Below are 57,671 nucleotides of genomic sequence, written 5' to 3'. Positions count from 1 at the left end.
ATTTTCCAGTTCCAGGTTACGCTTGAGTTCCTGGGGATCGCACTTGAGCAGCTTGCGCAGGCCCAGCAGCATGGAAGTGGGGCGCAGGCTTTGGGCCTTGGCCATTTCCAGGGCTTCTTGTTCCAGGTCCTTGCGTGGGACAATGCGGTCCACCAGACCCAGTTGCAGGGCTTCTTCGGCGGAAAAGGCGCTCCATTGCAGAACCTCGGCCGCCTTGCGCACGCCAAGCAGGCGCGACATGAAATACGCGCCCCCGCCCTTGCTGATGAGCCCCACTTCGGCGTTGGAATTTTCGAACACCGTGTCCTGGGCCACGATGCGATAGTCGTAGGCCAGGCTGACGTTCAGGGCGAAGAGCGAAACATTGCCATGGTCGGCGTGGATGGTCACCGCGTTCAGCGAGGACAGGGTGAGCACATAGGTGTTGACCAGGTTGAAAAAGCGTTCGATGAACTTGGCCGAATCCTTGGCCTGGAGCACATTGTGCAAAAAGGTGGCCGACTCGGCGAAGCCGGGCTTGATGTCCGAGCCGAGGGAGACCATGGTCCGGAAACCGCCTCCGTGCAGGATGGCGTTGAGCTTTTCGTAAAACGCGAACACCCTGCGCACGTCGTAACAGAGATTGAGCAGGTGCTGGTTCCAGCGCAGCACCAGCATGTCGTCGCTTTCAAAGGATGCGACGAAGGGATCGACGTATTCGAGGCTGTCTGGAATGCTCATGGACCCTCCCGGGGGTTGAGGAAGAATGCGGTCGCCGCGTCGCGGTCGCCAAACGTCACAAACCCAGCATGCCGCAGGTCCCTTCGACCGCGGCCCTGGTCAAGGCGCGCAGAAGCTCCGGGCTGTCGGCCCGGCCTCCCATGTGGTTTTCCAGAAAAGCGGCTTCGCGACCGTAGACGGTCATGAGCGCCAGAAGGCTCACGGCCAGGGTTTGGGCTTCGAGGCTCGCTTCGGGGGCGGCGCCGGCCGCCACGGCCAGGCGTTCCAGCACGTTAAGTACGGGACGGGCCACCTGCCGGTACACCTGATCCGCGGCCCTGGAACGGGTGAGTTGTTCCTGCTGGAAGAGCCTGTTCAGCAGGCGCATGCGTTTGGTCTCCACCGACGCGGCGACGAACTGGGCCACCGCTTGGCGCAGGGTCCGTCCGAGGGTGTTCCTGTCGGCGGCGGGCGGACCGAGAACGGGTTCCATGGCGTTGAGAAAAGTCTGGCAAATGCGGGAGAATTCCCGCACCATTTCGTTCACGGCTTCCTGATGCAGGCCGGACTTGTTCTGAAAATGAAAGCCTATTCCGGCATGATTCGCGCCGGCGGCCTGGGCGATGGCTCGGGTGGAGACCGCCTTGTAGCCGTGCTCCGCGAACAGGACGATGGCCTCTTCGAGGAGCCTTCGTCTGGTGTCCTCCCCTCTTGGGAGCGCCAGTCTGTCGGACGTGGGCATGGGACGGCTTCCGGGTTGGTGTCTGATTCCTGGGAGGATCATATTCATCCAAATGGTTAAGTCAAGCGGATGACTGACAAGGAGGCCGTTTCTCTCCTTGTGGACAAGGCCGATGGAGCGTGAAACCGACTCCTGTCGGAAGCCCCCTCCCGACGCCCATGCGGTCGGGCGTTGCTCCTGACGAAGCGGCCTTGCTTTCGTGGCGAATCCCGCGAAGAGGCCTGGGAAACCCCCTTGTAGGAGGGAGGAACCCTATGGTATTCTTTTGTTATAACGTTTGTAGGTGGTTTCGCAATCGCCAGGAATGAGTTTTTCTATGGATAAACAAGCCGGAGAGCAGGGGAAAAAAGGCCTTCATTTCGCACGCCTTGTTATGCTTTGCATCATAGTTGCCGCAGTTGTGTCGCTCGCCTCGGGGTGTTCCTCGATGAACAGCGAGAAAAATGCCGATGTTGTAGTCAAGGACGCGGCTGACGTGGCCAAGCTCGAAAAGATGGAAACCGGGTTGGAGCTCACCCGGAAGGACGTCGCCAACAATCCCCGTCTTACCGTTCTGGATGGAACCGTTATCGAAAAGTTGCCGGAATACAGAATTGGACCCGGCGATATACTCGAGGTGGTTTATCACATCAACTACACAAAATCGGACGAGAATTACCGCCTGCAGGTGCAGGACAGAATAAACGTGCTGTTTCCTTTCAATCCCCAGTTCAATGCGTCGGCCGTGGTGCGAACCGACGGCCTGGTCACCCTGCCCCTGGTGGGAGAGGTGATGGTGGAGGGCGCGACCCCCCTTCAGGTGCAGGAAGTGCTTGCCCAGAAGTATCGAAAATATATACTTAATCCAAAACTTTCGGTTTCGCTTGAGGAATCGAACGTCAAGATCGAGGAACTCAAGCGGGCCGTCACCACGGCTTCGCGCGGGCAGAGCAAGACTTCCCCGGTGGCGCCGGACGGCACGGCGGGCTTTCCCCTGGTGGGAAACATTCGGGCCCAGGGCCTGACCGTGCGCCAGTTGGAAAAGGTTCTCAGCGAAAAATACAACTCCATGGTCAAAAACCTGCAGGTGAACTTGATCCTGAACGAAATACACTACTCCAAGTGCTACGTTCTGGGCGAGGTCGACCGGCCCGGCGTCTATCCGATGCCTGGACGCGAATCCCTGCTGGCGGTCATGGCCAGGGCCGGCGGCATCCGCACCACGGCCAACCTGAGCAATGTGATCATCTTCCGCAACGACGGCCTGGACCGGCCCATGGCCATCAAGGTCGACCTTTCCGAGACCACGGACAAGGCCCTGTCGGCCACCAACATCACGCTGCATCCGGCGGATATCGTCTATGTGCCCAAGGGAGCCATCGACAACTTTAACGACCTGGTGAACAAGATCTTCACCAAGGGGCTCTACACCATCGTTCCGTTCTCGTCCTCGGTGTCGGCCACCTATGACTTGCGCAACACCTACAATGTCGGCGGCTCCACCATCACAACCCCTTGACCCGGACGACACGATCCGGCGTTTTCACCAACGGGAAGGCACAACATGGCTTCGGTGATCATCTCCGAAAGAACATACATGCAGAGCTTCTTCAGGGAGTTCACCTTCGTCGTCTTCTATCACAAGAAAACGGTGATGGTCTCGGCCGCTGTTTGTTTCGCCATATCGTTGTTGCTTGCCGTCCTGCTGCCGCCCATTTACAGCGCTTCGGCCAAATTCATCGTCTCGTCGTATTCGCAGCAGCTCGATCCGCTGCAGCAGGACCGCGATTACGACCTGAAGAACAAGATGGTGCGCATTCTGCAAAACCAGAAGGAAATAATTTTCTCCAACCCGGTCCTGCAAAAGGCGGTGGAAAAGGTCCTGCCGAACGCCACCCCGAAGCAACAGGCCGAATTCATGGACCAACTGCGGCATTCTGTGAAGGTCACCCCGCCAAAGGGCGAGAGTTTCGAGGGGTCCAACGTCTTTTATCTCACCTGCGAGGCCAAGAGCCCCGCCCGGGTCAAGGAAATCGCCCAGGCCTTGGCCGACAGCTATCTGAACGCCTCGGGGGACTTTTCCCGGTCCAAGGCCGAATATTCGTACGAATTTTTCCGCAAGCAGGTGGATCAGTTGCAGGACACGTTGCAGCGCAAGGCCGTCAAACTGCGCGAATACGAGACGGCCAACGCCCAGGACCTGGTGGACATCCTGAACCTCGAATCCGGCAAGGCCAACCTGGAAGTGGGGCCGCGCGCCCTGCTCACCGAGGCCACCCGCAACAAGCAGCGTCTCGAACAGGAACTGCTCGCCACCAACGTGTTGGTGAAGAGCCTGGAGGCGGGGCTCAAGGACCGCGAAATGCCCCTCCTGCTGCCTGAAATGGAAGTCTCCGGCCGGGCCATCACCTCGTACCGCAACAAGGTGGCCCAGTTGCAGTTGCAGATAAACGAAATGCGCACGCAATACACCGAGGCGTTTGACCCGCTTAAGGCTCTGGTCAAAGAGTTGGGCATGACCGTGAAGCTCCTGCGCGACGAGGTCAGAACCTACATCGATGCCAAAAAGCTGGAAGCCTCGGCCCTGCAAAGCCGCATCGACGAAAACGACAAGCAGATTTTGCGCTATGAGGCCAAGATAGCCGAAACCGCCCAGCAACGGTCCACCTACGAGGCCCTCAAGCAGGACTACGCCCTGGCCAACCAGGCCTACTCCGAAGCCCGAAACAAGATGGAACAGGCGCGGATGGCCTCTTCCGTCAATCAGGACGTGCAGAACATCACCATTGTGGAGCAGCCCGTCGAGCCGCTCAAACCGGTGAAGCCCAATCGCGTGCTCATCGTCCTGCTGGGACTGGTCGGCGGTCTCTTCACGGGCGTGGCCGTGGCTCTTGGCGTCGACTACTTCGACCACACCATCAAAACGCCCGAGGACATCGAACGCTACCTCGAAGTCCCGGCGGTGGGCTCCATCAGTCACATCGGCGTCTGAGGAACACGGGCGCATGACCATTGCCTTTATTCTCCTGATCGGCTTTCCCGTCGTGGCCATTTTTCTCATGGCCAGTTTTTCGCCGCGTTTCGGCCTGACCAGGCGGTACGTGCGCGTCTCCAGCATGTTGTTCGCCGCCTGGCTCGTGGCCACGGTGATTTTTTCCCCCTACACCATGGTGTTGCAAGTGGGCGGCCTGCCCGACATCACCCTGGAGCGCGGGCTGCTCGTGGTCATCTTTGTGATCGTGTGCATGCGCCTGTACCGGCACGACCTGCTCCAGGGGCAGAGCAAGCAGATCGAAGCCCTCATGGTGTTGTTTTGCGTCATTTGCATCATCTCCATGGCCCGTTTCGGGTTCCTTGAGGCCTATTCGGCTTTTTCCAGGCCGTCCTTTGTCTTCATGAGCGGGTATCTGCTTCCGTTTTTGAGCTTCGTTTTCACAAAATACATGCTCGACAACGAGGACGACCTGCTGGTCGTGTTCAAGGCCTTGTTCTGGCTGGGGGGATACCTGACGATCACCGCGTTTCTGGAGCGATCAAGCTTCAAGTACCTGGTGTGGCCGGCCTACATCGTCGATCCGGCCGTGAGCACGCTGCATCTGGACAGGGCCAGGGGACCGTTTCTCAACGCGGCGTTCAACGGCGTGGCCTTGAACGTGGCCTTTCTGTGCGGGTTCCTGGTCTATCCCACCCTGCGCGGGGCCAGACGGTGGGCGTACGTGGTCATGATGATTCTCATGGTCGGGGCCATCTACCTCACGCGCACCCGGTCGGTGTACATTCATTTTCTTTTTACCGGCTTGGCCCTGGTCACCGTTTACCGTCACCGTCTCTCCCTGTGGAGAATCCTGCCCGCGGCCGTTTTGGTCCTGATGATTCTGATCGGAACCCATCTGGACAAGCTCATGTCCAGCGACCGCCTGGGAGGCGGCATTGGCCAGATGACGGAGGTGTATATCCGTCTGGCCCTGGCCGAGAAGTCGCTCAACCTGTTGAGCGAACACCCCTTCGGCGGAGTGGGCCTGGCCCAGTTCAAGACTTCGTCCCTGTTCACACCGGAGATCTTCGAATACCAGCACAACCAGCTCATCGGCATTGCCGTGGAACTGGGGCTGCCCGGCGCGTTCGTCTATCTGGCCATTCTTCTGACCATTTTCGTGCGCATCGCCAAGCTGGTCGATTACATCCCCGCGGCGGGGATGCTAGGCCCCAACATGGTCCTGGTTTTGGCCCTGCTTCTGATGGTCAGTCTCTGGAATGCGGTTTTTGTCGAACCCACCATGCACCTTTTCGTGTCGACGAGTTTTTTCGTGTTCGCCGGCATCATCGACCAACTCTACAATCGGTACGTGCTCAGACGCCTGTGAACCAGGCGCGGCCGCCTGGGGACACTTCCGTTTTGCCGCTGTGTTTCGGCAGGGCCGATCCTTTTCGGAGGCGAAGGCCCCTTCGGCACGGTTTCCTCTGGCGTCTTGCCGGCGAGTGCTTGCGGGGGCCCGCGCGAAACGATGCTCCGCAGGACTGCTCCCCCTGAGACTGCCGCCCGGATCGTTGCCCGGGCCGCTCTCCACGTGGGACCGATTGCCGTTACCTGCCCGCCCAAAAAGGCGATTCGTGCAGCCTGTTCAAAAAACGTGCTGGCAAGGCGCGCAAAAAAGTCAAGCCCGAAGCGGAGTTGGCATCCGTTGAGGGGTTGTGTTTTCCGCAGTAACGCGGCCAGCAAGGATTTTTCAATAGGTTAGAGCAGGTTGTACAGATACTTGGTCAGGTTGAAGAGCAGGATCGCATGGATGATGGCGAGCAGCACGAGCATGATCATGATATAGACTTTGATGCCGAAGGCGTTTCGGAGCGGACGCCGGGATGCGGGGGGCCAGGACCGGTCGGACGGCGGCGGGAGGTTCACGCGTTGTCCTCCAGGCTGGCGCGGTAGGCCCGGGCCAGGGCGTTTGCCGCCTGGTCCCAACTGAAATGTTCGCGGACCCGTTCCCGGCAGATTTCGCCTTCGCGGCGCAGGTCCGCCCGGTCGGCGGTGGCCAGGGCGGCCAGTCCCCGGGCCAGGGCGGTGACGTCATGGGTGGGGAAGAGGCGTCCCGTGTTGCCGGAAAGCACCTCCGCGTGCGGCGGGATGTCGCTGGCCAAGCAGGGCAGGCCGTGGGACATGGCTTCCAGCAGGGTCAGGGGCAGACCTTCCAGCTCGGAAGCGGTGACGTAGGCCAGGGCGTTGGAATAGAGGGCGGCCAGCTCCTCGCCGAAGCGATACCCGGTGAACACGATGCGCGGGTCGCTCCCGGCCGCCTGATGCAGCCGTTCCTCGTAGTCCAGCGCTCCGGCCGAGCCGCCCACCACGGCCAGGCGCAGGGTTCCGGGCAGACGCCGCAGGGCGGCCACCAGATCCTCGATGCGCTTTTCCGGCACCAGACGACCCACGAACAGCACGTAGTTTCCGGCTTCCAGGCCCAGTCCGGCGGCCTTGTCGAAGGGCGTCGGCGCGGGGATGTCCACTCCGTTGACGATACACACGGCGTCGACGCCGTAGCGGTCGCGGTAGTAGTCGGCCAGGGCCCGGGAAACCACCACCACGGTGTTGGCCAGCCGGGCCGAAAGCCATTCGCCCGTCTTGATGACCATCGCGGCGAACCGCGACCATTTCTTGCGCTGCCAGTCCAATCCGCCGCAGGTGAAGAACAGTTTTGCTCGGGGACTGGTCAGCTTGGCCAGGGGCGAGAGCACGAAAGGCCCCTGGGAATAGATGTGGATGATCTCCTGCCGGTGAAAAGCCATGTGGAGAATGGCCAGAAAGGTGTGAACAAAGGCTTCCATGTGCTTTGTGCCCATGGTGGGCAGGGTGACCACGCGTATGCCCCGATAGGGGGAGCGCACCCGCTCCACGTAGCCCTTGCGCGCGTAGAGGGTCACGTCGAACCCCTGCTTGGCCAGGCGGGAATAGAGCTCTTCGCATTGGCGCTCCACCCCGCCCCAAGTGGCGGGCACGCCGCGCAGGCCGGTGACCGCCACGCGCGGCGACCTCGGGGAGGCGTGGAGCCGGGGGGGCGCTTGCCTGTGCTCGCCTTCGCGTCGGTCGTCCCCGCAAGTGTCGCGTTCGGAGGGAGAACGGTTCCACAAGGACTGGTAGGTGGCCGCCATGGCGCGCACGTCGAACTGACGGCGCGCTTCCTGGTGCGCGGTTCGGGCCAGGGTTCGGGCCAATTCCCGGTCGTTGAGCAGGCGCAGCACCGCCCCGGCCAGGGCCGCGGGGTCGGCCGGGGGCACCAGCAGGCAGTCGCGCTCGTGGGCGAGCACCGGGCGGTTGCCGTCGATGTCCGTGGCCACAATGGGCTTTGTCGCGGCCATGGCTTCGAGCAGGGCCAGGGACGTGCCTTCCCACAGGGAGGGAAAGGCAAAGATTTCGGCCAGGGCCAGCACTCGGGCCACATCCGGGCGAACCCCCACGAAGCGTACGTGGTCGGTCATCCCCAGGGACGCGGCCTGGCGTTCCAGCGGGGCGCGCAACTCCCCCTCGCCCAGCACCACGAGCCTGGTCCTTGGCTCCCGGGCCACGATCGCGGGCAGGGCGTCGAGCAGGTGGACATGCCCTTTTTGTTCGGTGAGCCGGCCCACGCTGAGCAGGACCCGGTCCTCGGGCTCCAGTCCCAACTCGGTTCTGAGCCGGGGGTCGGGTTCGAGAGTGTAGGCCGCGATGTCGATGCCGTTTTCCACCACGCGTATGCGCCGGGGCGACACGCCCATTTCGGTCAGGGTCCGGGCCGTTTCGCTGGACACCGCGATCACCCAGTCGGCCCGATTGAGCAGGAGCCGGGTGAGCAACCGGCGCAACATGGTGCGCGGGTCAAAGCGACCGCGCTTGGGCAGCACCAGCGGAGTGTGGACGGTATCGAGCACGCGGTCCACCTTGCACAGGCGGCCGGTCAGGATGCCGGTGAATTCGGCGTCCGAAAGGTGGCAGTGCACCACGCGAACGCCGCGATCCAGGCAGATGCGGCGCAAGTCGCGCACCGTGTCCAGGGTATAGCGCAGAAACTTCAGGGGATTGAGAATGCTCGGGCGCTGTCGGTTCAGGCAAAAGACCTTCACGCCCTCGGCTTGGAGACGGGGAAGCATGCCGGTGAAAGGTTGGATGACGACCACCGAGGTGGGATAGCGATCCTGGGGCGTCACCCTGGCCAGAAGCACGAGCAGTTCCTGCGCGCCGCCGCAGTCCAGACTGTCGATGACGTGCAGTACGGGGCGGGGAGGAAAAGGGGTGTCCATGGCCGTGCGATCTACTTGAGGAGGTCGTAAATGACCGGTGGAATGGGAAAGGACCGGTCGTTGAGGATCATGCCCGAGATGTCCACGCCGTTTTGCCGGAACCGTTCGATGCCCTGCATGCAGACTTCCCGTCGGGAACTGGCGTAACGGCAGATCATGAACACGTGGTTGACCATCTTGGCGAAACTCATGGCCAGCGGCGAGAGGGTGACGGGCTTGCAGTCGTAGATGGCGATGTCGAAGTTGTTTTTGGCGAAATTGAACAGGTCGTCCAGGAGATCCGGCCGGGAGATGATGTTGCTGCTCGACACCTTGGTCTTGCCCGCGCCTGAGGGCAGAATCTTGAAGCCGTCGATATTGGTTTCGAGCACCAGATCCTCGAGCTTCTTTCCTTCCATGAAATTGGAGGCCAGTCCCAGGTTGCCCATGGGATAATAGAGGATGGTGTCGCGCGCTCCGCGTTCGATGTCCGTGTCCACATAGAGCACCTTGAGGTTGTGCTCCATGGCCAGGAACATGGACAGGTGAAAGGCCAGAAAGCTCGTGCCGTCGCCCCGGGAGCAGCCGGTGAAGAGCAGGTGCTTGTCCCCGCGGGACATCTTCAGGTAGATGTTGCCCCAAAGGTTGTCCAGCGATCGACTCATGCGCGAAAGCACGTTCAGGGCGTGAATGCCCAGGCTTTCGGCCGTCGCTTCGGGCGCTCCATTGGTCTTGCCGTTCTTTTTGCCGTTGTCAGCACCGTTTTCCTTGTTTTTATTGAAGAACTTCAGCTCGGAATAGAGAAGCCCTTTGCCTCCGTTTTTGATGATGTCCAAAAGTTTTTTGCTGGAGGATACATTCGATTCGGACATTCGGGGACCCTTGTTCGGGAATGGTTGCTGACTCGGGGTATCGTGCGTGGGACGATGTTTTTCGTCAAGGCCATATGCGCTGAAGGACGATGAAAAATCTTACCGATTCACTCCCCCATGTCAAACGTCATGCTGGCCTTAATCCTGTCGAGTTCGGGAATCAGGTTGGAGCCGGAAAGGATGGCCCGCACCGCGCCCTGGTCCACCAGACGGTGGAAGGAAAAATGCAACGGAGCCAGATGATTGGCCGCCCGGGGCTGGCGTGAAAAGAACTTGGCCACCTGGTTGGCCACATGGATGAGCGCCAGGCTCTGCGCCTGGGCGGCGCTGATGTTCAAGTGGTGCAGGTTCAAGAGTTCGGCGTAGTGGTGCATGCCGATGGCCCCGGCGATTTCCGGGCCGAAGTCCCACTTCAGGGCGGCGATTTTGCCGGCCAGGGCGTGGTCGTAACGCCACAGGCGTCTGGTGTCTTCGTGAAAGCCTCCCAGATAGGGCAGCGCGCAGCGGTCGGGGGAGAGTTCGATAAGGTCCGAGCTCATGAGCAGAAACTTGCCGATGTCGTGCAGCAGGGCCACGGTGTAGGCGTTGGCCGGGTCCGTGCCGGGAAAGGCGGGGGAAAGGGCGGCCGCGGCCGTGGCCGCCAGCAGGGCGTGTTCCCAGACCAGGGCGAAGAGGGCCGGGTCCGGGGCGGGTTTGCCCTTGTGTTCGCGCAGCACGTACTCGCGGTAGACAAGGTTCTTGAGGTTGGACACGCCGATGAGTTCGATGGCGAACTTGAGCGAGGTCACCTCGCTCCTGGCCCCGTAGAAGGGGGAATTGGCGTGGCGCATGAGCGTGGCCGAAAGGAGGGGATCGCCAGCCACCAGGGAGACCAGGCTTTCGATGTTGCTTTCCAACGAATCGATCTTGGCCACGATGTTCTGGGTATGTTTGATGTAGGCGTTTTTTTCGATGATGGCGTCGAGTTGGTGAAGCACCACGCTCGGGATGTCGTCCACGACCACGCCGGCGTAGCGCTCGGCGACCGTGGATTTCACGAACAGCCGGGCCATGCAGGCGTCCACGTCGGCCCTGATTTCCGGTGTGGCGCGCACGAGCCGGGGGGAAACTTCGAAATGGGGCTCCATGGCCCCGTAGGCCCGGCCCGGCCGGGTGGCCATGGGCATGACGGCCCGGCTCTGGCGCAGGCGCAGGCGCAGGTACATGATCACCCAGGCCAGCACGGGCAGGACGATCATGACGGCCAGGATCAGGATCAGGATGTCGTCATCCATGGGAGGCGCTCTTCGGGTTCGCGGGCGCTTTTCGCCGTGCGAGCAGTTCGCCCAGGGTTTCGAGAAAGATGTCGGCCTGGCGCTCGGGGCAGGCCAGCGCCGTTTTCCGGCCGTGTCTGCCCAGGGTTCGGCCCAACTCGGGGTTGTCCAGCAGGCGGTTTACCGCCTGGGCCATGGCTTCGGGGTCCTTGGCCGGGACGATCAGGGCGTCTTTTTCGTGCCGGGCGTGCTCCACCACGGTGACATTGCGGGTCACCACCAGCGGACGGGAAAGGGCCAGCACTTCGAGCATGGCGTTCTGGCCGGCGGCCACGTAATAGTCCTTGAGGGGAATGACCACCGCCCTGGCCTTGGCGATAAGGGTTATGAGTTCCTCCTGAGGCACCCGTCGCGTGATGAGACGCGCGCTCGGCGGAAGCGGGCCGGACGGCTTGTAGGTCTGGGAAAGCACCACCACCGGGGCTTTGATGTTCGGGGCCGCGCGCATCAGGGTGTCGAAGTCGCGGTCGGAGTTGCCGTAGGCGAATACGTAGTCGCCTTCCGGCAGGGTCTTGTCCCAGGCCATGTAGGCCCCGCCGGCCGTGTCGGGGTAGAACCGAAAGCGCCAGGACTCGATGCCGAAGATGGCCGAATACAATCGGCACTCCTCGCTCGACGTGGTCAGCAGGGCGTCCATGCCGGGCACGGCCAGACGCACGAGCAGCATGCGCAGTTGGTAGAGGGGGTGGGCGAATCGGGTGAAGTCCAGGTGAAAGTCGCGCAGCAGATGCGGGGGACGTTTCGCGGGGGCGATCAACCGTGCCGTCAGGCCGTAAAACGTGCCGATGCGGGTGTTCAGGGTGAGTATGGCGTCGTGGCGGTCGCGGCGCGAAAGCAGCATCAGCGGCTGATAAAACGAGCACAGGCGGATGCTCAGCTTCTTGACCCACCCGGGCATGAACCGGCGGCGCAGAAGCGCCGGCTCCAGAAGCTCCACACGCAGGCCCTTGTCCCGCAGGATATTGAGAAAGCGCCAGTCCCCGTCGTCGGCCCAGCTGGTGCAAATGAGCACGCGGGCGGCCAGGGCCTTGGCCAACTTGTCGTCAGCGGAAGTGTCCATTCAGGTTCGTCGGGTTTGGGGCCTGGGCCGGGTGGACGCAAGCCGGATAAAAAGATTTTCGAATTCCCGGGTCATGACGGTCGCGGAAAAATGTTCGGCCACGTCGCGGGCCGCCTGGGCTCCCAGACGCGCGCGCAATGCCGCGTCGCCCAGCACCAGGGCCAGACGGTCGGCCAGGGCCGAGGCGTCGCCAACGGGAACGAGAAAGCCGTTTTGCCCATCGCGCACGGCCTCGGACAAAAAGCCCACGTCCGGGACCACCACGGGCAATCCGGCCGCCATGGCTTCCAGCATGGCTACGGAGAGGGTTTCCTGCCAGGGCAGGGAAGAAAGCGCAAGAGCGTCCGCCGCGCGCAAGACATCGGCCATGTCCCGTCGAAAGCCCAGAAAGAGCGTTTTGTCCGCCACGTCCAGGCGTCGGGCCGTGTCTTCGAGGAAAGCGCGACGCTCGCCGTCGCCCACCACCAGGAATCGGGCCCGGGGCAGGCGCTTGGAAATCCGGGAGGCGGCTTGCAGAAAAATTTCATGGGCCTTGTCCGGGCGCAGGGCGGCCACGATGGCCGCCACCGGGGCGTTTTCGGGCAGACCCAGGCGGATCTTGGCCTGGGCGGGGGACAGATCGGACCGGAACGCGTCGGGGTCCACGCCATTGTAAATCACGTCCACCTTGTCCGGGGAAACCCGTTCGGCCCGGACCACGTAGTCCTTGTGGCCCTTGGCCGCCGCCACCACCCTGGCCGCTCCCAGGTGCAGAACGCTCCGGGCCAGCATGGTCAAGGCGTGAAAGCGGTAGCGCCGATGCGTTTCGTTGTGCCAGTTGATCACGGGCGGGCCGCCGGCCAGCCGGGTGGCCGCCACCGCATAGGCCAGGGCGTTTTGGTGGTTGATGACGAGCACCACGTCCGTGCCCAGCTCTTTGAACAGTCGGGCCAGGCGAAAGGGCGCGCCCAGGTCCAGGCGTCGGCGCAGCAGGCCCTGGCGATGGGGCAGGCCCAGGCGCACGAGTTCCTGGCCCAGGGGGCCGGGTTGGTTGAGGAAGACCATATCCACGGGAAAGCGCTTGCGGTCCAGCCGGAGCAGCAGACTCTTGAGGACCTGTTCGGCTCCGCCGATGACCAGTGTGGAGGCCAGAACCGCTATGCGCACCGGGAAACAAACGGGCGCTTTTCCGGTCACGCCCGACCTCCGGGCAGCCAGCGCGCGGCCCACATCTGGGCCGTGAGCAGCAGCCACACCCGCCAGGGGCTCTCTCCCCGGCCGGCAAGAAAACGCTCCACCACGGCCCTGGCCGGGTCGGGGTCGAAAAGCCCGGTGGCGGTCAAGGCCTCGCGACCCAGGTGGCGGTCCAGGTGGGAGCGCCAGGGGCCGGACAACCAGGCTCCCAGGGGAATGTCGAAACCGAGCTTGGGCTGCCTGGCCGCTTCGGGACCGACCAGCTTGTGCAGCAGATGGCGCAGGATGCGTTTTTGTACGCCGTCCTTGCACAGGTACTCCATGGGCAGGGCGGCGGCGAACTCGGCCACCCGGTGGTCGAGCAGGGGGTCGCGGCATTCCAGGCCCACGTGCATGGAGGCCCGGTCCACCTTGACCAGAATGTCGTCCGGCAGCCAGTAGCGCACATCGTGGCGCATGAGCATGTCGCCGAGTTGTTCGGGCGAGGCCTCCGTCTCCAGGGCGGTGTGGAGAAACCCCACAGGCAGGGAGGTCTTTTCCAGGCCGAGCAGGGGAGCGGCCTCGTGGGCGAAAAATCCCCTGGCCGCGTACACGGCCAAAAGCTCGCGCGGGGTCCCGGCTCCCAGGAGGGCCAAGAGCCTTCCCAGGCGCGCGGCTCTTTCCTGCCCCTTGCGCGTGAGCGAACCGCCCGACAGCGCGCCCAGGGGCAGGGATCTGGCCAGCCCGGCCAGGGCGCGGCGCAGTCTGGCCGGCAGGGCGGAAAACTTTTCATACAGCCTGGGATAGCGCATGTGCCCGGTGTAGCCGCAAAAGAGTTCGTCGCCTCCGTCGGCGGAAAGAGCCACCGTCACCGTGCGCCGGGCCAGACGGGAGACGAGAATGGTGGGAATGCCCGAGGCGTCGCCAAAGGGTTCGTCGTAGACGTCGCAGAAGGTGTCCAACACCTGCTGGGCCATGGCCGGCTCCGCCCGCAAGACCTCGTGGGGCAGGTCCAACGCGGCGCACAGGGACTGGGCCTTGGCCGCCTCGTCGAAACCGCGTTCCGCGAACCCTATGGTGAAGCTTCGCAGGCGGACGTCCAGGTCCTTCCTGAGCACGGCCGCCACCAGGGAGGAGTCCACCCCGCCGGAAAGGAACATCCCCACCGGCACGTCGGACACCAGGCGATACCCGAAGGCGCTGTCGAACAGGGCGCGCAGCTCGTCGGCCGCGGCTTCGAAGGAGCCGGAGTAGGCCCCACGGGCAAGGCCTTCCAGGCTCCAGTAGCGGCCCTTGGCCATGGAGCCGTCGGGGGAGATTTCCATCCACGTTCCGGGATCGAGCTTGCGCACTCCGGCCAGGGCGGTTTCGTCGCCGGGAAAGTAGCCGGTCATGAGAAAGCTGGACAGGGCGCGCCGGTCCAGCCGGGCCGAGTGGGCCGGATGAGCGAGGATGGCGCGCACTTCCGAGGCGAAGAGCAGGCCTTCGGGCGAAAGGGCGTAGTAGAGGGGTTTGACGCCCAGGCGATCCCGGACCAGGGTGAGCGTCCGGCGGGCGCCGTCCCACACCGCGATGGCGAACATGCCCACGAACCGGGGCAGGGCCTCGGCCACGCCCCAATGGGATATGGCGGTGAGGGCGACCTCGGTGTCCGTGGCGCTGGTGAAGGTGCGTCCGCAGGCTTCGAGCTCGCTGCGGATCTCCCGGTAGTTGTAGATTTCGCCGTTGAAAACGATGGAAAGGTGCGGATCGTCGCCGCGCAACGGCTGGTGGCCCAGAGGCGACAGGTCGATGATGGAGAGCCGGGTATGCCCCAGGGCCGCTGGGCCGTCCGTCAGAACGCCGGAGTCGTCCGGGCCCCGGTGGGCCAAGGCCCGGCGCATGGCCTCGATCCCGGCCGGATCGGCCACGGCGCCGCCAAAGGCCAACTGACCGCAGATGCCGCACACGGTCAGCGCTCCGCCTTGGGGGCGCGTACTTCGTAGACCCCCAGGCCGTTGAAGCCGACCAGGCTCGCGGGGGGCTTGGCCCCGACCTGCGGGGCCAGCACGTTCACTGCGGCCCGGGGGATGTCCGACACGCATCGCGTGAAGGTTTCCCCGCCGTCGCGGCTGACGAAGATCCCGTCGCCGGCCAAGTGGTTGTAGCCGGCGGTGCCGATCCAGACCGCTCCGTCCGCAACGGCCACCGCGCAGGCGGCGATGTTGCCCTGCCTGGAGCCGGGCAGGTCGATCCAGTGCCAGGTGAGGCCGCCGTCTTGGCTCTTGAGCACATGCTTTTCCGAGGCGGCCGCGTAGAAGGTCTTGGGGTGGTCCGGGTCCTGGGCCATGCTGAAGACGAATCCCCGGGGAGCCGCCACCAGATGCCAGGACGCCCCGGCGTCCTCGCTGCGGAAGATGCCTCCGCCCAAAACCGCGGCCAAGAAGACCTTGGGGTTCGCGGCGTCGATCAGGAACGCGCCCTGGCCCTTGAAGCATTCCGAAGGCAGGGCGGCGGTGACCGAAACGGGGGCCACGTCTCCCTGGGGAGCCTGGCCCCCCGCGTCCACCTTGTAGACGCCGAAGCCGTTGGTGGCCACGTACACGATGTTTTCCTGGTTGGGGTCGACGGTCAACCCCGTGGCGCGCGAGTCGGCATAGGACTTGTCCAGGGATTTCTGCTTGTCGTGAATGCGGTACAGCACCCAGTGTTCGCCGGCGTCGACGCTCTTGTAGAGATGATAGTACTTGGCGTCCGCCGTGTCCGGGCTGTGCCAGGGGTTCACCAGCAGGTAGAGGAGGCCCGGCGTGCGGGCCGAAACCCAGACCGAAGCCGCGTGCCCTTCGATTACGCCTTCCATCTTGCGTCGCCAGGTCTTGCCGTTGTCGGGGCTGATCATGAGCCCGTTGTCGTCCACGGCCAGGTGGATCTTGGCGGGGTCGGCCGGGTCGCGCACGATCTGGTTGACCACGGTGTTTTGCAGGCCCTTGTGGACCTGCAGCCAGGTGTCGCCCGCGTCGGAGCTGCGCCAGACGTTCCACCAGTCCAGGAGAAAGGCGACGCGTCCGTCGGGGGAAAAGACCATTTGTTCGGGGGCCTGCAGGTCCTTGGCCCAGTTCTCCACGCTGCCGTCCAGGGTGAAGCGTTTGACCAGGGAAAACGTGCGTCCGCCGTCCTGGGAGCGCATGAGCAGGCTGGGCCACGACTCGGGGTGCGTGCCCAAGAACACCACGTCCGGGTTGTCCGGGGCCACGGTCAGCACCTTGAAGGCCAACTGTACCGCCTTGCTGGGCAGGGTCATGGGATTGGGGCCCAGGCGTTCGAAGCGGTTGGTCCGCTGGTCGTACTTGTAGAGGCCGTACTTCTTTTCCAGGGCGTAGAGCCGACCCGAAGAATGTGCCGCCATGTCCACAATATCGCGGTGGCCGGGGGCGAAACCCTCGTTCATGCTTTTCCAGATTTCGCCGTCGTGGTAAAAAACTCCTTCGTCCGTGGCCGCGGTGAGCCGGCCCGCGACGTCGATCAGGGCGTTGACCTTCTTGCCCTCCAGGCCGAACAGCGGGACGGCCTTCCATTTCTCGTCGGCCAGTTCGTCCAGGCGGAACACGCCGTCCGAATTGCCGGCCGCGTACCATTGGCCCTGGTGGCGGGCCAGCAGGTGCGATCCGAAAAACCGGGAGGCGTAGCGCACCCGGGGCAGGACGTTGGTCACGGTGCGTCCACTGTCCTGGCTCACGTACAGGCCGTCGTCGGAAAGCACGAACATGCGTCCGGGGTGATCGGGGTCCAGGGCGATGGAGGCCACGGCCAACCCGCCGAGCCCCTGGCCCAGGTTCTTGAACGTGCGCCCGCCATCGATGCTTTTGTAGTAGCCGGCCACGTCCGAGCCGACGAACACCTGGCTGGGGTTGGCGGGGTCGACCGCCACGGCGGTGAACCGTCCGCCGCCCCCGTAGCTGAATTCGCGCCAGGAGCACTCCTGGGCGTAGCTCGGCGTGCGAAGCGCGAACAGGGCGATCGCCAGCACGAAAAACAGTATTCGCCAGGACGAGACCGAAAAAACGAGGCCTTTTCGGGCGCGCATGGAGCCTTCCTCCGTCACGTAGAGAGAACGATCAGTGCTTGGATTTTTTCTCAACGTACTCTTGTCCCGCGAAGTCGGCCACATAGCGCACGGGGCGGTTCGCAAGGGTGTCGTAGCCGACCATCCAGAGCTTGCCCTTTATCATGTTGCTCTCCAACTTCATGGTCAGTTCCCCCTGGGTGGCGAAAATGCGAATGGGCTTCGCGTAGGTGTCCACCCAGCGGATACGTTCGGCTTCCCTATGAGTCAGGGCCTGCTTGCTGTGATAGAGGCTCGGGCTCATATAGTAGAAACAGATAGTGGACTCTTTTGTGAAAAGCGGTTTCAGGGTGCTGCGCAAGCTTTGGCCTCCGAAGGACACGCTGGTATCGTTGGAGTTCCAGTAGAAGCTGTTCCTGGCGGCCAGGGCGGGCCTGGGGTCGATGATGACCTGAATGCGGTTGGCAGGGTTCAAGGCGTTGAAACTGAGCGTCACCTGGGCGGTCACGTCGTTGAAACGGATCTTGTCGTCCACGGTCCCGGTGCACCGCACGTAGAAGACGCGTCCTCCGCTGTCGGGTTCGAGAAACATCTGTTCGTCTTGACCGGCGTTCTGGGCCGGGCACGTTTCGGCGCCCAGGAGCGCGGCCAGCAGAACCGCAACAAGGAATGCGAGGGCTCTGGCGGTCATTGTCCGGTTCCGGTGAAGGCCACGAGAGCGGTTTTGACGATGATGCGCATGTCCGTGAAAAAGCTGATGCGTTCTATGTATTCCATATCCATGAACATCCATTGGGCAAAGCTCACGTCGTTGCGGTTGGGCAGGGTTTGCCACGTGCACGTGATGCCGGGACGCACGGAGAAACGCCGGCGCAGCCAGTCTTCGGAAAATCCCTTGTAGTCGCGCATGGCCATGGGCCGGGGGCCTACCACGCTCATGTGGCCGAGCAGCACGTTGAAGAACTGGGGCAACTCGTCGATGGAGTATTTTCGAAAAAAGCGTCCCACCCGGGTGATGCGGGGGTCGTCCTTGATTTTGAAGACCGGGCCGTCCATTTCGTTACGCGTTTCGAGTTCGGCCATGCGTTTTTCGGCGTCCACCACCATGGTGCGCAGCTTGATGAGCGAAAACGGACGCTTGTGATAGCCCACGCGCTGCTGGGCAAAGAATACCGGTCCGCCGTCCTCCAGCTTGATGGCCAGGGCCGCGGCCAGCAAAATTGGCGAGATCAGCACGAGCACAACCAACGAAAACACGATGTCGAACAGGCGTTTGAGGCCGAGCACCCACAGGGTCGAGGGCGCGGCCTGAATCAGCATGCCCGTGTGCGCCCCGATGCTCGAAGGCATCATGCGCAGGCGTTTGTGGTCGAAAAAGCTGTACATGTGCTGGACGGGAATGCCCTGCACGTTGGCCCGCTCGATGATGTTTATGATCTTGTCGTAGTAGGAGCGCACCGGCAAATACACCACCACGGTGTCGAGGACGTTTTCCCGGGCGATCTTTTCGAACTGGGATAGCGGACCGAGAAGGCGCACGTCTCCCGCGCCGCAATAGTTGAGGTCGTCGAGAAAGCCGGTCACCTGATAGCCCAGGAAGCGGTTCGAGACGATGAATTCGAAAAAATCGTGGGCGCGTTTGTTGGTGCCCACAATGAGGATGTTGATGAGGTTTTCGTCGGCGGCGTAGATCCACTTGAGAAGAACCTGCACCAGGCCGCGCAGGACCATGGTGAGGACCAGCGCGCCGCCGGCGAAGACGGCGAAGAATTGCCAGGGCAAAAGCGGCGTTCTAAGCGCCCAACAGACGCAGGTGATGGTCAGGCAGTCCGACGCGAGCAGGGCCAACACGCGCGGCAGCAGCCGCACCAGATTGCGCGAGGCGTAGGGCGTGCGTAGGGAGTAGTAGAACACCGAAAACACGATGTGGAACCCGGACACCAGGCAAAACGACGCGGCAAGCGCCGTGAAGAAGCGCAAATTGAGGTAAGTGAGCCCGTCGTTTCCGGTAATGAAGGGAGCGGCCTGGGAAAAGTCCACCGCGGCGAGGAACGCCGCGCAAACCGAGAGCAGGTCGGTGAGGATGGCCAAGCCGTGATATATCTTGATGCGGTTTTCTATCATGCCTTGGTCCCGAGTCGCGGCAGGCACAGGCGCGCCACGTCTTCGACATCCCGGGTGCGCAGGACCGCCACGACAGCCACATAGACCGCGCCGAACACGGGGGTCAGCGCGATCAGGGACATCCATGCCCCGGCGCCAAGCGACACGGCCCAGGTCCGAAGCGGCCAGCAGACCGCCGAGGCCCCGGCCGAAGCCGCGACGACGACGGCCAGGGTGCGGCCCAGCCCTCGAGAGACATCGTTTCCTAGCAACTGTCTCAGGATCGCAAAAAAGATGCAAGATATTATGCCGATGGTTATGGTGGAGGACAGGGCGATGGCTTCCGGCCCGCCTATCAGGCGCAAAAACAGCCAGTTGAGGCCGAAGTTGAGCCCGAGCGACAGCAGGCCTATGCGCAACAGCAATCCTCCCCGCAGCAAGGCGGAATAGAACGCGCCGTTTATGAAGGCATAGGCGGAAAAAAACAGTCCCAACGAGTAGTAGCGCAAGGTGAGCGCGGTTTGGGACGCGGCTTGGGCGTCGAAGGCGCCCCGACGCAGCAGGGCGACGACCACGTCCTGGGCGAAGATGAGCACGTAACAGGTGATCGGGGCGCAAATCAGGGCCATGAAGACCAGCCCCAGACGCAACACGTGGCGCAGGCCGTTGTTGTCTCCGGCTGCGGCCTGCTCGCTGATGTAGGGAAAGATGGCCCGCGAAACGGCTATCACCACCACTTGCAGGGGCAGGTCGTTCATCCGGTAGGCGTAGCGCAGCACCGCGACGGCCCCGGCCGGCAGCACCGTGGTCATGGACTGGTCCACGAGAATGTTGGAGTTGGCGATGAGCGTTCCCCCCAGAAAGGGCAGGCAGGTGCGGACGAAGTTTCCCAACTCCGCGAAACGGGGGCGAAAGCCCGTCAGGGAGTAGACGCCGCAGCCGCGCAGCGAGGCGAACATGAGCGCCACCTTGAGGACCGTGCCCACAAGAAAGCCCAGGATCAGCGCCTTGATGCCGAGGGATTTCCCGGCCGACAGAAAGACGATGATGGTCAGGTTGATGGCCATTTGGGCCAGGGTGAGCATGCCGAAGCGCTTGAAGTTCTGCAGCAGGGCCGCAGCCAGGATGCCCACGCCTTCCAGGCCCACCAGCCAGGCCAGGGAGCGTTCCATGCCGACGGCCAGGGTCTTGGTGTCGGGGGGGAAGCCGTATCCGATGGCGTCGAGCACCAGGGGGGCGCCTGCGGAGATCGACCAGGCGATCAGCGGGAACAACAGGCTGGCCGCCGCCAGGATGGTCAGGGAGGTGTCGCGGGCCAGGGTTTTGTCCTGACTGGCGCGCCAGGCGGCGAACAGCGGAACAAAGGCCGACACGAAAGCCCCGTTGATCATCAGGTTGACGATGCCGGGAAAGGCATAGGCGATGTTGAAGGCGTCCACCTCGGCGTCGGCGCCGAACCGGGCCGCCATGAGCATTTCCTTGGCCAGGGCCAGCAGCTTGTCCAAAAGCCCCACGCCGACGATGACCGCGGTGGCGCGTCCGATGGCCCGGGCGGTTTCGCGCGGATCGGGGACCGTGACCAGGGGGACGGGGACCGTCTCGGTCGGGTCTTGACCGTGGTCTGGGCCGCCGGTCGGGTCGGCGGTCGGTTTATCCATGGGGGGACAGGAGCGCGTTCAGGCCCAAAAGGCGAAGGAGCGTGTCGAGCAATTCGGGCATGGTGAACAGCGCGTATCCCGCGGCGACGCCCATCAGGCTCAGCAGGAGCAGGTCGATTCCGTGGCGGGCCAGGGGGGAGCGCCCCGCGTCGGTGCAGGCCCAGACCATGCCCCAGTCGGCCTTTTGGCGGGAATTGGCGATGGCGGCCAGCATGGCCTTGTGACACAGCTGGATCACCTGGCGGGGATAGCCCTTGGTGGCCAGGTACACGGCCAGAAAGGCGGGGGGGGTGAACAGGGGGCGAAGCGTCCCTTCGCCCTTGCACAGTTCGAGCCGGGTGCGGATGAGGTCCTTGGTTTCCGTAAAGTTGAAGTTGCCCAGGCGCAACGTCTGATACACCCGGTCGGCCAGGTTGTGCATGAGGCGCAGATGCTCCTCGAATTCCTCCTGGGCGAAGAGTACGATTTGCAAGAGCTTGGAGTCGTTGGTCTCGTAGTTGAGCAATTCGCGCAGAATTTCCAGACAGGTGGGGGTGATCTTTTGGCCCTCGTCCACGATGAGGCAGACGATGCGGCCTTGCTCCACGCCGGTTTCATAGAGTTTGTTTTTCAGGTTGTCCTTGAGTCGCCAGGCGCTGTCGGTGACGAGTTCCTCCGGGATGTCGAACTCGTGGTTGAGCCAGAGCAGAAATTCCTTTTCCGATTCGAAATAGGGGTCGAGCAGCAGATGCGTATCGAATTCGGGATTGTCGCCCAAGGCGCGCATGAGTTGGCGGGAAAGCGTGCTCTTGCCCGTGCCCACGGGACCGAGCACGACGTTTAGGCCGCGACGCAACCGCACGGCGATTTCCAGCCGGTCGAGATGGTCCATCTGGCGGGGACAGTGGAAAAAAAGGTCGGGGTCGGGCGTGGTGACGAACGGGTCGCGGACCAAACCCAGAAGCGAGTAGTAGGACATAACCTGCCGTAAACGGGTCGCGCGTTGGCGCGGTCCGGGGATATCGGTTTCGGGAGAGGGTGCGTCCGCCAAGGCGGTAAGTCAAGCGGGTCCGTGCTTCAAGTGTTTTCTCCCGGAATTTGAAAAACGGCAACGCCGGTGTTTCGGCGTGTCCCGGTTGCGACAGGCCTCCCTTGCGTCCAAAACAACGGAATGGACGCTCCGCTCGCGCCCCGTGCGGGATATACGTTCGCGCGTCGGCCGGTCGGAGCGCCGTTTCGGCCCGGGGTCGCGGACGGTTTCACGGCTCGGAGGGTTCCCGCTCCAGGTCGGCGAAGTTCTTGCGCACGCGGGCCAGTTGCCGCCGGTAGGATTCGGCATCGCCGTAGGAAAAGAAGAACCGATAGCGGCTGTGGCGCGACGCCGCGGGCCTGGCGTGGCGGATGGGGCACCAGTACTGCTCGGTGCGGGCGGCCACTTCGCGCACGTAGCTTATGATGCCGTTGAAGTATCCGCAGTAGAGGCAGTTCACCTTTTCAATGAGGTTCAGGTATTTGAGGTGGTGCCGGTCCAGGATCACGTGGTCTGCGCGTGTCACCTTGGGGATGGCGTAGATGGGAAAGCAGATCCACTGGTACAAGGTGACCACAATGTCCATGACCAGGCACGGCAACAGGGCCGACCAGATGATCGGAACGGTCAAGATGGTCATCACCCCGGATTCGCGCACGTATTCCGACCATTTGGCCGCCATCTTCCTGTGTTTGGCTTTGACCTCGGCCTGAAAGCGCACCTTCTTGTTCTCAAAAGTGTAGAGGAACTCGTGCTGGCGATTGTCCAACTCGCGGGTGAGCCGCTTTTCCAGGGCTTCCATACGGTCGAGAATGTCGTCGATGCTTTCCATGAGGGGGTCCTTGGGTTGGCGTTACGGAATTTCGAAGCTCGGGTCGAAGACGCGCGGTGGCGCGGTGTTTTCGGGGTGGACGCAGGGGAGCGGCTCGGCCGCTACGAGACGACGTGACGTTCGTGTCGCTTCCTTGTCAGTATCCACGCCCTATGGGCTCGTTGAAACAGTCGATTCTTGCAGCCTGTGCAAAAAACTTGCTGGCAAGGCGCGCAAACAAGTCAAGCCCGAAGCGTAGTTGGCATCCGTTGAGGGTTTGCGTTTTTCGCAGCAACGCAGCCAGCAAGAATTTTTCAACAGGCTGCTATGGGCATCCGCGCGATCGGTATGCGCGTATTTCGTGGATGTCGCACTAGAAGTTGGGACTGACTCCCGTGTCGCCGCGGGGCTGGTTGGTGTCCGGTTCAGGGGGCGTCGCGGAGGGCGTCGCGCCGCGGGGCCGGTTCGGGGAAGCGGCGGACTCCGGGCCCTGCCTTGCCGTCTGGTCCAGTCCGGTGTCCGGGCGCACCACGCCGGCCTGCACCAGCTTGGCCAGCAGGCCCTCCATGGCCTTGCAGCATCCGGTGAACCCCTCGGGAGTGAGGACCAGGCGGACCCGAGGGGTCTTTTCGTTCTTTTTTTCCGGGGAGATGCTGTAGAAGTCCAGACGCAGGGCTCCTCCGGAAAAGCCCGCGCCCAGCACGCCGTCCACAAAGATTTCCTGGGTCATGGTGATGGCCTCGCGGGTCATGGTTCCCGCATGGTTTCGTCGAAGGTCTTGATGAGCGGATACAGAAGATAGGTGATGATGCGGCGCTTGCCCACAGCTATTTCCGCGGTCAGGGTCATGCCGGGCAGGAGCGCGGCGTCCTTGGGCACGGCCCGAAGCTCGGTGGAGGAAAGGGCGATGCGGGCCCTGTAGAAGGCCTGGGCCCCGCCTTCCGGGGGGTTCTTTTCCAGGGCGGCGGCGCTCAGGGTGCGCACGCGCCCTTCGAGCACCCCGTGGCGCTGGAAGGGAAAGGCTTCGAGCTTCACCCTGGCCGTGTCGCCCTCGCGCACGTAGCCCACGTCGGCCGCGCGCACCTCGGCTTCGGCTTCGAGCTTGGCGTCCGCCGGCACGATCACCGCGGCCGCGTCGCCCTTGTCCAGCACCGAACCCACGGAGCGCTTGGCCAGTTCGAGCACCGTGCCGTCCGCCGGGGCGCGCAGCACCACCATCTCGGACAGATGCGCGGCCTTGCGCTCGCGTTCGGCGGTCTGTTCGATGTCGCGTCGCGTCTCCACTAGGTCCTTGAGGGCCTGGGAGCGCCATCCGCTCTCGTAGCTTTCCTTTTCGGCCTTGGCCCGCTCCAGGGACTGGGCCAGCTCCTTGGATTCGCTGCCCAGTTTGACCAGTTGGGTTTCGGCATCGATGCGCCCGGACTGGGCCTTCATGTATTCCAGCCGGGAGCTGGCGCCGCGTTCGAACACGTCGCGGTGCATGCTTTCGAGCTCCTGGGCGATGCGAATCTGTTTGCGGGCCTGTTCGGCCGCGCGGGCGTTAGTGGCCAGCTTGGCCTCCAGCTCCTTCACGCTTTGAACCAGGCTCTGCACCTTGGCCTGGTGCTCCTGTTTGCGCCTGGCCATGAGCTCGCGTTGGGCGGCCAGGTTTTGCGGGTCGATGTCCTGGGGCTTGGGACAGGCCGGGGCGGTTTCGCACTCCAGCCGCCAGGCCTGGGCCTTGAGGCTGGCCAGGCGCTTGGCCTGCTCTTCCAGCCCGGTGTCGGCGAAGGTGGGGTCCAGGGTGATGAGGGCCTGGCCGGCCGTGACGCGCTGTCCGGGCGAGACGTGTATTTCCCGGATGATGGAGGGTTCCAGGGTCTGCACCACCAGGTTCTCTCCCGGTCCGAGGAGCTTGCCCTGGGCCGTGACCACCCGGTCCACCTTGGCCACGCAGGCGAAGATCAGCAGGCAGACCAGAAACAGCGCGGCCAGATGCAGGGTGAGCCGGGCGCGCATGGGCGGCGGACCGGTTTCGATCGCCCGGGCCGGGGGCTGGAAGGCGGCGAAACGCTCGGCCGGGGGGGCGGGGCGCTGCTTGCGCTCGGGCAGTCGGAGGATGCGGCGGACGGGCAGCATGGTCATCTCTCGATCACGGCCGGGCCCGTCGGCCGGCCGAGCACGTGGCGATTCTGGCTGCGCCACAAGTCCCGGTAGGGGGCGCACCGTTTCAGGAGCTCTTCGTGCGTGCCGCTGTCGGCCACCCGGCCCTTGTCCATGACCACGATGGAATCGGCCCCGGCCAGCATGGAAAGCCGGTGGCTGATCATGATGGTGGTGCGTCCGCTGGCCATCTTGTCCAGGTTGTTCTGGATGATCTCCTCGGATTCGGCGTCAAGGGCGCTGGTGGCCTCGTCGAAGAGCAGCACCCGGGGCCGGGTGAGCAGGGCCCGGGCGATGGCCAGGCGTTGGCGTTGTCCGCCCGAGAGGTTGGAGCCGTTTTCCTCCAGCGGGGTGTCGAATCCTGCGGGCAGGTCGCGGATGAACTCGTCGGCTCCGGCCAACCGGGCGGCCCAGGCCACCTCCCCGAAGCCGGCCGACGGTGCGGACAGGGCGATGTTTTCGCGCACGGTGCCCCGGAACAGGAAGTTTTCCTGCAACACCACGCCGATGTGACGACGCAGATGGGTGAGGTCGATCTCGCGAACGTCGTGTCCATCCATTTTCACAAGACCGGAATCCGCCTGGTAGAGGCCCTGCAACAGTCGACCCAGGGTGCTCTTGCCCGATCCGCTGCGTCCCACCACGCCGATGAAGCTCCCGGCCGGAAAACGCAGCGTCACCCCGTCCAGGGCCGCGCGCGCTCCCGGAGCGTAGCGGAAGGTCACGTTTTCGAAGGCCACGTCGCCCGAGAGGGTTGGGCGCAGGCCTCCCCGGGTGGGGGGGCGTTCCGGGGTTTCGTTCATGATGGTGGCCAGCATGCGCACGGCCAGGGCCTTTTCCTGGTATTCGTGCAAAAGCGACACGATCTGCACCAGAGGATGGGTGACGCGCCCGGCCAGCATCTGAAAGGCGATGAGCGCGCCCACGGTCATCTGGTGGTCGAACACGAGAAACACCCCCAGCCAGGGGATGGCCAGGCTCATGAGTTTTTCCATGAGCCCCACCGTCGCCGTGGCCCCGGCGGAAATGCGCCCCACGTCCAGGCGCATGGAGACCGTCCTGGCCGACAGGTCGTCCCAGCGTCTGCGTTGGGCCGGTTCGAGGGAAAGCGATTTCACGGTCTCCATGCCCCGGATGGTCTCCACCAGAAAGGCCTGGCGTTCCCCCTCGGCCTGGTAGAGCCGCAGGAGCCGGCCCTTGAAGTAGGGCACGAGCAGGGCCAGAAACACGGCCAGCGCGGCGGAACAGACCAGCACCACCCCGGTGAGCGCCAGACTGTAGCAGGCCAGCACCGGCACGAACACCACCAGGGCCATTCCGTCGAGCAGGGTGAAGAACAGCTTGCCGGTGAGGAACTCGCGGATTTTGTCCGGCTGTTGCATGTGCTGCACCAGCACCCCGGCGTGGCTGCGTCCGAAAAATCCGAGCGGCAGGGCGACCAGCTTGGCGAAGGTGCGGGTGGCGATGCGGATGTCCATGCGGGCGATGGCGTCCTGCAACAGGTAGCCGCGCAGAAAGGTGAACAGGGCGTCGAAGACGAGCGCCGCCACCATGCCCAGGCTCAAGACCTGCAAGGTCGACAGGCTCTTGTGCACCAGGACCTTGTCGATCACGATCTGAAAATACATGGGCAAAGCCAGGGCCAGGGCCATGAGAAAAAGGGAGGCCAGGGCCACGTCGAAGAAGGTCTTGCCCTGGCGCTTGGCTTCCGGGACGAACCAGCGCAGGCCGAAGGGCTGGTTTTCGTCGCCGAGCGGCCAGGCCCGGCGCAAGAGCACCGCCTGCCCGGTCCACTCCCGCGCGAAGCGTTCCAGCGGCCAGGTCCGTTTGGCCAGGGGCAGGGCGGCGGGGTCGACCAGATCCACCACCGGGATGGGCGGTTGCGGGTCGTGCGCACCCTCGGGGCCTTGCGGCTCGTGGGATGGAAAGGGCTCGTGCGGTTCCGGGGGGGCGTCGGACGCGAAGGCCCGTTCGGTCGGGGGGGAGGAGTCGTCGCCGGGGTGTCCGTTTTCGCCGGATGCGGGTTCGGGAACGCGCCTGGCCAGTCCCGCTCCGGCCACGATGACCATGCGCCCGTCGTCCATGCGGGCGATCAGGGGGAAGGCCTCGCCCAGGTGGGCCAGGTCTTCGGGGGCCAGGGTCTTGGACCAGGATTTGAACCCGTGCTCCCGGGCCAGGGCGGCCAGTTCGTCCGGGCTTGGCTCCTGTCGGCCCAGGGCGTGGTGATGGGCCAGGCCTTCCAGGGAGAGGTCCAGCCCGTGGTGGCGGGCCACCAACACCAGGCAGCGCAGTCCCGACCGGCCGGGGCGGGGTTTGACCAGCAGGACGCGCCCGCTCCAGTTCTTTTCCAGGGTTTGACGGTCCAGCTTGAGCGGGCCGGGAAGCCGGGCCAGGGGATCGGCCACCAGGGCCAACCCCTCGCCCAGGGGGGAAAATCCCAGGAGCACCACGGCGTTGCCGTTGTCGAGCAGGGCCAGGGCCGGCTTCGGGTCGAGCGCGGCGAGGTCGTCCCAGACCAGGGTGGCGGGGGTGGCTTCGAAGCCGGCGTCGTCGGCGATTCTGGCCAGGGTCTCTTGGTCCGGTTCTTGGCCGTCCAGGTCGAAACGCTCGGCCTCGCGGGCCGGGTCGAAGGGCAGGCCGTAGGCGTCGGCCACGGCCTTGAGGCAGGCCAGGGCGGTGATCATGGGCATGACGGGTGTCCGTGCGGGGTCTTGGCCCGCGAGAAGTGGCGCATGGGGGCTTTCGGTCCCTAGCCGACGACGCGGTTGCGGCCGTCGTGTTTGGCTTCCTGCAGGTTGTGCTCGGCCTGCTCGTAGAGCTCTTGCGCGTCCCGTCCCCGCACGGGGATCGTGGACGCCACGCCCAGGCTCACGCTCAGAAAGGGGCCTGACGAGCAGGAGCGATGGGGGATTTCCAGGGCGCGCACCGCCTGGTTCAGGCTGCCGGCCACGGCCATGGCCCCGTCCCGTCCGGTTTCGGGCAAGATCACCGCGAAATGGGTGCCGCCCAGGCGCGCGACCATATCCGACGACCGGCGGGGCGTGCGACCCATGGCGGACGCGACGACCGACAGGGTTTGGTCGCCGTGCATGTGGCCGTAGACGTCGTTGAAGGCCTCGAAGTCGTCCACGTCGATGAGAACGAGGGCCAGCTCGCGCTGATAGCGCATGGCGCGTTTCCACTCCTGGCCGAAATACTCCCTGAATTTCAGGCTGTTGGCCAGGCCGGTCAATTCGTCGCGGGAGGTGATGGCCTCCAGGTGCTCGCGGTAGCGTTTGAGGTCGATCTGGTTGCGCACCCTGGCCAGCACCACGGCGGCCCGAAAGGGTTTCTGAATGTAATCCACGGCGCCGATTTCCAGCCCCCAGGTTTCGTCCTCTTCGTCGGTGGAGGCGGAGACGAACATGACCGGTATGTCGCGCGTGACCGGATCGGCTTTGAGACGCGAGCAGGTTTCGTACCCGTCCATGTCCGGCATCATCACGTCGAGCAGAATGAGGTCGGGGTTGCGGCTCGCCGCCATGTCCAGGCATTCCTGGCCGCTGGCGGCCTGGAGTACGTCGTGTTCCTGCTCAATCAGCCGGCCGAGCCGGAGTCTGGTCATGGAGCTGTCGTCCACCACGAGGACGAGGCCCCTGTGGGGCGGATGATCGGTCATGCGTTGTCCCAGGGGGTGGTTTCGCCGCCGGGGGCCGGTCCCGAGAACCGGATGGCGGTCAGTATCGGATCCAAATGTTCGGAAAGTTCGGTCAACAAGGCCGCGCAACCCGGCCTGTCGCTTTGCCGCGCGGCCTGCTCCAGGCGAAAGGCCGTTTCCGACAGGGCTTGCGCTCCCAGGTTGGCGGCCACGCCCTTGAGGGTGTGGGCTTTGGAGGCGGCCGCGGCGAGATGGCCGGCCGACAGGTCGTTTTGGAATTCGTCGCAAAAGCCGCCGTAGCCGGCGGAAAATTCGTCCATGAGTCTGCGGTAGAGGCGGGTGTTGCCGCCCAGGCGTTGCAGGGCGTGTTCAAGGTCCACGCCGGGATAGCCGGGCAACCGGGTGGCCAGGTTGCGTTCGCGCTGGACCGGGGCCGGCTGGACGGGTTTGCGTCCCGGTCCCGGACGCACCCATTTGCCCAGGGTGGCCAGCAGGTCCGCAGGCTCCACGGGTTTGGCCACATGGTCGTTCATGCCGGCTTGCAGGCAGTCGTCGATTTCCTTTTTCATGGCGTGCGCGGTCATGGCGATGATGGGCAGGGCGCTGCGTCCCAGCCGGCCCCGGATGATGCGGGTGGCTTCCAGGCCGTTTAAGACCGGCATCTGCACGTCCATGAGCACGGCGTGGTACTGGCCGCCCAGGCGGCGCACCTTGTCCACGGCTTCGCGGCCGTTGGCGGCCAGGTCGACTTCCAGTCCCGCGCCGCGCAAAAGCTCCACGGCGACCTGCTGGTTGATGGAGTTGTCTTCGGCCAGAAGCACCCGGCAGCCCTCCAACCCGGTGCGCGCGGCTTGTCCTTCGGCCTGGGCCGTTCCCGGCTCGGGCCCGGACTCCTGGCCGAAGAGCGCGGCCAGGGCCGCATCGGCCAGGGCCTGGGGCAACACGGGCTTGAGCGCCACCCGGTCCACTCCGGCCTGGGTGGTGACGCCGGTCAGTTCGTCCCGGTCGAAGGGCGAAAGCAGCAAAATCTTGGGCGTGGGGTCGAAACTCGGATTGTGCCTGATGCGCGAGGCGGTTTCCAGTCCGTCGAGCCCGGGCATGTGCCAGTCGAGCACGATCAGGTCGAAGGGCCGTTCCCCGGCGAGCAGGTTGCGGTTGAGCGCGTCCAGGGCCTCGGGGCCGTTTGCGGCCCTGTGGGCTTCGAACCCCAGGTGGGTGAGGTCGGCGGCCAGAATGTCCAGGGCGGAGGGACAGTCGTCCACGGCCAGGGCCTTGAGTCCCTGGCATCTGGGAGAGGCCAGGCGGGAGAACAGACGCTCCTGCCCGGGGAGGCTGAAGGGAATGGTGAAGCTGAACACGCTGCCCGCGTCGGGTTCGCTTTCCAGGTGGATGGCCCCGCCCATGAGCTCCACCAGGCTTTTGCTGATGGAAAGTCCCAGTCCCGTGCCGCCGAACTGGCGGGTGGTGGAGCCGTCGGCCTGGGTGAAAGGGGTGAAGAGCTTGGCTTGCAGGTGCTTGGGGATGCCCACGCCCGTGTCGCGCACGCAAAAGCGCAAGAGGGTGCGGCCGTCCGCCGTGCCCTCCGGCGCGACCCGGACTTCCACTTCGCCCTGGCGGGTGAACTTGACCGCGTTGTCGATGAGGTTGGTGAGCACCTGGCCCAGGCGCAGGGGGTCGCCCACCAGTTCGGCCGGGGTCTCCGGCGAGAGGCGAAACAGAAGCTCCAGGCCTTTTTCCGCGGCCTTCACGGCCAGAACGTTGGCAATGTCCTGCAGCACCTGGTCCAGCCGGAAGGTCCTGGCCTCCATCTGGAACTTGCCGGCCTCGATTTTGGAAAGGTCGAGCACGTCGTTGAGCAGTCCCAGGAGGGTGCGCGCCGCGGCCTGGATTTTTTCCATGTAATCGCGCTGTTTGGGGGTGAGCTGGGTCTTGAGGGCCAAGTGGCTCAGTCCCATGATGGCGTTCATGGGGGTGCGTATTTCGTGGCTGACGTTGGCCAGGAACTGGCTCTTGGCCCGCACGGCCTCTTCGGCCAGGTTCTTGGCCCGCTCCAGGGCTTGCTCGGCCTCGAACTTGTGGGTCACGTCGTTCATGATCAGGAGCAGGTGGGGCTCGGCGCTGCTGGTGAAGGGCGTGAGGATCAAATCCACCCGCACCCGGCGGTCGAATCCGCCGATGAAGTGGCTTTCGCGCAGACAGGCCTCGCCGCTTTCCAGGGTGGTTTTGGCCTCGGCGTTCAGGCCGAAGGTCACGCCGCACTCCGCGTCGTGGAAGTTTTGGGAGAGCAGTTTTTCCCGCGTGGTTCCCAGGATGTTGGCGGCGGCCTGGTTGGCCAGCACGCAGGGGCCGGCCGCTTTGTAGGCGATGATGCCCAGCGGCGAGTGCTCGATGATCTTGCGGTTCAGGTCGAGCAGCTCGGTCATGGCGCGTTCGCTTTCCAGGCGGTCGGTGATGTCGGTGATGATGGAATGTAGGAGTACCTTGCCCCTGGTCTCCACCCGGGCGCTGTTGATCTCCACGTCGCGCACTCCGAGCACGCTCCGATGGCGCATGCGGAAGGTGGAAGGGACTCGAGCGGCCTGCTCCATGGCGGCCCGCACCTCTTCGACGGGAAAAATGTTCACTTCGGTGATATGTTTTTTGTTCAGGCCGTCGCGGGTCAATCCGTAGAAAGCCAGGGCCGCGGGGTTGGCGTCTTCGATGAGTCCGGTGGCGGTGTCCACCAGGAGCTGAATGCTGCGGCTGCCCGCGAACATCTGGTGGTAGCGGCGGTTGGAGTCGGCCAGGGACAGGGCGTCCTCCCGGTTGCGCTGGTGCAGGGTGGTGAGGGTGATGTGGGCCAAGGCGGTCAGAAGGACCACCGCGATGGCCCAGAGCCTGGCCGGTCCCGTCTCCAGAACCGGATCGAACACGAAGAGGGTCATGCCGCTTTGCGGCCAGGAGACGCGGCTGACGTGCTTGGTGTTGCCGTCCAGGACGATTCGTCCTCCGGCCGGAGGGGCGCGGGTCAGCACCGGGTCGTCCACGAGTTTTTCGTACAGGCGCGACTGGCGCAGGGCGTCGAACTCTCCGTGGTCCAGGGGCGCCAGGGGACGCCAGGCGAAGCGCGGATCCGTGGAGGCCAGGACCACCCCGTGGGAATCGGTGAGCAGGGCCACGCCCTTGCCGCGCACGATGTCGCCGAAATTGTCCAGCTTCACCTTGATAACGGCCACGCCCAACGCGCGCGATCCGGGGTTTTCCATGCGCGCGGCGGCATAATAGTCCGGGGCGCGGGCCGTGGCTCCCATGGCCGCCGCGTATCCCTGTCCCGAAAGAATGGCCTGGACGAAATAGGGCCGGAACGCCTTGGATTTGCCCAGGGGACTGGTGGGCCCGCGCCGGTCGGACGCATTGGTCACCACGCCCGAAGTGTCGGTCAAAAAGATCACGCTGTGGGGGATGGCCGCGGCCAGCGAGTCGATCAGGGCGTCCACTTCGCCGTTTTGCATTCGTTCGGCCGAGGACCGGGCCATCCCGGTCAGGCGATCGGCCAGAAAGCGGGCGAAACGGTCCGAGGAGGTCATTGTGGATTCGACGCTTTTCACCGTGGCCGCAAAGGCCGTCTCGGTCAGGAGCTCGTATTTTTCCTTGGCCCTGCGATCCACGGCCTGGGTGAGAAGCCAGCCCACGACCAGGATGACGACCAGACCCGCCGCCATGCGCAGGCCGTCGGGCATGGCGGCCGCCCGTTTGGCGGTGTGGAAACGTCCCCGGAAGAGCACGAGCCGGGCGCGCCAGAGGGCGGCGGCCATGACGGCGGCCAGCAAGGCGCGCACCGCGGCCACGGGCACCCCGGTGACCGTGAAAAAGGTCCACATGTTGACCGAGCGGGCCAGGGGCAGGTTGGCGACCGGAACCAGGACCCCGGCCGTCACGGCGTACAGGGCCATGCACGCGGCAGCCAGCCCCAGCGGCCAGGTCGGGGCGGGACTGAGGTCGCGGTAGCGCCACAGGGCCAGGGCGGCCCACAGGGCGGCGGGCAGGGCCAGCAGGTAACGGAACGCGGCCTGGGCTTCCGCCGGGCCGGCAAGCAGAAAGACCGAGGCGGTCAAGGCCAGGGCCGGGCCGATCCAGGTCGGGGGGGGATGTTTGGTCAGGGCGGCGTGGGACTGGCGGGCGAATTCGAAAAGCAGCAGGAACGAGGCGGCCATGAATACCACGCGTATCCAGGCCAAGGCCGGGATGTCGCCCAGGTCGAGGGCGGCCATCTCCAGCCATTGCATGGGGCCGCGTACGGCCCCGAAAAAACACAACGCCCGCCACGGCCGCCAGAGCTCTCCCGAACGCGCCACGAGCCGGGCCGAAGCGGATAAAAGGATAAAGCTCAAACCGTAAAGAAAGTAGACGTAATCGAGCTCTTTAAGAAAAAAAGCGTTAGCCATGGGTCATGGGCGTGGTACGGTCCTGTTTGAAAGATTCAAATTCGCATTCGGATAGCAGATTCGGGCCGAGGAATCCAGGGCGCGCCAGCGGGGAGGGCCGGGCCGAGGCCCTTTTTTCCAAAGACTCCCAAACGAGGCCAATTTTGCTTGACAACTTGTGAAATGCCGTGGAATAATTGAAAAAATTGGATACGTCCCCCGAAGGGGAGGCGACAAGCAACGGATTGGCCATGTCCGCATTTTTCGATCGTTTGCGTGCGACGCTGCTCTTCGACGGCAAGGACCGACAACTGCTCGCCATCGTGCACGATGTGCTCGGCCGGGAAGACGCTTCGGGGTTCAAGCATCTGCTCACGCCCTACCTGCATCCTCGGGGGGTCACGGAAACCGCCGCGGCCCAGGGGCTGCGCATCGCCTACGCCGCGGCCAACCTGCTGGCCGCGCCCGAGTCGGGCAACGCCCGCGGCCGCATCGAAGCCCTGCGCTCCCTCAGGGACGAGGTGATGAACGCCTCGGTCACCTACCTGCGCCGAAACACGGCCCGGACCCTGGTGCAGATCATGAAGGAGCTGGTGCGAAGCCACGGGGACCAGGTTCGCCAGCTCGAACTGGCCCACGACTTCAACGCGACCCTGAGCGGCAAGGCCCGCATCGTGGACCGCGAGCTCACCCGCTATCATCTGTTGCGCATGCCCGAGGACTGGTCGCAGATCGCCTTCGACAACCACGTGCACGACGTGAACACCAAGGGGCGCAAGTCCGCCACGCATCTCATCATGGACGCGTGGATCAAGGGCATCAAGCACCTCACGGTGATCTACTACAACTACATCCCGCCCGAGGCGGCCGAAGAGCTCCTCGAATCCGCCGCCATCATGCACATTTCCGTGCGCCTCGGGGTGGAGTTTCGCACCCGGTGCGCGGGCAAGGCGGTACGCCTGATCTGGGTGCCGCGCGGGTTTTCCGGGTCCCACGCCTTTCTGGACTTTCTGCGCCAGCCGAAGGTCGCGGCCTTCATGGAGGCCGGCAGAAACGTCTCCATGGCCCAGGCCGGGCTGGTGTTCGGGGTGCTCGACCGGTTCAATCGCACCGGGCTGCCCGACATCAACCGCCGCTTCCAGATGGACGCCCCGGCCCTGGACCCGTGGGACTTCATCCGCGCCGTGGGCATGGGCCAGCCTTCGCTTTTGCATCTGCGCCGCTATCTGCACGGGGTGCTGATGCCCCATCTCGAGGCGCGCTATAGGCAGCTGGGCCAAAGTCTGGGCCAGACCAAGCCCGAAGAGCGTCCGGCCATCGAGGCGCGCATGGCCGAGATCGACGCCCTGGACCCCTACGCCCTGGGCGAGAAGTGGCTCGATCCCCTCATGGTCGAGGAGCGGCGGGAGCGCGGGTGCCCGCACGGCGAAGCCTGTCTTCCGGGGGCGTCGGCGGCTTGCGCTTCGGACCCGGCGGCGCCCCCGGACGCCAAGCCGGTTCGCGAGGACTGCCTGCGGCAATATTTCACCAGGGGACCGCTTCCGGCCGAGCCGGCCCCGGCCGAGATCATCGACCAGGTGGAGTCCATTTGCTCGGGCAATCGGTTCATCCTCAACCTGCGCGGCCTGGACGCGGACGACGTCCTGGAAATCCTGTACGAATCCAGGGGGCGCGTCACCCACCTGGAGCTCGTCAATCTCAAGAACACCACCGAGGGCAAGCTGGAGGACATCAAGCGCATCATCGACCTCTACGAGGTGGTGAACGCCGAAAGCCTGATTCCGCTCAAGCGCTGGGTGTTGAACCGGCTCGACGCTCTGGCCCGTGCGCCCGGAACACAGGACGCCAGACGGCGCCGGGTGTTTTCCGCACTGCTCGAATCCGTGGCCGGCTTTCACGAAATCTACCGCGTGCGCCCGTTGCGCCCCTCCCTGGGCTCGGACTCCACAGGCCAGAGTGGCAGACTGCACGGCATGGGCCTGGCCGTGCGCGACACCCTGCCGGTGGTCGCCCTGCGCCAGGCCGGAAAGCCTCGCGGCCTGGCCGGGCGCATTCCCCTGGGCGTGCGGGTGTTGCCGCGTTTCGTCTTCGAACCCCGGGAGAGCGCCCACCCCCTGCTTCGCGGCCTCTACTCCTTTGCCCGGCGACATCTGGCCCTGGCCCCCCTGGGCTACAAGGCCAGACGCGAATATACGCTGCTCGATTTCCGGCCGTCCAAGAACCGGCCCACCAATCTCATGCTGCTTGGCGGCATACGGACCGGAGACGGCAACCGCTTCGGCCGCGTGGAACCGCGCCGGGACACGCCCGCCTCCTTCCGTCTGCGCTACCTGAACCGCAACGTGCGCAACGCCCTGAAGATCCTGATCGGATTCGTGCCGGCCATGCTGTCCTTTCTCTTCAGCAAGGACTGGTGGGTGCTCAAGTATTTCGGCTCGGTCATCTGGTTCGCCATCACGGGCTTGCGCAACGTGGTGCAGTCGGTGCTGGGCGGCGGAGGCTTTTCGCGCACCCCGCTCATCAAGTGGAACGACTACGTGAGCTGGAGCCGGCTGTCGGATTCGCTGCTCTACACCGGGTTTTCCGTGCCCCTGCTGGACGTCCTGGTGAAGACCGTGCTCCTCGACAAGGGCGTGGGTGTCACCAGCACCTCGAACCCCCTGTTGTTCTTCGCGGTCATGGCCTTGGCCAACGGGGCCTACATCTCGACCCACAATCTGGTGCGGGGGCTGCCGCGCATGGCGGCGGGGCTGAATTTCTTTCGGAGCGTGCTTTCCATCCCCCTGGCCATGGCCATCAGCGCGGCCCTGTGCTGGCTGGTGGGGCTTTCCGACCCGGCGGGCGCGGCCGCGGCCGCGCAGCAATGGGCCGCCGTGGTTTCCAAGCTCGCCTCGGATGTGGTGGCCGCGGTCATCGAGGGCCTGGCCGACCGGGGCAACAACCTGGAAGAGCGCCTGGGCGACTACAAGGCCAAGTTCGAACGCATGCTCGCCGTGCAGGAACGCCTGGAAGCCCTCTATCCTCAGGTGGATGTGCTTGGCATGCTGGCCAATCCCAAGGACTTCATGAAGAACCTGGGACAGGAGCACAAGGAGCTGGAAAACGCCGTCATCGTCAACGCCCTGGATTGCCTGTATTTCTGGATGTACCAGCCCCGGGGCCGCACGGCCCTGTCCCGTCTGCTGCGGGACATGAATCCCGCCGAGCGGCAAAGCTTTCGATTGTCGCAAAACGTGTTGCGTCGCAAGCGCGAGATCAGCCAGCTCTTTCTCGACGGCCTGGTGGGAAAGAATTTTTCCCGGGGCCTGGCCTTCTACCTGGACCACGGGGACACCTATTTGGCCGCCGTGGACCGCATGGTCGCCGCCTTGGGCGATACGCCGGGAACGGGCGCCCTGGAGCGGCATTCCCTCAAGACCCCCTGAAACGCGAAAAAGGCCCGGCGCAAGCTTTGTCCAAAGCTCGCCCGGGCCTTTTCACGTCCCGCGCTCGCGGCGGGTCAGGCTTTCGGCTTGGCCTTGGCCTTGGCCTGGTTGGCCACGGCTTCGATCTGGCGGGCGATCTCGTCGGGATCGCCCAGGTAGAAATGCTTGCGGGGTTTCAGATCCTGGTCGAGTTCGTAGACCAGGGGCGCGCCGGTGGGGATGTTGAGGTTCGCGATGTCGGCGTCGCTTATGGCGTCGAGATATTTGACCAGGGCGCGCAGCGAGTTGCCGTGGGCCGCGATGAGCACCCGGCGGCCCGCCGTTATGGCCGGAGCCACCACGTCGTGCCAGTAGGGCAGGACGCGCGCCACGCAGTCCTTGAGGCACTCCACGCCGGGCAGGTCGGACAAGTCCACTTCGCGGTAGCGGGGGTCGAAATGGGGGTGGCGGGGGTCGTCGTCTTCCAGGGCCGGGGGCCTGGTGTCGTAGCTCCTGCGCCAGATGAACACCTGCTCCTCGCCGTACTGGGCGGTCATGTCGGCCTTGTTCAGGCCCTGCAACGCTCCGTAATGGCGCTCGTTGAGCCGCCAGGACTTGGCCACCGGCAGCCAGAGCCGGTCCATGTCTTCGAGCACGATGTTGAGCGTCTTGATGGCCCGGCTGAGGTACGAGGTGAAGCAGAGGTCAAAGTCGTATCCCGCGTTCAGCAGGGCCTTGGCCCCGGCCTTGGCCTCGGCTTCGCCCGTGGGGGAGAGGGGCACGTCGGTCCAGCCGGTGAAGCGGTTTTCCAGGTTCCACTGGCTCTGGCCGTGGCGAATGAGCACGAGGGTGGGCATGGGGACCTCCGGGTTGGGGTTGGAGCCCTCGGGCGGCGGCTCGCAAAGGCGTTGCTTCGTTTGACCGGCGGGACCAGGTGCGTTTCCGCGCCCCCGCGCCCTCGGACCGGTTGCGTTGTTCGTGTTCGTCCCCGCGCGGCGAGAGCGACGGAGCGTCCGGCGGAAGCAACGTTTTCGCCGGACGCTTGGACGCGTCAGTTCTTGCAGGGCGCGGCGTCGGGGTTTTCCAGCATGCGGATGGCGCAGAACGATCCGCACATGGCGCATTCGCGCTCGCCGCTGTGGTCGTGGCGACGCTTGCAGACCGATTGCGGGTCCAGGGCCTGGGCGGTGATTTCCTTCCAGTCCAGGTCGGCGCGGGCCTTGGAGATGGCCAGGTCGCGCTCCACGGCCCAGGGGCGTCCCAGGGCCACCTCGGCGCTCTGGGCCGCGATGAGGCTGGCCTTCACGCCGTCCCACACGTCTTCGGGGCCGGGCAGGGTGACGTGCTCGGCCGGGGTGAGGTAGCACAGGAAGTCGGCCCCGAAGTAGGCGGCCTGGGCCCCGCCGATGGCCCCGGCGATGTGGTCGTATCCGGCGGCCGAGTCCGTGGTCAGGGGACCCAGCACGTAGAGCGGGGCGCCGTTCGTCAAACGTTTGATGCCCTGGATCTGGCCTTGCACCAGGTGCAGGGGCACGTGGCCGGGGCCTTCGATCATGGCCTGCACGCCGTGCTCCAGCGCGCGCCGGGCCAAGTCGCCCAGCACCGAGACTTCTTCCCACTGGGCGGCGTCGCCGGCGTCGGCACCCGCGCCGGGGCGCAGGCCGTCGCCCAGGCTGATGGTCACGTTGTGCGCCAGGCAGATGTCCAGCAAGGCGTCGTAGTGGTCGAGCAGGGGGTTTTCCTTCTTGTGGCGCTTCATCCAGCGGGCCAGGATCGATCCGCCGCGCGAAACGATGCCGAGCACCCTGCGGCCGTCGGCGGCCCAGGCGGCGCCGCGTGCGGTCAGTCCGCAGTGCAGGGTCATGAAGTCCACGCCCTGCTCGGCCTGTTTGGCTATTTCGTCCAGGAGATCTTGAATGGAAAAGTCGCTGGGGTCCTTTCCGGCGCGCACCAGCCGCTGGGCCACGCTGTACAGGGGCACCGTTCCCAGGGGCAGGGGCGAGGCGGCCAAAAAGCGCGTGCGCACCTCGTCCAGGTCGCCGTGCAGGGAAAGGTCCATGAAGGCGTGGGCTCCGGCCTTTTCGGCCAGGTCGAGCTTGCGCATTTCCATTTCGATATTACTGATCATGGGCGAAGTGCCGATGTTGGCGTTGACCTTCACCCGGGCGGGCTGTCCGATGAGGGTGGGGCGTACGCTCTGGTGGCCGGGATTGGCGAGCAGTACCATGCGGCCGGCGTCGATGGCGGCGTGGATGTCTTGCGAGGGCATGCGCTCGTATTCGGACAAGGACTGGCCATGGGAGGCGAGAAACTTCGCGACGATGGGATTTTTCCCGATCAGGGACATTGGACGCTCCGATTGAGTTTGTTGATGCGGACCAACCAACCCTAACACGCCAGGCTCCGACGGGAAAGTGGCCCGTCCGGGCTTGCCAACGCCGCCCGCAGGGGCTATAGGAACTCCCTTTGATTCGAGCCAAGGAGCCTTCAAATGAAAAAGGACATACATCCCAAGACCTACAAGGCCAAAATGGTCTGCAACTGCGGCTTCACCGCCGAGGTTCTCTCCACCAAGGGCGAGGTCGTGAACGTGGAAATCTGCTCCAACTGCCATCCGTTCTTCACCGGCAAGCAGCGTTTCGTGGACACCGCCGGACGCATCGACCGCTTCCGCAAGAAGTACGCCAAGTTCGAGGACAAAAAGGCCTAGCCGTGTTTTCGGGGCGGCGCGTCGCGCGTCGCTTATTTTCCTTGTTCGCCGCCCTTCCCGGACTCTTCGCCCCCGCCCAGCAGGTCGGGGGCCAGGCGGTCATGGAAGGGGTCATGATGCGCTGCAAGAGCCGCTTGGCCATCGCCGTGCGCAAGCCCGACGGGTCCATTTTCGTCGACACCAGGCCCTGGTTCAGCCTGACCGACAAGCCGTTGCTGAAGCTGCCGTTTGTCCGGGGATTTCCAGTGCTTATCGAAACCCTGGTCAACGGGGTCTCGGCGCTCAACTTCTCGGCCCGAGAGGCCTTGGACGAAGACGAAGGGGAAATCACTCCCCTGGCCATGGGGCTCACCGTGGCCGCTTCGCTCGGATTCGCCCTGGCGCTCTTCGTGGTGGCTCCGCATCTGTTTTCGCTGGGCATGAAGTGGCTGGGCGTGTCGGGCGGGGTGGAGACCCTGAGCTTTCACGTGTGGGACGGCGTGTTCAAGCTGGCCCTGTTCGTGGGCTATATCGTGGTCATTTCGTTCGTGCCGGACATCAGGCGGGTTTTTCAGTACCACGGGGCCGAGCACAAGACCATTTGGGCCTTCGAGAAGGGCTCGGACCTGACGCCCACCGGGGTGCGCGGCTATTCCCGGCTGCATCCGCGTTGCGGCACCACGTTTTTGCTGTTCGTGCTGGCGGTCTCCATCGTCTTGTACGCGTTCCTGGTGCCCTGGCTGCTCACGTTCTGGGCGCCCGAGCATGCGTGGCTGAAGCAGATCTACATCATCTCGGTGAAGTTTTTGCTGATGATTCCCGTGAGCGCCGTGTCCTACGAGTTGATCAAATTCCTGGGCAAGCACGAAGGCAACGTGTTGTGCAAGGCCATGAGCTGCCCGGGTATGGCCATGCAGATGCTCACCACCCACGAGCCCGACGACGCGCAAATAGAAGTGGCCATTGAGGCGCTCAAGAAAGCCGTGGAAAACCAGGATAAAGGGTAGGGGTTCATGTTCGCCAAGCTCGAAAGCATTGAAGCCAAATATTTGAGCCTTGAACAGGAGCTCTCGGCCCCGGACGCCTTTTCCGACCAGGAGCGCTACCGCAAGCTCACCAAGACCCACGCCGACCTGGGGGAAATCGTCTCGGTCTACCGTCGCTTCAAGAAGCTTCAGGAAGACCTGGAGGAAAACACCCTGCTGCTTTCCGAGTCCGACCCCGAACTGCGCGAGCTGGCCGAGGCTGAGATCAAAAATCTGCGCGAGGCCCTGCCCCGACTGGAAGAAGAGCTCAAGATCCTGCTTTTGCCCAGGGACCCCATGGACGAAAAGAACACCGTCCTGGAAATCCGGGCCGGCACCGGCGGCGAGGAAGCGGCGCTGTTCGCGGCGGACCTGTTCCGCATGTACATGCGCTACGCCGAACGCATGCGCTGGAAGGTGGAGATCCTGAGCGAGTCGCCGTCCGATTCCGGCGGATACAAGGAAATTATCGCCTCCATCGCGGGGGACAAGGTCTACAGCCGACTCAAGTACGAGTCCGGCACGCACCGGGTGCAGCGCGTCCCGGCCACGGAATCCCAGGGGCGCATCCACACCTCGGCCGCCACCGTGGCCATCATGCCCGAGGCCGAAGAGGTGGACCTGCACATCGACCCCAATGACCTGCGCATCGACGTGTACCGTTCCGGCGGTCCGGGCGGGCAGTCGGTCAACACCACGGACTCGGCCGTGCGCGTCACCCACATTCCCACCGGGCTCATTGTCATCTGCCAGGACGAAAAGAGCCAGCACAAGAACAAGGCCAAGGCCCTCAAGGTGTTGCGCTCCAGACTGTTGCAGCAGGAGCAGGAAAAGCAGCGCCTGGAGCTTGAGGCCACTCGCCGCCAGCAGGTGGGCTCGGGCGACCGGTCGGAGCGCATCCGCACCTACAATTTCCCCCAGAGCCGCCTGACCGACCACCGCATCAACTACACGGTGCACAGCCTGGAGCATATTCTGGACGGTGACATCGACGCCCTGATCGACGCGCTCATCCACCACTACCAGACCGAGGCCCTGAAGCACCAGGCCGACGAGGTGTAGGCGCACGTGGCCCGGGGGCTCACCGTCCGGGAAATTCTGGCCCGGTCGGAGCAGCATTTCGCGCAAAAAGGTGTGGATTCTCCGCGCCTTTCCGCGCAATTGCTGGTGGCCCACGGGCTGAATCTCACCCGGTTGAACCTCATTCTCGATCTGGACCGGCCCCTGGCCGAACCGGAGTTGGCCTTGTTGCGCCCCCTGGTGGCCCGTCGGGCCAAGGGCGAGCCCATGGCCTATATTCTGGGCAAGCGCGAATTCTACGGTCTGGATTTTCTCGTCACGTCGGACGTGCTCATCCCCCGCCCCGACTCGGAACTCTTTCTCGACGAGGCCCTGGCCCGCTTCGACAAGGCGGCTCCCCTGGCGGCCGCCGACCTGGGGTCGGGGTCGGGCTGCCTGGGCGTGACCCTGGCCGTGCGTTTCCCCAAGGCCCTGGTGCTGGCCCTGGATGCGAGCCCCGCCGCCCTGGACGTGACCCAACGCAACGCCAGGGCCCACGGCGTGTGGGAGCGCATGCGATTTGTGCGCGCCGACTTCGCCGACCTGCCGTCCCTGTCGGACCTTGCGGTCGGGGGTGACGCAACCGGTCCCGAGGGCGGCGTCCCCGGCAAAGTCCAGGGGGCCGGAAGCGACGCCGACAAGGCCCCGAACCTGGACTCGTCCCCTGTCTCCTCTTCCGACTCGCCCACGGCTGCGTCCGCGCCTGTCGACCCCGAAGCCCCCGACATGCTAGCCGTCTGGCCCGTGGACGCACCGGGCTACGACCTTATTCTGGCCAATCCCCCCTATGTGAGCCAAGCCGAATACGTCGAACTCTCTCCCGAAGTGGCTGATTTCGAACCCAAGTCCGCCCTGGTGCCTGGTCCCTCCGGCCTGGAGGCCTATCCCGTGGTGGGCCGGACCGCCTTGCGCGCGCTCCGCCCCGGCGGGACCCTGCTGGCCGAGATCGGCTGGACCCAGGCCGAAGCGGTCAAGGCCCTCTTCGAATCCCCGGAGTTTGGATTTTGTCACGTTACCGTCCACAAGGACCTGGGCGGTCGAGAGCGCCTGGTCGCCGCCCGCAAGCCCGAGTAACGAGCCGCTCGCCACTGTGGCGGAGCCGCTCGACACGGTGAGCGGGCGTGCCCACGACGCCCGCGGCGCAGTCCCGTGCGGGAGCGCCTGGGAAGGCGTGTCGGTTGCGCCGCGTCAAAAGACGCTTTCGGCGATCCACGGGGGCTTTTTTGTCCCCCGGTTGTGCCCGGGATGCACGGCGGCCGCGCGGCGGCGTTTCCCGTCCCTAGATCGTGATCCCTTCGGGCGCAGGCCGGACCGGAGCCGGTCGGTTGGGCGCGCGACGACGCGGCGTCGTTTGTCCCGTCGCATCCGGCTTCGTGCGTCCGCGATCCTGCGACACGCGTTGTGGAGCCTTGGCGGGGCCGGGGACCGGGGCGTCGTTTTCTTCGGTCATGCCCCGGTCTGCGTCCCGGTCCGTGTCGGCGACGGTCATGCCCGGGTCGTCGCCCGGGGCGTCCTCCGCCTCGTTCGGGACGACGGCCTCGGCGGGTTCGGCTTGCGGCGAGCGCTCTCCGCGGGCCGCGGTCTTGGCCGTCGCGTCCGCCGGCGGGGCGGAGTGCGCCTCCGGTGCGGGCGTCCGGGCGGGAGCCGGATCGATTCGGGGGGCGAGGGGAGCTTTTTGATCGGCGGCCGCGCCGTCGGATTGCGCGAGGTCCTTTGACGAGACAATGGGCAAGCTGACCCGGATGTCGCCCTCTCGCGTTCCCCGTATCAGCAAGCGAAGCGCGGTCGGCTTCGGTTTCGCGGGCAGATAGAGATAGCCCAAGCGTATGCTTCCCGGAGCAAGGGGGTCTTCCCGCCAGGCCTGGGCGTCCAGATCGTCGGCAATCGCCCTGGCCAGTTCGGGCCGGGACGGCGGCCGGCTGAAGACGGCGCCGTATGCGCCTCCCGCCGCGGCGCCCGCGGCCGCGCCTATCCAGAGCGAGTCCGGGTCCTTGCCCAGGGCAAACCCGGCCAGCGCCCCCAGTCCGCCGCCGATGATCGCGCCCACGAATCCGTCCAGGCAGGCGGTCTTCGTCCCTTGGGCGATGGACAAGTCCCGTGCGGCCAGACTGGCGGCCTCGGACGGGGTGTAGGGCAGGTACTCGCCTCCCTGGGTCACGCCCCGGACGTCTTCCACGATGACCTGGGGTTGATCCCGGTCTGAACTTTTGAGCGCGAGGAGCACCGGCGTAAACCTCGCGTTCCGGTAGTCGAACCCGTCGCCCCCGGGTTCGTAGGCCAGGGCGCTCACGGCGAAGCCCGGTCCGGTTACGGACTGGGGAAACGCGGCGGGGTCCATGGCGCGTTTTGTCTGGGACACTCTGGAGCCGGACCCGGCGCATCCGACAAGGCCAACCAGCAGGGCCGCGAGAAGCGCCGCGAATACCGGTCGCGCCCGGGTTCCGTGTCCTGGGATTGTATACGTATTGCACGCGGGAAAAAACGTTCCGCCGGCGTATCCATGTGTCGCTCGCATGGGACCTCTCTTGTACCGTGTTCCGATGGGATGGCATGGATACGCGGTTTACGCAAGATAAATGCATGAAGCGAAACATGGTCTGGGGGCGTCAGGTCCTTTTACGGGCCAGCCGGTGTTTCAACAGCGGCGGAAGCAGGGCGGCCAGGGCCAGGGCGGCCAGGATGGCCACGGTGCGAGGCGTGAGAATGCCGGCGGTGTTGGTCAGGCGTTCCAGTTCGCTTCCGGCCAGGGCGTAGAGCAGGGAGCTGGGAATTACGCCCAGGGCTGTGGCCGTGGCGAAGGTGCGCAGGCGCATGCTGGAAAGTCCGGCCACGATGTTGGAAAGGAAAAACGGCATGACCACGAACAGGCGGCAGGCCAGGACGTACCAAAAGCCGTTGTGGGCGATTTCCAGATTGGCCTTGGCCAGGGCGTGGCTGTAGCGGGCGTAGAAGGCCCGGTAGAACAGGTGCCGGGTGACGGAAAATCCCAGGGAGCAACCCAGTACCGAGATCAGCAGGTTGAGGGCCCAGGCTTCGGCGACGCCGAAAAGGAACCCGGCCAGCAGCTTGAGCAGGGCCGCCGCCGGAATGGGGAAGTTGATGAGCACGACGCCCAGGGCCAGGTAGCACAGCCAGGCCGCGGTCCGGTGGTCCAGCACGAGTCCCTGGCATGAGACGGCCAGGGTCTTGGCCCAGACGAACACCACGTCGGCCCTGGCGTGGAAGGCCAGCAGGGACGCGAGCGCCGCCGCGACCAGGAGCGCAAGCCCCAGCCGCAGCCAGCGGTTGGCGGGGTGCGGCTTGAAAAACGCCCCGTGGCGGGCCGCCAGGGGGCGCTTCGGTGGCGTATTGGAGTCTTCGCTTTCCTCTCGGGGGGCGTCCATCAGTTGATCAGCACGCCGGCGTAGCCCACCACGCGGTCGAAATCGCCGGTGACTTGGCCCGAGGTGGCGTAGGCCGCCAGCCTGGCCCGCTTGGCCCCGAGCTGGCGGGCCGCTATCAGGGCCAGGGTCATGGGCAACACGCCGCACATGGTGATGCCGTTGCCGCGCACCGTGTTGTAGAGTTGTTCCGGGTCCAGGGCCAGGATGGCTTCCAGGGCCAGGGAGTCCAGGCGTTTGGCCGCCTTGTGGGTCACGTAGTGGCTCATGTCGGAACTCACCACCATGCAGGCCGGTTCGGCCAAGCCGGCGAGCGTCTTGGCCAGGGCCAGTCCGGCGGTTTCCAGGCGTTGGAAGGACGGCTCCGCCACCGTCAGCGCGGTCAGGAGAAACCCGGGCGCTAGCGTCTGGAGAAACGGCAGCATCACTTCGAGGGAGTGCTCGCGGGCGTGGGCCTCGTAGTCGGCGCTGAAGTCCGGATCGGCGTCCAGCAGGGCGGCGACCAGGGCCTCGTCCACCGGAACCGGGCCGAGGGGAGTGATCCATCGCCCCGAAGGCCACAGGGACAGCGGGGCGCCCAGGCCGGTGTGGTTGGGGCCCAGCAGCACGATCCGGCGGGGGAGCCGGGCCTGGCCCAGGGTGTGACCGGCCACCCGGCCGGAGTACACGTAGCCGGCGTGGGGGGCCATGGCCAGAAGCGTGGGTTCTACGTCCGGGGAAACGCCCACGCCGATGGCGGCGCGCACGTCGCTTTCCAGGGTTTGGCGGTCCGAAGGATAGAACTGCCCGGCCACGACGGGTTGTCTGTCCATACTCACCTCGCGGGAAGAGCGGAATTGGGTCCGACAAGCGCGGAAAGAACCTGTCCGACGCCTCGGGACAATACGCGTCAGGCGGTCGGGGGGCAAGGCTCAAGGCCGACCTTTCCCGGTTCGCCGGGGGCCGGAGCGCGCGGAGGAGGCTATTTCGACGGCGGGGGATTGAGTTGTCCGGCGCGTTGCTCAAGCCTGTTGGTGGTCAATTCCGAGGCGGCCATCTTGGCGTAGAGGGAATCGCCCAGCGAATCGCGCATGTTTTCCAGGGTCTTGCGCCAATTTTCCTGGTCGCCCAAGGCTCCGTAGAGCTTGGCCATGCGGAAGCTGTTGGCGGCCCCTTCGGGGCTGTCCTTGGGCACGGTCTTGGCGTATTCCTGGCACAGCTGGAGAGCCTCCTGAAAGCGGGCTCCGGCCTGCATGGCCTCGATGACCAGCAGCAGGGCGTCTTTGGCCTTGCCAGGGTCCTTGGCGGCCTCTTCGAAGAGGGTGCGGGCCTCCTGGCCCCATTCGGCGGCCTTTTCGTTGTCTCCCCGGTCCATGGCGGTGCGGGCCTGATAGTACATGGCGTAGGCCCGCTTGGCCGGATCGAGCTGCGGGTCCATGGCCAGGCGTCCCCAGAGCAGACGGCTTTTGGCGAAATCGCCGGTGTTCTCCAGGGCCATGGCCTGGGCGAATTGCAAGACCCGGCGCGGGTTCTCGGCCAGCTTCCAGCCGGATACCTTGCGCAGGGTGTCGAGAATGGCCTTCCAGTCCTGGTTCTCCCGGTAGATGGTGAGCACCAGGGCCAGGGCCTTCTGGGCGTCTTCGCTGGGTCCCTGGTCGAGAAAGGGCAAGGCGCGGTCCAGGGCTTCGCGGGGATGTCCCGTGTAGTACCGGGACAGGGCCAGGGCCAGCTTGTCCCGGCTGGGCAGCAGGTTCGGGTTCCTGGCCAGAAACGGATACTTGTCCCAGAGATCGACCACGTGCTTGTAGTTGCTGTCGTCCATGAGGGTGGGCAGCATCTTGAGAAAGGCCTGTCCGCCCACTTCCACGGCCTGCTTTTCCAGCTCGTCACCCGGGTATTGGGTGGTGAATTGCTGCACCCTGTCCAGGGTTTCAGGATATTCCTGCTTGTAGAGCCGCCACATGGCCAGCTTGAGCAGCGCCAGCGGCGCGATGGAGCTCTTGGGGTAGTCGCGCACCAGCATTTCGTAAATCTGGTCGGGGCGCACGTCCTGGGGGGAGGCGAAGGTCTTGAACATCTCCTGCGTGGTCGGAGAGTCGTGCACGCCCTGTTCGGCCAGGCGCATGAGCGACATGAGCGCGCCTTCGGAACCGGGATAGCGCTTGATGGCCATCTCGTAGAATTGGCGGGCCACGGCGCGCTTGTCCAGCCGGGCGTAGACGTCGCCCAGGCGGGCCAGCACGATGTCCATGGTCTCGTCGCCGGGCACCAGGTTCATGAACCAGAGATACTGGTCCTTGGCCTTTTCGTAGTCGCCCAGCTTGTAGGCCACATCCGCGGTCACCCGGCGCAGGGAGGGGTTTTCCACGTAGTAGTGCGGCCAGCGCTTGTCCACGTAGTCGAGCACCTTGGACGCCTCCTGGTACTGCTTGAGGTCGAGCAGGGTGGTCGCCAGGCCCAGGGCCGAGTCCTTGGCGTATTTGCTCTCCGGCGCGTTTTGCAACACGCTTCGGAAGGACTGGGCGGCCTTGGTGAGGTTTTCGCGCTGATCGCCCAACTTGGACTGGCCCAGATAGTATTGTCCCCAATAGACGTCGATGAGCGGGACGTTTTCGTCCAGGGGGTATTTGTTCTTGAGCAGGCTGAAATAGGCCTTGGCTTCGGGCAGGTTGCCCATGCGCAGGTTGAGATAGCCCAGGTTTATGAGCGCCCGGGGAATGTTGCGCGAGGTCGTGTTGTAGTTGAGGGCCTCCTGGTAGGCGTTGTCAATGAGTTCGTAGAAGTCCGTGATGTGTTCGCGGTGCTTGGTGAAAAGCATATCCGCCAGGTCGTAGAGGGCGCTTTCGTGCAGGAAGGGACTCACGGCCTGGTTGGCCAGGATGGTGCGGAAAATTCCTTCGGCCTTGTCGAAGTCGCCGCGCGCCAAGGATTGTTCGCCCTCGATGAGAAAGGCCCGGTCGTCCAGGGTGTCCGAAGCGGCCGGCTCCTGCCCGGGACCGGGCAGGGTGAAAGCCTCGGGCCGGGGTTGGGTGGGCTTTTTGGCTGGCGCGCCCAGGTCGATGGACGAGCCGGCTTCGGGCGAAGCGGCTTGCGGCGCCGGCGTCTGGCCCGAGTCGGAGAGGGGCGCGCCTCCGGCGTTGTCGGCTGCCGGACCTGGCTGGGGCTGGTTCGACGCGCCGCCATCGCCGGGCTGCTTGCCCTGGGCCTGCTGCGCCTCCGGCTTTGTGGCGGGAGGCGGCGCATCCGTCGTCAGTTTGACGGCCCCGTGCACACCGGAGTCGCGCGGCTTGGCGGGTTTGGCCGCGTCCTGCTTCGGTTGCCCCTGCTTTACGCCGGGTTGTTCCGGCGCGGGAGACGATGTTCCCTGTCCCTGGGGCGCCGGTGTTGCCTGCGGCTGGGCTTGTCCCGCGGGACCCGCCGGGCCGGGCGTTCCCTGGGGAGGTTCCCCGCTGGCGACCTTCCCTTTGATCACGGGCGCGGCCGGGGGCTTGGCCTGGGGGCGCCCGCCCTGGTCCGGCGCGGATTGAACGGCCGGCCGCCCGGAATCGGCAGGGGGTTGGACTTGGCCGGCGGCCGGAGCCCGGGGCGTTTCGGCGGGCGCGGTCTGGGGGACGCCGGCGGCGGCGGGGGCGCCTTGTCCGGCCCGGGGCGTCTGGGCGGCCGGGGCCTGGCCGGACGCGGACGGGGGAGAAGGAGCCCGCTCGGCCGTGGTCTGTCCGGCCTGGGGCGTCTGGGTCGGTCCCGTGGGCGGCTGCCCCGCTCCCGGAGGAGGGGTGAGCGCGATCTTGCCCGAAACCACCGGCCCGGCCTGGGGCCTGGTCGTGTCGGGTCCCGGGGCCTGGGGCTGAGCCGTGGGCTGAGCCTGGGCCTGGGGCGGAGTTGGGGAGGCGGCTTGTTTTTGCGCCTGCGCCGATGGGGACGCCTGGGGGCGGGATGGCGTCGCGGCTGCGGTCCCGTCCGGGGCTTGGTTCGCGGGCGCGGCCTGGGGCCGGGCGCCGGTCGGGGGCGCGGCCTGATCGTTCGACCGTTGCGGAACTTGCGGCTGAGCCTGACGCAGGCGTTGGGCCAGCGGGCCCGGTCCGCCCGTGGCTTGAGTTGCCCCCCGGGGCGTATTGGCGGCCCCTTGGGCCAGCAGCTTCTGGGCCGGACCGGAGACCGTCTCGGCCGTCTGGTCCTGCGCGGGGGAGGGCGCGGTGGGACCGGGGGGCGTGGAGGTCGCCGACTCGGCCGACGCTGGCCCCGTTTGCGCGGGCGCGGCGGAAAAGTCGACCCGTTGACGCACCACGCGCGCACCGGGCTGTCCGGTCGGCGTCTGGTTCCCGGGGGTTTGGGGCGTCTGGCCCGCCGCGGCCGGTCCCGCCTTGGCTCCTGCCAGCTCCTGGGGGCCGGGTTGCGCGCTTGCGGACTGGTCCGTGGGCTTGGCCGCATTCGCGCCGGGTGTCCGGGCCTGGTCGGGGGGGGCCTGGTTCGTCTCCGGCCGCCTGGGCGTCCGGGCCTGGCCGGCCTTGGCCGGGGGCGCGGTCGGTCCCTCGGGGGACCAGCGCGCCCCCGCGGGATCGTAAAAAACCTGGAGCCGCAAGGCGTTGTCCCCCTGGGGGCTGGCGATGAAGCCGAAGGCCTCCTGGGCGACCTGGACCGCCAGAACGTTGTCGGCCACGCCCAGACCCAGCACATGCCGTCCCCGCCCCGGATTGGCCGGCACGGGAGCCAGTTTGGTCCCGGCGGGAAAGAGCATTTCCACCTGGCGGGGGCCGGTGCGCAGGGTGGCCGGGGAGGGCGCTTTGCCGGGAAAGGTCAGGGTGAGCACGTCCGCCGAGGGCTCGGCCGTGAGGGCATACGTCTGCGCCCGGACCGACAGGCCGGGAAGCAGCAGCATGCACAGGCAGAGGAGCCAAGCGGTCTTGGCCATGGGGCGCGCCTTCACGCCGCCTTGCAATGCAAGGAGCGTGCTTGAACCCTGCGGCTGAATCAGCCGCCGAGCATGTTTTTCTTTTTGAGCTTTTCGATGAGCGTGGTGCGCTTGATGCCCAGGATTTCGGCGGCCTGGTTCTTCACCCCTTCGGCCTGGCTCAGGGCTTCGGCGAGCAGGCGCTCCTCGATTTCGTCAAGGAACTCCTTGAGCCCCATTCCTTTGTCCTTGAGGTCCGCCACGCGGGGCCAGACGAATCCCGCGGCGGCGACGCAGGGCGTGGGGGCGGGAGCGGCCCGGCCCACGTCGTCCCAGATTTTCTTGGGCAGGTCTTCGGGGCGAACGGTGTCCTGGTCGCAGAGGATGGAGACGCGCTCCATGAAGTTTTCCAGCTCGCGCACGTTGCCGGGCCAACTGTAGCGCAGGAACATGTCCCTGGCCTCGGGCGAGAGGCAGAGCGTCTTGCGTTCCTTGAGCTTGCAGAAGCGTTCGAGAAAGACCTTGGCCAGGAGCAGGATATCCTCGCCGCGATCGCGCAGCGGAGGCAGATGCAGGGGAATGACGTTCAGGCGGTAGAAGAGATCTTCGCGAAAGCGCCCGGCGGCCACTTCGGAGTCCAGGTCCCGGTTGGTGGCGGCCACGATGCGCACGTCGACCTTGAAGGTCTTGCCTCCGCCCACGCGCTCGAACTCTTTTTCCTGGAGGACGCGCAGGATTTTAACCTGGAGCGACAGGTCCATCTCGCCGATTTCGTCGAGAAAGATGGTGCCCCCGTCGGCCAGTTCGAAGCGCCCGGCCCTATTGCGTATGGCGTGGGTGAACGCGCCTTTTTCGTGGCCGAACAGCTCGGATTCGAGCAGTTCCCTCGGGATGGCTCCGCAGTTGACCGGGACGAAGGGTTTTCCCGCCCGGCGGCTGTTGGCGTGCAAGGCGCGCACCAAAAGCTCCTTGCCGGTGCCGGACTCGCCCGTGACCAACACGGTGGAGTCCGTGGGAGCGACCTTGGCCAGCACCGTGAACACTTCGGTCAGGGCGGGGCTCTTGCCCACGATGTTCGATATCTGCAATTCCATGAGGCCTCCCGCTGGGATTCGCGCCGTGCGAGGACTGTGCGCGAGGCTGTCAAGGAAATGACGCGAAGTCAAGGCCGAAGGAAAATTTTCCCTTGGAAAGGCCGGATTATTGCATGGGAAGCTGATGAAGAACCGGACGCGCGGGGCGGGATCAGGCGAAGGCGTCGAGCAGGGTGCCGGTGGTTTCCTCGACGCCGCGCACCACGGCGGCGTTCACCTGGAAGCCGCGCTCGTGAATCATGAGGTTCACCATGTCGCGGGTGAAATCGGCGTTCACCGTCTGGAGGGCCGCGTCCCGGGCCTGCCGTTGGGTTTCGTCGTCGTTGGCGATTTCCGAAGGCACGGGCGGTCCGCCTTGGCCCCAGGGCACGGTGGTCTCGGTGACGGCGTCCACCCGGCCGGGACCGGACGTGATCACGGTTTCGCGCCGCTGATAGCCGGGCGTGTTCAGATTGGCGATGTTGGCCGCGTCGTTGTTCACGGCGTAGGCCATCACGCTCATGGCTTGCAGGTTGATGTCGGGTATTTCGGACATGCCGCGTCCTTTCCCACCGGGCTTTATGGAAGACTAGGCTTTTCCCGGCCGCTGTCAACGACCGGGGTTGTACACCACGCCGCCCGCCGCCCGGTAGTCCTCGAACACGCGGGAGGCTTCGTCCGCCAGCACCGCGCCGCGCGTTTGCACCCCGGCCTTGGCCAGGTAGTCCCACGAGGCGTCGAACACCGGCCCCTCGTCGAATCCCGCCCGCCTGGCCGCTGCGCCGGGCGCGCCGTACACCACCCGGCTCACCCCGGACCACAGGATCGCGCCCAGGCACATGGCGCAGGGTTCACTCGTGCTGACAAGCTCGCAACCACCTGGCCAGGCGGCCAGGGTGTGGCTGCCGATGCGTTTCTGGGCCGCGCTCAGGGCCACGATCTCGGCGTGAGCCACGCTCAATCCCGAGGTCAGGACCAGATTGGCCCCGCGCCCCAAAAGTTCTCCGTCGGCGCGGCCGAAGACCAGGGCCGCGAACGGTCCGCCTCCCCGGCGCACGCTCAGCCGGGCCAGTTCCACGGCCAGGGCCATGCGGGCTTCGTCGGTGCGGGGCCGGGGGCCGGCCGGGGCGAAGCCGGTCAGCCATTCGGGCAGGTCGATGCGGATGTCCACGGTGTGCTCCTTGGGCGCGGGGCGGTTGCCTGGACCGGCCGGGTCGGATAGAACGCCCCATGCTTTCGCGTTTGTTCCTGGCGCCGTTTCTGTTGCTGGCCGTTTTTTTCTTTTGCGTCCAACCGCTGAAAGCGCAGGTCGAGGGCCTGTACGACAACAAGGCCGCCGGCGTGTCTTTTGTGGCGCCGCCGGGCTGGAAGGTGGCCGAAACCACGTCCCGAGAGTGCCTGTTCGCCGTGGAGGCCGTCAAGGACCGCGACTGCCGTTTTCAGATCTGCATCAGTCCCCCGCGGGCGGACATGCTTCTCACCCGAAACGCCTTCGTATCCTGCGAGAATCTCAAATCCTACATCACGTCGCAGCTCAAGGGCGTCAATCCCGTCTGCCAGCGGGGCCGGGCCGGCAACCTTTATGCCTTCGACACGGTCTACGAACGCCGCATCCAGACTCCGGACGGGATACGGGTGCAGTTGGTCAACCACCTGTTCGCCCCGGCCAAGGGCCGGCTGGTGCAGGTCATGGCCTACACCCTGGGCGACACGGAGGCCGAGGCCCGCAGGCGGTATCTGGAAAACCGGCGCGCGTTGGATCGGTTGGTCAGCGGGGTGCGATTCAAGTCCCAGCCCTTCCCTTGACGAGAAAGCGTGGTTCCCCTTTCATCGGTATTCATGTTTTTTCTCCCCCTTGTCCGCGAGATGTGCTACGGAGCAATCAAAGCTAGGAATGGCAAGTGGTTTGCGTCCATGGGGCGCGGACGCTCCTCCTGGTCGCAAGGATGTCCGGTCGGGACAAACAGGGTTTGCAGGGAAAATATAAGGGTAAGCGAACATGCGTGAGGAGAAACCCGGAAACAGCATCGATATCTGTCTTCGCCTGTCGGAATTGTTGCGGACCCTGGACGCCAATTCCGAGAGCGAGGAACTTTTGCGCGGGGTCACGGGCCTGCTGCGCGAGTGGTCCGGGTGCGAGGCGGTGGGGATACGGCTCAAGGACGGACCCGACTTTCCCTATTACGAAACCAGCGGCTTTCCCGAGCGGTTTGTGCGCCTGGAAAATTCGTTGTGCGTCCGCGCAAGCGACGGAACCCTGAAGAGAGACGAACTCGGTCGTCCCGTTCTCGAGTGCATGTGCGGGAACGTTCTCCAGGGGCGTTTCGATCCGTCCCTGCCGTTTTTCACCGCGCGGGGCAGCTTCTGGAGCAACGGCACCACGGCCCTGTTGGCGGACGCGATGGCCGGGGAACTCCAGGCGGAAACACGCAACCGGTGCAACGGGGCGGGGTATGAATCCGTGGCCCTGGTGGCGTTGCGGCTCAGGGGCGAGACCTTCGGCCTGCTGCAGTTCAACGACAAGCGTCCGGACCGTTTCGATGCGGAGTCGATCGCCTTTTTCGAGTGCGTGGCCGACAACGTGGCCCTGGCGCTTTCGCGTCACAGGGCCGAACAGTGCCTCAAGCAGAGCGAATTGGGATACCGGGCCGTATTCGAGACGGACAACGCCATGAAGCTCATCATCGCCGTAAGCGACGGTGCTATTCTCGACGTCAATTCGGCGGCGGTGGATTTCTACGGGTATTCGCGCGAAGAGCTTTTGAAGATGAGCATCGGGCAGATCAACATGCTCGAACCGGTCCCTTTGCGCGCGGCCCTGAACCGGGCTTTCCGGCTCGAAGAAAAGGTCTTCCAGTTCAAGCACCGCCTGGCCAACGGCGAAATGCGCGATGTGGAAAGCCATGTCTGTCCGCTCAGGCACAAGGGGATCGACGCCCTGTTTTCCATCGTGCACGACATCTCGGACCGGGAACGCGCCCGGACCGAGCGGGAAAGGCACCTGGAGGAGTTGGCCAGGCAGCAGGCTTTTCTCGAACGCCTGATCGACAACAGCCCCATGGTGGTGGCCGTGGTGGAAGGGCCGGACAACCACTACGTGCTGGCCAACCCCGCCCTGACAAAGCTCGTGGGAAAGCCGGGCCGGTCTCTCCTCGGCGTCCCCCTGGGCGGACATTTCCCGGAGGCCAGGGATGCCGTCAACGGCACTTTGCAAGAGGTTCGCCGTATGGGGCAGACCCGCTACGCCCGGGAGCTGTTCATTCCGCTTGGCGGCCGGCAAACTTGGTGGGACGCGGCTTTCGTCCCCCTGGCCGGGCCGGACGGAACGGTCGACCAGGTGCTGGTGCTGGCCAGCGACGTCACGGTGCGCAAGCGTTCCGAAGAATCCTTGCGTCAAAGCCAGGAACGCTTCCGTCGCGCCGTGGAGCACGCCCCCTTTCCCGAGGCCATCATCGACGAGGACGGCAACGTGCTCACCGTCAACGACGCCTGGTGCGACCTGACGGGCTACGACCGGGAGCAACTGACCACGGTTTCGCGGTGGATGGAACTCGCTTACGGGGAACGCAAGGCGAGCATTTTCAAGGGGGTCAAGCGTCTCTTTTCCTGTGACGGCCGCCGCGACGAGGGCGAGTTCACGATCACTTGCAAGGACGGCGCCAAGCGCATCTGGGATTTCAGCTCGGCTCCGCTGGGGCAGATCGAGGGCAAGCGGGTCATCATCAGCATGGCGGTGGACGTCACCGAACGCAAGCGGGTCGAGCGGGACCTGGTGACCGCCAAGGAGGCGGCCGAGTCCTCCGACCAGGCCAAGAGCGAATTTCTGGCCAACATGAGCCACGAGATCAGAACCCCGCTCAACGGCATACTGGGCATGCTGCAACTGCTCCGGGAGGCCGACGACGAAGAGGAACGCCGCGAATACGAAGAGATGGCCTACAGTTCGGGCCAGCGGCTTCTGGGGCTCCTGAGCGACATCCTGAGTTTTTCGTCCATGGAGGCGGGGCCGGGCAACCTGCGGTCGCAGCGTCTCGATCTGGCGGCGGTCATGGAGTCGGTGGAAAGTCTTTTCCGCCTCACCTGCCGCCAAAAGGGCCTGACTTTCACCATGCGTCTGGCCCCGGGCGTGCCCACGGACATCCTGGGAGACGACGCCCGCATTCGCCAGGTGCTTTTCAATCTGGTGGGCAACGCGGTGAAGTTCACCCCGCAGGGTTTCGTGAGCCTGGACATATGGACCGGTCCCGGCCCGTCGGACGACATGATCCGGCTCTACTTCATGGTGGAAGACTCGGGCGTGGGCATCTCCGAGTCCATGTTGAGCAGGATCTTCGACCGCTTCACCCAGGCCAGCGCCTCCTACAGCCGCGATTACCAGGGCGCGGGGCTGGGATTGGCCATCGTGAAGCGGATCGTCGTCTTGATGGAGGGGTCCATTTCCGTTGACAGCGAGGAAGGCGTGGGATCGCGATTCGTCCTGTGCCTGCCGCTCAAGCGTCTGTCCCGGGCGGACCGAGCCGCGTCGGGCAACGGCAACGGCCAGGGCAACGGCCATCCCGCCTCCCAGGGGCTGCACATTCTCGTGGCCGAGGACGATCCCATCAACAATTTGGCCCTGACTCGTCTTCTCGAACGCATGGGGAACACGGTGCAGGGCGTTGAGGACGGCGCCCAAGCCCTGGCCGCCCTGGGCTCCGAGACGTACGAGTGCCTGTTTTTGGATATCCAAATGCCGGAAGTGGGCGGGTTGGACGTGGTCAAGGCCTTGCGCAACGATCCCCGTTATGCGGACAACGCCGCTATGCACATCATCGCCATGACCGCCTACGCCATGCGCGGCGATCGTGAAATCTTTTTGCGCAGCGGGTTCGACGACTATATCGCCAAGCCCGCCATGCTCGAAGACATCAAGTCCGCGCTGGACCGGGCCAGGAAGCGTTTGGCCGTCAGCAAGGGCTGAGCGCGCTCGCGCGGGGCCGGAGCGGACTTGCCGGATGGGAAGATCGGTGCGAAACGTGGCCCATGGAACGTCGAAACAAAGAGTCGCTTGAAGAGCGCGTGGCCCGCGTGCTCAAGGACCCCGTCTTTCTGACGGCATACGATCCCGTCTGGCCGGCGCGCTTTCAGGAATGCAAGAGCCGGCTCCTGCGCTGGCTGCCTCCCGGCTTGGTCCTGCGCGTGGAGCATTACGGCAGCACCTCCGTGCCGGGACTGGCGGCCAAACCGGTTATCGACATGCTCGTGGAAGTCGCTTCCGCCGAAGAGGCCTGGAGAGTGGCCGAGCCCATCCTTACGGCCAGGGGGTGCGACGGATTCTGGCGCAGCGAACTCGGCGACGACAAGCCGCCCTTTTATGCCTGGTTCATCGGGCGGGACGCGGCCGGAGTCCGGGTGTGCCATATCCACATGGTGCCCGGGCAGAGCCGGCTGTGGGAAGGGCTGGTCTTTCGGGACATCCTGCGCGCGAACCCGGCCACGGCCCAGGCCTATGAACAGCTCAAGCGCGCCCTGGCCCGCGATTTCCCTCACGACCGCGAGTCCTACACCCACGGCAAGACCGCTTTCGTTCGCGGTGTGCTCGATGCTTCGGGCGCAGGGGTCGGGGGGGAGGGAAACTAGGCGCCTTCGGTCGCGCGCCAGGAAATCCGCGCGAACCCGAACCGGCCCGCGCGGATGTTTCGACGCGCTTCAGGCGAGAAGCGCGGCCTTGAACGACTCTTCCAGGGTGGGGTGGGGAAAGATCAGCTCCGCAGCTTCTTTCGCGGTCCACCGTTGGCTCACCATGACCGTGGCCAAGGCGGCCAGTTGGGCCACGCCGTGCCCCACCGCGGTGACTCCGACCAGCTTGCCCTCGCGCCATACGCACTTGACCAGCCCGGCGGTGGCCGCGTGGGCCTGGGCGATGGGATTGGCCACCAGTTGGGCGCGGGTCACGGTCACGTCCCTATCCTGGGCCTTGGCGTCGGCTTCCAACAGTCCCACCCGCATGGTCTCGGGCGAGCCGTACATGCAGGCCGCAATGGGGCCCGGCTTGTAGCCCCGGCGTTCGTCGCCCAGAAAATGGCGCACGGCGTAGCGGGCCTGGTCCTCGGCCGCGTGGGCCAGCAGGGTGCGGCCGTTGACGTCGCCGATGGCGTAAATGGTGGGGGTGGCCATCAGGTGCTTGTCGGTGCACACCCAGCCCGGCCCGTAGTGCTCGGCCCCCAGGATTTCCAGCATGAGGTTCAAGGCGTTGGAATGGCGGCCCATGGCCAGGAGGGCCTTTTCCGCCACCACTTCGGAGCCGTCCTCCATGTGCAGGTGGGCGCGGCCGTCGTCACTGGACAGACCCGCGATCTTCACGCCGGTGTGGATGGCCCATCCCTGGCGCTTGGCGACTTGGGCCAGAACCTTGGAGACCTCTTCGTCCTCAGTGGGAGCGATGCGCTCCTTGGCTTCGAGCAGGGTGATCTTGGACCCCAGTCTGGAAAAAAATTGGGCCATTTCCAGTCCGATGGCCCCGCATCCCACCACGGCCAGGCTTTCCGGCGCCGTCTTGAGACTCAGGATGTCGCCCGAGTTGAGAAAAACCGAGTGGTCGGCCTTGAGTCCGGGATAGGCTGCGGGACGGCTGCCCGTGGCCAGCATGCACTTGTCGAATTTCAGGGTCTTGGGCTCGTCGTTTTGGGTATACACCACCTGGGAGGCGCCCATCATCTTGAGTTCGCCGCGCACCAACTCCACTCCGGCCTTTTCCAACTCCTGGGCCAGGACCTTTCGGGTGGCCTCCAGATGGCGGGCCTTGCGGTCCACCAGGGCCGGCAGGTCCACCAACACCTGCCCCGAGGCGATCTTCATCTTTTTCTGGCCTTCCAGCTCGGCCGTGGCCGCCACCGCGCCCAGAAAGAACTTCGTGGGAATGCAGCCCCAGTTCAAACAGGTTCCGCCCAGGTGTTCCTTTTCCATGAGCGCGGTTTTCACGCCGCGCCGGGCCGCCTCCAGGGCCGCCTCGTAGCCGGCCGGGCCTCCGCCGATGATGAGCAGGTCGGTTGTCATGCGCTGTCCGTATGTTTGGTTGCGTTCGCCGGTCGGACCGGCTTCCCGGGTGTTGGGGTCGACAAGGGCATATTTGTCGAACCGATGGAAAAACCGGGGAAACGGATCGTCCTGAAGGCCAGGTCCCGGTTTTCGAACGGCCGGCGCTACAGGTCGTTTTCCCGGCGCAGCATCTCCTCGATCTCCCGCGCCGTGGAGGCGGTTTCGTCGTATACCATAAGAATGGCGTTGCTGTCGCCGATAAGGCTCGTGTGAATATAGTTCGCCGC

42 protein-coding genes (2 of these 42 cut by a window edge) are annotated in these 57,671 nt (G+C 65.1%); 11 read left to right on the top strand and 31 right to left on the bottom strand.

The features are described from left to right. Positions 1-720 carry the 5' portion of an enoyl-CoA hydratase/isomerase family protein gene (locus tag ACYQ01_RS05900; RefSeq protein ID WP_459932899.1) on the bottom strand. The gene continues 90 nt to the left of window position 1, outside the view, so only the first 720 of its 810 coding nucleotides appear in the window; it begins with the start codon at positions 718-720; its stop codon lies beyond the left edge, outside the window. Positions 721-775: 55 nt separating this feature from the next. After that, a complete protein-coding gene (locus ACYQ01_RS05895) occupies positions 776-1,441 on the bottom strand; it encodes a CerR family C-terminal domain-containing protein (RefSeq protein WP_459932898.1) in 666 nt (221 codons plus the stop codon). A gap of 427 nt (positions 1,442-1,868) precedes the next feature. On the opposite strand from ACYQ01_RS05895, the gene ACYQ01_RS05890 reads away from it, so the two are divergent. From ACYQ01_RS05890 to ACYQ01_RS05880, 3 genes are read left to right on the top strand one after another with little or no spacing between them, the layout of a single operon-like run. Continuing rightward, positions 1,869-2,939: a polysaccharide biosynthesis/export family protein gene (locus tag ACYQ01_RS05890; RefSeq protein ID WP_459932897.1), complete on the top strand. Its 1,071-nt coding sequence runs from the start codon at positions 1,869-1,871 to the stop codon at positions 2,937-2,939. Positions 2,940-2,984: 45 nt separating this feature from the next. After that, positions 2,985-4,412 (top strand): GumC family protein, encoded by a 1,428-nt coding sequence (locus tag ACYQ01_RS05885; protein ID WP_459932896.1) that lies wholly within the window; start codon positions 2,985-2,987, stop codon positions 4,410-4,412. A gap of 13 nt (positions 4,413-4,425) precedes the next feature. Next, a complete protein-coding gene (locus ACYQ01_RS05880) occupies positions 4,426-5,784 on the top strand; it encodes an O-antigen ligase family protein (protein WP_459932895.1) in 1,359 nt (452 codons plus the stop codon). A 371-nt stretch (positions 5,785-6,155) separates the two neighbouring features. Here the strand turns inward: ACYQ01_RS05880 and ACYQ01_RS05875 are convergent, their stop codons facing one another. From ACYQ01_RS05875 to ACYQ01_RS05790, 18 genes are all read right to left on the bottom strand, one after another. Further along, positions 6,156-6,323 carry a hypothetical protein gene (locus tag ACYQ01_RS05875; protein WP_459932894.1) on the bottom strand — a complete coding sequence of 56 codons (168 nt, stop codon included), beginning with the start codon at positions 6,321-6,323 and terminating at the stop codon, positions 6,156-6,158. Beyond that, a complete protein-coding gene (locus ACYQ01_RS05870; protein WP_459932893.1) occupies positions 6,320-8,689 on the bottom strand; it encodes a glycosyltransferase in 2,370 nt (789 codons plus the stop codon). The genes ACYQ01_RS05875 and ACYQ01_RS05870 overlap by 4 nt, the downstream gene beginning before the upstream one ends. 11 nt (positions 8,690-8,700) lie before the next feature. Then, on the bottom strand, positions 8,701-9,540 hold the full coding sequence (locus ACYQ01_RS05865; protein WP_459932892.1) for an AAA family ATPase: 840 nt from the start codon (positions 9,538-9,540) through the stop codon (positions 8,701-8,703). A gap of 107 nt (positions 9,541-9,647) precedes the next feature. Next, the gene (locus tag ACYQ01_RS05860; protein WP_459932891.1) at positions 9,648-10,814 is read right to left on the bottom strand and encodes an HDOD domain-containing protein; all 1,167 of its coding nucleotides are present in this window, start codon (positions 10,812-10,814) and stop codon (positions 9,648-9,650) included. After that, the gene (locus ACYQ01_RS05855; protein ID WP_459932890.1) at positions 10,807-11,913 is read right to left on the bottom strand and encodes a glycosyltransferase; all 1,107 of its coding nucleotides are present in this window, start codon (positions 11,911-11,913) and stop codon (positions 10,807-10,809) included. The genes ACYQ01_RS05860 and ACYQ01_RS05855 overlap by 8 nt, the downstream gene beginning before the upstream one ends. Continuing rightward, positions 11,914-13,089 carry a glycosyltransferase gene (locus tag ACYQ01_RS05850; RefSeq protein WP_459932889.1) on the bottom strand — a complete coding sequence of 392 codons (1,176 nt, stop codon included), beginning with the start codon at positions 13,087-13,089 and terminating at the stop codon, positions 11,914-11,916. Beyond that, positions 13,086-15,014 carry an asparagine synthase (glutamine-hydrolyzing) gene (gene asnB, locus ACYQ01_RS05845; protein ID WP_459932888.1) on the bottom strand — a complete coding sequence of 643 codons (1,929 nt, stop codon included), beginning with the start codon at positions 15,012-15,014 and terminating at the stop codon, positions 13,086-13,088. Before asnB ends, ACYQ01_RS05850 begins: the two co-directional genes overlap by 4 nt. 2 nt (positions 15,015-15,016) lie before the next feature. Then, the gene (locus ACYQ01_RS05840) at positions 15,017-17,128 is read right to left on the bottom strand and encodes a WD40/YVTN/BNR-like repeat-containing protein (protein WP_459932887.1); all 2,112 of its coding nucleotides are present in this window, start codon (positions 17,126-17,128) and stop codon (positions 15,017-15,019) included. 31 nt (positions 17,129-17,159) lie between these two features. Then, positions 17,160-17,798 carry a hypothetical protein gene (locus tag ACYQ01_RS05835; RefSeq protein WP_459932886.1) on the bottom strand — a complete coding sequence of 213 codons (639 nt, stop codon included), beginning with the start codon at positions 17,796-17,798 and terminating at the stop codon, positions 17,160-17,162. Further along, the gene (locus tag ACYQ01_RS05830; protein ID WP_459932885.1) at positions 17,795-19,231 is read right to left on the bottom strand and encodes a sugar transferase; all 1,437 of its coding nucleotides are present in this window, start codon (positions 19,229-19,231) and stop codon (positions 17,795-17,797) included. Before ACYQ01_RS05830 ends, ACYQ01_RS05835 begins: the two co-directional genes overlap by 4 nt. Continuing rightward, positions 19,228-20,868: a murein biosynthesis integral membrane protein MurJ gene (gene murJ, locus ACYQ01_RS05825; protein WP_459932884.1), complete on the bottom strand. Its 1,641-nt coding sequence runs from the start codon at positions 20,866-20,868 to the stop codon at positions 19,228-19,230. The genes ACYQ01_RS05830 and murJ overlap by 4 nt, the downstream gene beginning before the upstream one ends. Beyond that, the gene (locus ACYQ01_RS05820; RefSeq protein WP_459932883.1) at positions 20,861-21,826 is read right to left on the bottom strand and encodes an ExeA family protein; all 966 of its coding nucleotides are present in this window, start codon (positions 21,824-21,826) and stop codon (positions 20,861-20,863) included. Before ACYQ01_RS05820 ends, murJ begins: the two co-directional genes overlap by 8 nt. 280 nt (positions 21,827-22,106) lie before the next feature. Next, positions 22,107-22,709, bottom strand: coding sequence for a hypothetical protein (locus ACYQ01_RS05815; RefSeq protein WP_459932882.1), 603 nt, complete (start codon positions 22,707-22,709; stop codon positions 22,107-22,109). Between the two features lie 352 nt (positions 22,710-23,061). Further along, positions 23,062-23,439, bottom strand: a complete 378-nt coding sequence (locus ACYQ01_RS05810) for a hypothetical protein (protein WP_459932881.1) — start codon at positions 23,437-23,439, stop codon at positions 23,062-23,064. After that, entirely contained in the window at positions 23,436-24,806 is a 1,371-nt protein-coding gene (locus ACYQ01_RS05805; RefSeq protein ID WP_459932880.1) for an HlyD family type I secretion periplasmic adaptor subunit, read from the bottom strand. Before ACYQ01_RS05805 ends, ACYQ01_RS05810 begins: the two co-directional genes overlap by 4 nt. 2 nt (positions 24,807-24,808) lie before the next feature. After that, positions 24,809-27,520, bottom strand: a complete 2,712-nt coding sequence (locus ACYQ01_RS05800) for an ABC transporter transmembrane domain-containing protein (protein ID WP_459932879.1) — start codon at positions 27,518-27,520, stop codon at positions 24,809-24,811. A 59-nt stretch (positions 27,521-27,579) separates the two neighbouring features. Then, positions 27,580-28,488 carry a GGDEF domain-containing response regulator gene (locus ACYQ01_RS05795; RefSeq protein WP_459932878.1) on the bottom strand — a complete coding sequence of 303 codons (909 nt, stop codon included), beginning with the start codon at positions 28,486-28,488 and terminating at the stop codon, positions 27,580-27,582. Beyond that, positions 28,485-32,891, bottom strand: coding sequence for a response regulator (locus tag ACYQ01_RS05790; protein ID WP_459932877.1), 4,407 nt, complete (start codon positions 32,889-32,891; stop codon positions 28,485-28,487). The genes ACYQ01_RS05795 and ACYQ01_RS05790 overlap by 4 nt, the downstream gene beginning before the upstream one ends. A 230-nt stretch (positions 32,892-33,121) precedes the next feature. Between ACYQ01_RS05790 and ACYQ01_RS05785 the strand changes: the two genes are divergently transcribed. Then, positions 33,122-36,295 (top strand): hypothetical protein, encoded by a 3,174-nt coding sequence (locus ACYQ01_RS05785; RefSeq protein ID WP_459932876.1) that lies wholly within the window; start codon positions 33,122-33,124, stop codon positions 36,293-36,295. Positions 36,296-36,369: 74 nt separating this feature from the next. Here the strand turns inward: ACYQ01_RS05785 and gpmA are convergent, their stop codons facing one another. Together gpmA and thiC are read right to left on the bottom strand one after the other, a co-directional pair. Further along, entirely contained in the window at positions 36,370-37,131 is a 762-nt protein-coding gene (gene gpmA, locus ACYQ01_RS05780; protein ID WP_459932875.1) for a 2,3-diphosphoglycerate-dependent phosphoglycerate mutase, read from the bottom strand. A gap of 194 nt (positions 37,132-37,325) precedes the next feature. Then, positions 37,326-38,621: a phosphomethylpyrimidine synthase ThiC gene (gene thiC, locus ACYQ01_RS05775; protein ID WP_459932874.1), complete on the bottom strand. Its 1,296-nt coding sequence runs from the start codon at positions 38,619-38,621 to the stop codon at positions 37,326-37,328. Positions 38,622-38,765: 144 nt separating this feature from the next. On the opposite strand from thiC, the gene rpmE reads away from it, so the two are divergent. From rpmE to ACYQ01_RS05755, 4 genes are all read left to right on the top strand, one after another. Beyond that, positions 38,766-38,984, top strand: a complete 219-nt coding sequence (rpmE, locus tag ACYQ01_RS05770) for a 50S ribosomal protein L31 (RefSeq protein WP_459932873.1) — start codon at positions 38,766-38,768, stop codon at positions 38,982-38,984. A 101-nt stretch (positions 38,985-39,085) separates the two neighbouring features. Continuing rightward, the gene (locus tag ACYQ01_RS05765; protein ID WP_459933894.1) at positions 39,086-39,970 is read left to right on the top strand and encodes a DUF1385 domain-containing protein; all 885 of its coding nucleotides are present in this window, start codon (positions 39,086-39,088) and stop codon (positions 39,968-39,970) included. A 6-nt stretch (positions 39,971-39,976) separates the two neighbouring features. Then, on the top strand, positions 39,977-41,050 hold the full coding sequence (prfA, locus tag ACYQ01_RS05760) for a peptide chain release factor 1 (RefSeq protein WP_459932872.1): 1,074 nt from the start codon (positions 39,977-39,979) through the stop codon (positions 41,048-41,050). Between the two features lie 6 nt (positions 41,051-41,056). Continuing rightward, positions 41,057-42,121 (top strand): N5-glutamine methyltransferase family protein, encoded by a 1,065-nt coding sequence (locus tag ACYQ01_RS05755; protein WP_459932871.1) that lies wholly within the window; start codon positions 41,057-41,059, stop codon positions 42,119-42,121. Positions 42,122-42,326: 205 nt separating this feature from the next. On the opposite strand, the gene ACYQ01_RS05750 is transcribed toward ACYQ01_RS05755, so the two are convergent. From ACYQ01_RS05750 to ACYQ01_RS05720, 7 genes are all read right to left on the bottom strand, one after another. Further along, positions 42,327-43,406: a hypothetical protein gene (locus ACYQ01_RS05750; protein WP_459932870.1), complete on the bottom strand. Its 1,080-nt coding sequence runs from the start codon at positions 43,404-43,406 to the stop codon at positions 42,327-42,329. Positions 43,407-43,653: 247 nt separating this feature from the next. Then, on the bottom strand, positions 43,654-44,430 hold the full coding sequence (locus tag ACYQ01_RS05745) for a TVP38/TMEM64 family protein (RefSeq protein WP_459932869.1): 777 nt from the start codon (positions 44,428-44,430) through the stop codon (positions 43,654-43,656). Next, the gene (gene amrB / locus ACYQ01_RS05740; protein ID WP_459932868.1) at positions 44,430-45,239 is read right to left on the bottom strand and encodes an AmmeMemoRadiSam system protein B; all 810 of its coding nucleotides are present in this window, start codon (positions 45,237-45,239) and stop codon (positions 44,430-44,432) included. The genes ACYQ01_RS05745 and amrB overlap by 1 nt, the downstream gene beginning before the upstream one ends. Positions 45,240-45,388: 149 nt before the next feature. Next, positions 45,389-49,315 carry a tetratricopeptide repeat protein gene (locus tag ACYQ01_RS05735; RefSeq protein WP_459932867.1) on the bottom strand — a complete coding sequence of 1,309 codons (3,927 nt, stop codon included), beginning with the start codon at positions 49,313-49,315 and terminating at the stop codon, positions 45,389-45,391. Between the two features lie 59 nt (positions 49,316-49,374). Then, the gene (locus ACYQ01_RS05730) at positions 49,375-50,388 is read right to left on the bottom strand and encodes a sigma-54 interaction domain-containing protein (RefSeq protein WP_459932866.1); all 1,014 of its coding nucleotides are present in this window, start codon (positions 50,386-50,388) and stop codon (positions 49,375-49,377) included. A gap of 151 nt (positions 50,389-50,539) precedes the next feature. After that, positions 50,540-50,923, bottom strand: a complete 384-nt coding sequence (locus ACYQ01_RS05725) for a hypothetical protein (RefSeq protein ID WP_459932865.1) — start codon at positions 50,921-50,923, stop codon at positions 50,540-50,542. 54 nt (positions 50,924-50,977) lie between these two features. Continuing rightward, positions 50,978-51,538 (bottom strand): nucleoside deaminase, encoded by a 561-nt coding sequence (locus ACYQ01_RS05720; protein WP_459932864.1) that lies wholly within the window; start codon positions 51,536-51,538, stop codon positions 50,978-50,980. Positions 51,539-51,597: 59 nt separating this feature from the next. Here ACYQ01_RS05720 and ACYQ01_RS05715 point away from each other — a divergent pair, with 59 nt between their 5' ends. The 3 genes from ACYQ01_RS05715 to ACYQ01_RS05705 all read left to right on the top strand — a co-directional run bounded on the left by ACYQ01_RS05715 (position 51,598) and on the right by ACYQ01_RS05705 (position 55,986). Then, positions 51,598-52,173 carry a hypothetical protein gene (locus ACYQ01_RS05715; protein WP_459932863.1) on the top strand — a complete coding sequence of 192 codons (576 nt, stop codon included), beginning with the start codon at positions 51,598-51,600 and terminating at the stop codon, positions 52,171-52,173. Positions 52,174-52,366: 193 nt separating this feature from the next. After that, a complete protein-coding gene (locus tag ACYQ01_RS05710; RefSeq protein WP_459932862.1) occupies positions 52,367-55,327 on the top strand; it encodes a PAS domain S-box protein in 2,961 nt (986 codons plus the stop codon). 62 nt (positions 55,328-55,389) lie between these two features. Then, positions 55,390-55,986, top strand: coding sequence for a GrpB family protein (locus ACYQ01_RS05705; protein ID WP_459932861.1), 597 nt, complete (start codon positions 55,390-55,392; stop codon positions 55,984-55,986). Between the two features lie 69 nt (positions 55,987-56,055). Here ACYQ01_RS05705 and ACYQ01_RS05700 read toward each other — a convergent pair whose 3' ends face one another. Continuing rightward, entirely contained in the window at positions 56,056-57,402 is a 1,347-nt protein-coding gene (locus ACYQ01_RS05700; protein ID WP_459932860.1) for a dihydrolipoyl dehydrogenase family protein, read from the bottom strand. Positions 57,403-57,548: 146 nt separating this feature from the next. Further along, positions 57,549-57,671: the 3' portion of a hypothetical protein gene (locus tag ACYQ01_RS05695; protein ID WP_459932859.1), read on the bottom strand. Its footprint extends 195 nt past the window's final position; the window shows 123 of its 318 coding nt (coding positions 196-318); its start codon lies off the right edge, out of view; the stop codon is at positions 57,549-57,551.

It is taken from the genome of Fundidesulfovibrio butyratiphilus (assembly GCF_054657235.1).
Note: the sequence above shows the minus strand (reverse complement) of the source record. Positions and strands in the feature narration are given on the sequence as shown.

Bases quoted from the DNA above. Each gene is read 5' to 3' on its own strand.
- ACYQ01_RS05815 (WP_459932882.1), bottom strand. From the start codon at position 22,709: ATGGAAAGCATCGACGACATTCTCGACCGTATGGAAGCCCTGGAAAAG.
- ACYQ01_RS05820 (WP_459932883.1), bottom strand. From the start codon at position 21,826: ATGTCCTACTACTCGCTTCTGGGTTTGGTCCGCGACCCGTTCGTCACC.
- ACYQ01_RS05830 (WP_459932885.1), bottom strand. From the start codon at position 19,231: ATGATAGAAAACCGCATCAAGATATATCACGGCTTGGCCATCCTCACC.
- ACYQ01_RS05765 (WP_459933894.1), top strand. From the start codon at position 39,086: ATGGAAGGGGTCATGATGCGCTGCAAGAGCCGCTTGGCCATCGCCGTG.
- ACYQ01_RS05730 (WP_459932866.1), bottom strand. From the start codon at position 50,388: ATGGAATTGCAGATATCGAACATCGTGGGCAAGAGCCCCGCCCTGACC.
- ACYQ01_RS05890 (WP_459932897.1), top strand. From the start codon at position 1,869: ATGAACAGCGAGAAAAATGCCGATGTTGTAGTCAAGGACGCGGCTGAC.
- ACYQ01_RS05715 (WP_459932863.1), top strand. From the start codon at position 51,598: ATGCTTTCGCGTTTGTTCCTGGCGCCGTTTCTGTTGCTGGCCGTTTTT.
- ACYQ01_RS05860 (WP_459932891.1), bottom strand. From the start codon at position 10,814: ATGGATGACGACATCCTGATCCTGATCCTGGCCGTCATGATCGTCCTG.
- gpmA (WP_459932875.1), bottom strand. From the start codon at position 37,131: ATGCCCACCCTCGTGCTCATTCGCCACGGCCAGAGCCAGTGGAACCTG.
- ACYQ01_RS05785 (WP_459932876.1), top strand. From the start codon at position 33,122: ATGTCCGCATTTTTCGATCGTTTGCGTGCGACGCTGCTCTTCGACGGC.
- ACYQ01_RS05840 (WP_459932887.1), bottom strand. From the start codon at position 17,128: ATGCGCGCCCGAAAAGGCCTCGTTTTTTCGGTCTCGTCCTGGCGAATA.
- amrB (WP_459932868.1), bottom strand. From the start codon at position 45,239: ATGGACAGACAACCCGTCGTGGCCGGGCAGTTCTATCCTTCGGACCGC.
- ACYQ01_RS05710 (WP_459932862.1), top strand. From the start codon at position 52,367: ATGCGTGAGGAGAAACCCGGAAACAGCATCGATATCTGTCTTCGCCTG.
- ACYQ01_RS05865 (WP_459932892.1), bottom strand. From the start codon at position 9,540: ATGTCCGAATCGAATGTATCCTCCAGCAAAAAACTTTTGGACATCATC.
- ACYQ01_RS05855 (WP_459932890.1), bottom strand. From the start codon at position 11,913: ATGGACACTTCCGCTGACGACAAGTTGGCCAAGGCCCTGGCCGCCCGC.
- ACYQ01_RS05870 (WP_459932893.1), bottom strand. From the start codon at position 8,689: ATGGACACCCCTTTTCCTCCCCGCCCCGTACTGCACGTCATCGACAGT.
- ACYQ01_RS05805 (WP_459932880.1), bottom strand. From the start codon at position 24,806: ATGCTGCCCGTCCGCCGCATCCTCCGACTGCCCGAGCGCAAGCAGCGC.
- ACYQ01_RS05800 (WP_459932879.1), bottom strand. From the start codon at position 27,520: ATGCCCATGATCACCGCCCTGGCCTGCCTCAAGGCCGTGGCCGACGCC.
- ACYQ01_RS05725 (WP_459932865.1), bottom strand. From the start codon at position 50,923: ATGTCCGAAATACCCGACATCAACCTGCAAGCCATGAGCGTGATGGCC.
- rpmE (WP_459932873.1), top strand. From the start codon at position 38,766: ATGAAAAAGGACATACATCCCAAGACCTACAAGGCCAAAATGGTCTGC.
- murJ (WP_459932884.1), bottom strand. From the start codon at position 20,868: ATGGATAAACCGACCGCCGACCCGACCGGCGGCCCAGACCACGGTCAA.
- prfA (WP_459932872.1), top strand. From the start codon at position 39,977: ATGTTCGCCAAGCTCGAAAGCATTGAAGCCAAATATTTGAGCCTTGAA.
- ACYQ01_RS05700 (WP_459932860.1), bottom strand. From the start codon at position 57,402: ATGACAACCGACCTGCTCATCATCGGCGGAGGCCCGGCCGGCTACGAG.
- thiC (WP_459932874.1), bottom strand. From the start codon at position 38,621: ATGTCCCTGATCGGGAAAAATCCCATCGTCGCGAAGTTTCTCGCCTCC.
- ACYQ01_RS05895 (WP_459932898.1), bottom strand. From the start codon at position 1,441: ATGCCCACGTCCGACAGACTGGCGCTCCCAAGAGGGGAGGACACCAGA.
- ACYQ01_RS05745 (WP_459932869.1), bottom strand. From the start codon at position 44,430: ATGGACGCCCCCCGAGAGGAAAGCGAAGACTCCAATACGCCACCGAAG.
- ACYQ01_RS05880 (WP_459932895.1), top strand. From the start codon at position 4,426: ATGACCATTGCCTTTATTCTCCTGATCGGCTTTCCCGTCGTGGCCATT.
- ACYQ01_RS05885 (WP_459932896.1), top strand. From the start codon at position 2,985: ATGGCTTCGGTGATCATCTCCGAAAGAACATACATGCAGAGCTTCTTC.
- ACYQ01_RS05835 (WP_459932886.1), bottom strand. From the start codon at position 17,798: ATGACCGCCAGAGCCCTCGCATTCCTTGTTGCGGTTCTGCTGGCCGCG.
- ACYQ01_RS05790 (WP_459932877.1), bottom strand. From the start codon at position 32,891: ATGGCTAACGCTTTTTTTCTTAAAGAGCTCGATTACGTCTACTTTCTT.
- ACYQ01_RS05795 (WP_459932878.1), bottom strand. From the start codon at position 28,488: ATGACCGATCATCCGCCCCACAGGGGCCTCGTCCTCGTGGTGGACGAC.
- ACYQ01_RS05735 (WP_459932867.1), bottom strand. From the start codon at position 49,315: ATGGCCAAGACCGCTTGGCTCCTCTGCCTGTGCATGCTGCTGCTTCCC.
- ACYQ01_RS05810 (WP_459932881.1), bottom strand. From the start codon at position 23,439: ATGACCCGCGAGGCCATCACCATGACCCAGGAAATCTTTGTGGACGGC.
- ACYQ01_RS05705 (WP_459932861.1), top strand. From the start codon at position 55,390: ATGGAACGTCGAAACAAAGAGTCGCTTGAAGAGCGCGTGGCCCGCGTG.